The sequence below is a fragment of the Sinorhizobium meliloti genome, from assembly GCF_017876815.1.
Taxonomy (GTDB): domain Bacteria; phylum Pseudomonadota; class Alphaproteobacteria; order Rhizobiales; family Rhizobiaceae; genus Sinorhizobium; species Sinorhizobium meliloti.
On record NZ_JAGIOS010000001.1, the window covers coordinates 844489 to 900225 of the forward strand.

54 protein-coding genes and 1 tRNA gene (2 of these 55 cut by a window edge) are annotated in these 55737 nt (G+C 62.8%); 29 read left to right on the forward strand and 26 right to left on the reverse strand.

Annotated features, from left to right (window positions below; genetic code table 11):
* A protein-coding gene (locus tag JOH52_RS04055) for a type IV secretory system conjugative DNA transfer family protein (RefSeq protein WP_107010435.1) crosses the window boundary here: on the forward strand, positions 1-1444 show its 3' portion. It extends 83 nt beyond the left edge of the window; the window shows 1444 of its 1527 coding nt (coding positions 84-1527); the start codon falls outside the window, past its left edge; it ends in the stop codon at positions 1442-1444.
* Positions 1445-1925: 481 nt separating this feature from the next.
* On the opposite strand, the gene JOH52_RS04060 is transcribed toward JOH52_RS04055, so the two are convergent.
* The 5 genes from JOH52_RS04060 to JOH52_RS04080 all read right to left on the reverse strand — a co-directional run bounded on the left by JOH52_RS04060 (position 1926) and on the right by JOH52_RS04080 (position 7557).
* Entirely contained in the window at positions 1926-2258 is a 333-nt protein-coding gene (locus JOH52_RS04060) for a type II toxin-antitoxin system PemK/MazF family toxin (RefSeq protein WP_107010409.1), read from the reverse strand.
* Positions 2258-2518 (reverse strand): AbrB/MazE/SpoVT family DNA-binding domain-containing protein, encoded by a 261-nt coding sequence (locus JOH52_RS04065; protein ID WP_107010408.1) that lies wholly within the window; start codon positions 2516-2518, stop codon positions 2258-2260. The genes JOH52_RS04060 and JOH52_RS04065 overlap by 1 nt, the downstream gene beginning before the upstream one ends.
* A gap of 407 nt (positions 2519-2925) precedes the next feature.
* The gene (locus tag JOH52_RS04070; RefSeq protein WP_107010407.1) at positions 2926-6072 is read right to left on the reverse strand and encodes a LamG-like jellyroll fold domain-containing protein; all 3147 of its coding nucleotides are present in this window, start codon (positions 6070-6072) and stop codon (positions 2926-2928) included.
* 266 nt (positions 6073-6338) lie between these two features.
* Complete coding sequence (locus tag JOH52_RS04075) at positions 6339-6734, reverse strand: ankyrin repeat domain-containing protein (RefSeq protein WP_107010406.1); 396 nt, start codon at positions 6732-6734, stop codon at positions 6339-6341.
* Positions 6724-7557, reverse strand: a complete 834-nt coding sequence (locus JOH52_RS04080; RefSeq protein WP_141333292.1) for a hypothetical protein — start codon at positions 7555-7557, stop codon at positions 6724-6726. The genes JOH52_RS04075 and JOH52_RS04080 overlap by 11 nt, the downstream gene beginning before the upstream one ends.
* 128 nt (positions 7558-7685) lie before the next feature.
* Between JOH52_RS04080 and JOH52_RS04085 the strand changes: the two genes are divergently transcribed.
* Both JOH52_RS04085 and JOH52_RS04090 read left to right on the forward strand, forming a co-directional pair.
* The gene (locus tag JOH52_RS04085) at positions 7686-8363 is read left to right on the forward strand and encodes a hypothetical protein (protein ID WP_107010404.1); all 678 of its coding nucleotides are present in this window, start codon (positions 7686-7688) and stop codon (positions 8361-8363) included.
* 22 nt (positions 8364-8385) lie between these two features.
* A complete protein-coding gene (locus JOH52_RS04090; RefSeq protein WP_107010403.1) occupies positions 8386-8616 on the forward strand; it encodes a hypothetical protein in 231 nt (76 codons plus the stop codon).
* Positions 8617-8657: 41 nt separating this feature from the next.
* Here the strand turns inward: JOH52_RS04090 and JOH52_RS04095 are convergent, their stop codons facing one another.
* Positions 8658-9572: an ArdC family protein gene (locus tag JOH52_RS04095; RefSeq protein WP_107010402.1), complete on the reverse strand. Its 915-nt coding sequence runs from the start codon at positions 9570-9572 to the stop codon at positions 8658-8660.
* A 285-nt stretch (positions 9573-9857) separates the two neighbouring features.
* On the opposite strand from JOH52_RS04095, the gene JOH52_RS04100 reads away from it, so the two are divergent.
* The gene (locus tag JOH52_RS04100) at positions 9858-10334 is read left to right on the forward strand and encodes a hypothetical protein (RefSeq protein ID WP_133169884.1); all 477 of its coding nucleotides are present in this window, start codon (positions 9858-9860) and stop codon (positions 10332-10334) included.
* 259 nt (positions 10335-10593) lie between these two features.
* Here JOH52_RS04100 and JOH52_RS04105 read toward each other — a convergent pair whose 3' ends face one another.
* The 3 genes from JOH52_RS04105 to JOH52_RS04115 are packed head-to-tail and all read right to left on the reverse strand — an operon-like array spanning position 10594 to position 12364.
* Entirely contained in the window at positions 10594-11802 is a 1209-nt protein-coding gene (locus JOH52_RS04105; protein WP_107010400.1) for a tyrosine-type recombinase/integrase, read from the reverse strand.
* Between the two features lie 57 nt (positions 11803-11859).
* Positions 11860-12102 carry a hypothetical protein gene (locus JOH52_RS04110; RefSeq protein ID WP_165803133.1) on the reverse strand — a complete coding sequence of 81 codons (243 nt, stop codon included), beginning with the start codon at positions 12100-12102 and terminating at the stop codon, positions 11860-11862.
* 25 nt (positions 12103-12127) lie between these two features.
* On the reverse strand, positions 12128-12364 hold the full coding sequence (locus JOH52_RS04115) for a hypothetical protein (RefSeq protein ID WP_107010399.1): 237 nt from the start codon (positions 12362-12364) through the stop codon (positions 12128-12130).
* Positions 12365-12637: 273 nt separating this feature from the next.
* Here JOH52_RS04115 and JOH52_RS04120 point away from each other — a divergent pair, with 273 nt between their 5' ends.
* The 4 genes from JOH52_RS04120 to JOH52_RS04130 all read left to right on the forward strand — a co-directional run bounded on the left by JOH52_RS04120 (position 12638) and on the right by JOH52_RS04130 (position 15262).
* Positions 12638-12829, forward strand: a complete 192-nt coding sequence (locus JOH52_RS04120; protein ID WP_107010398.1) for a hypothetical protein — start codon at positions 12638-12640, stop codon at positions 12827-12829.
* Positions 12830-12911: 82 nt separating this feature from the next.
* Entirely contained in the window at positions 12912-13331 is a 420-nt protein-coding gene (locus JOH52_RS04125) for a hypothetical protein (RefSeq protein ID WP_107010397.1), read from the forward strand.
* A gap of 291 nt (positions 13332-13622) precedes the next feature.
* On the forward strand, positions 13623-14213 hold the full coding sequence (locus JOH52_RS36110) for a recombinase family protein (RefSeq protein WP_307724242.1): 591 nt from the start codon (positions 13623-13625) through the stop codon (positions 14211-14213).
* Complete coding sequence (locus JOH52_RS04130) at positions 14210-15262, forward strand: recombinase family protein (protein WP_307724241.1); 1053 nt, start codon at positions 14210-14212, stop codon at positions 15260-15262. Before JOH52_RS36110 ends, JOH52_RS04130 begins: the two co-directional genes overlap by 4 nt.
* Here the strand turns inward: JOH52_RS04130 and JOH52_RS04135 are convergent.
* From JOH52_RS04135 to JOH52_RS04155, 5 genes are all read right to left on the reverse strand, one after another.
* Positions 15233-15309 (reverse strand) — tRNA-Arg (locus tag JOH52_RS04135). The genes JOH52_RS04130 and JOH52_RS04135 overlap by 30 nt on opposite strands.
* Positions 15310-15428: 119 nt before the next feature.
* Positions 15429-16949 (reverse strand): sensor histidine kinase, encoded by a 1521-nt coding sequence (locus tag JOH52_RS04140; protein WP_010968584.1) that lies wholly within the window; start codon positions 16947-16949, stop codon positions 15429-15431.
* A gap of 74 nt (positions 16950-17023) precedes the next feature.
* The gene (locus JOH52_RS04145) at positions 17024-18445 is read right to left on the reverse strand and encodes a dihydrolipoyl dehydrogenase family protein (protein ID WP_014528902.1); all 1422 of its coding nucleotides are present in this window, start codon (positions 18443-18445) and stop codon (positions 17024-17026) included.
* 22 nt (positions 18446-18467) lie between these two features.
* Entirely contained in the window at positions 18468-19268 is an 801-nt protein-coding gene (locus JOH52_RS04150) for a TVP38/TMEM64 family protein (protein WP_010968582.1), read from the reverse strand.
* A gap of 243 nt (positions 19269-19511) precedes the next feature.
* Positions 19512-21509 carry a methyl-accepting chemotaxis protein gene (locus tag JOH52_RS04155; RefSeq protein ID WP_010968581.1) on the reverse strand — a complete coding sequence of 666 codons (1998 nt, stop codon included), beginning with the start codon at positions 21507-21509 and terminating at the stop codon, positions 19512-19514.
* 307 nt (positions 21510-21816) lie between these two features.
* On the opposite strand from JOH52_RS04155, the gene rpmH reads away from it, so the two are divergent.
* The 5 genes from rpmH to JOH52_RS04180 all read left to right on the forward strand — a co-directional run bounded on the left by rpmH (position 21817) and on the right by JOH52_RS04180 (position 25828).
* Positions 21817-21951 (forward strand): 50S ribosomal protein L34, encoded by a 135-nt coding sequence (rpmH, locus tag JOH52_RS04160; protein WP_003531576.1) that lies wholly within the window; start codon positions 21817-21819, stop codon positions 21949-21951.
* Between the two features lie 21 nt (positions 21952-21972).
* Positions 21973-22371: a ribonuclease P protein component gene (gene rnpA / locus JOH52_RS04165; RefSeq protein ID WP_013843866.1), complete on the forward strand. Its 399-nt coding sequence runs from the start codon at positions 21973-21975 to the stop codon at positions 22369-22371.
* On the forward strand, positions 22371-24155 hold the full coding sequence (yidC, locus tag JOH52_RS04170; protein ID WP_013843865.1) for a membrane protein insertase YidC: 1785 nt from the start codon (positions 22371-22373) through the stop codon (positions 24153-24155). The genes rnpA and yidC overlap by 1 nt, the downstream gene beginning before the upstream one ends.
* Positions 24156-24506: 351 nt before the next feature.
* On the forward strand, positions 24507-25160 hold the full coding sequence (gene yihA, locus JOH52_RS04175; RefSeq protein ID WP_003531582.1) for a ribosome biogenesis GTP-binding protein YihA/YsxC: 654 nt from the start codon (positions 24507-24509) through the stop codon (positions 25158-25160).
* A gap of 128 nt (positions 25161-25288) precedes the next feature.
* Complete coding sequence (locus tag JOH52_RS04180; protein ID WP_010968578.1) at positions 25289-25828, forward strand: DUF1269 domain-containing protein; 540 nt, start codon at positions 25289-25291, stop codon at positions 25826-25828.
* A 73-nt stretch (positions 25829-25901) separates the two neighbouring features.
* On the opposite strand, the gene msrB is transcribed toward JOH52_RS04180, so the two are convergent.
* Together msrB and JOH52_RS04190 are read right to left on the reverse strand one after the other, a co-directional pair.
* Positions 25902-26396, reverse strand: coding sequence for a peptide-methionine (R)-S-oxide reductase MsrB (gene msrB / locus JOH52_RS04185; protein WP_010968577.1), 495 nt, complete (start codon positions 26394-26396; stop codon positions 25902-25904).
* 107 nt (positions 26397-26503) lie between these two features.
* Positions 26504-27217, reverse strand: a complete 714-nt coding sequence (locus tag JOH52_RS04190; protein ID WP_010968576.1) for an anti-sigma factor — start codon at positions 27215-27217, stop codon at positions 26504-26506.
* A gap of 289 nt (positions 27218-27506) precedes the next feature.
* Here JOH52_RS04190 and argB point away from each other — a divergent pair, with 289 nt between their 5' ends.
* On the forward strand, positions 27507-28394 hold the full coding sequence (argB, locus tag JOH52_RS04195; protein ID WP_010968575.1) for an acetylglutamate kinase: 888 nt from the start codon (positions 27507-27509) through the stop codon (positions 28392-28394).
* A gap of 194 nt (positions 28395-28588) precedes the next feature.
* On the opposite strand, the gene JOH52_RS04200 is transcribed toward argB, so the two are convergent.
* From JOH52_RS04200 to JOH52_RS04210, 3 genes are read right to left on the reverse strand one after another with little or no spacing between them, the layout of a single operon-like run.
* Complete coding sequence (locus JOH52_RS04200) at positions 28589-29359, reverse strand: isocitrate lyase/PEP mutase family protein (protein WP_003527613.1); 771 nt, start codon at positions 29357-29359, stop codon at positions 28589-28591.
* Between the two features lie 37 nt (positions 29360-29396).
* A complete protein-coding gene (locus JOH52_RS04205) occupies positions 29397-30524 on the reverse strand; it encodes a bifunctional transcriptional activator/DNA repair enzyme AdaA (protein WP_013843861.1) in 1128 nt (375 codons plus the stop codon).
* Between the two features lie 58 nt (positions 30525-30582).
* Positions 30583-31497, reverse strand: a complete 915-nt coding sequence (locus JOH52_RS04210; protein WP_017265881.1) for a DMT family transporter — start codon at positions 31495-31497, stop codon at positions 30583-30585.
* Between the two features lie 34 nt (positions 31498-31531).
* Here JOH52_RS04210 and JOH52_RS04215 point away from each other — a divergent pair, with 34 nt between their 5' ends.
* On the forward strand, positions 31532-32308 hold the full coding sequence (locus JOH52_RS04215; protein ID WP_017265880.1) for a pyrimidine 5'-nucleotidase: 777 nt from the start codon (positions 31532-31534) through the stop codon (positions 32306-32308).
* Between the two features lie 70 nt (positions 32309-32378).
* On the opposite strand, the gene JOH52_RS04220 is transcribed toward JOH52_RS04215, so the two are convergent.
* Positions 32379-33278 carry an LOG family protein gene (locus JOH52_RS04220; protein ID WP_003527617.1) on the reverse strand — a complete coding sequence of 300 codons (900 nt, stop codon included), beginning with the start codon at positions 33276-33278 and terminating at the stop codon, positions 32379-32381.
* Positions 33279-33572: 294 nt separating this feature from the next.
* Between JOH52_RS04220 and dapD the strand changes: the two genes are divergently transcribed.
* The 4 genes from dapD (at position 33573) to JOH52_RS04240 (ending at position 37086) form a co-directional block, all read left to right on the forward strand.
* Positions 33573-34430 carry a 2,3,4,5-tetrahydropyridine-2,6-dicarboxylate N-succinyltransferase gene (gene dapD, locus JOH52_RS04225; protein WP_003527620.1) on the forward strand — a complete coding sequence of 286 codons (858 nt, stop codon included), beginning with the start codon at positions 33573-33575 and terminating at the stop codon, positions 34428-34430.
* Between the two features lie 2 nt (positions 34431-34432).
* Positions 34433-34819 carry a DUF805 domain-containing protein gene (locus JOH52_RS04230; RefSeq protein WP_003527621.1) on the forward strand — a complete coding sequence of 129 codons (387 nt, stop codon included), beginning with the start codon at positions 34433-34435 and terminating at the stop codon, positions 34817-34819.
* Between the two features lie 152 nt (positions 34820-34971).
* The gene (locus tag JOH52_RS04235) at positions 34972-36864 is read left to right on the forward strand and encodes a DEAD/DEAH box helicase (protein WP_014528897.1); all 1893 of its coding nucleotides are present in this window, start codon (positions 34972-34974) and stop codon (positions 36862-36864) included.
* A 51-nt stretch (positions 36865-36915) separates the two neighbouring features.
* Positions 36916-37086 (forward strand): winged helix-turn-helix transcriptional regulator, encoded by a 171-nt coding sequence (locus tag JOH52_RS04240; RefSeq protein WP_197538217.1) that lies wholly within the window; start codon positions 36916-36918, stop codon positions 37084-37086.
* 10 nt (positions 37087-37096) lie between these two features.
* On the opposite strand, the gene JOH52_RS04245 is transcribed toward JOH52_RS04240, so the two are convergent.
* Entirely contained in the window at positions 37097-38005 is a 909-nt protein-coding gene (locus tag JOH52_RS04245; protein WP_003527624.1) for a LysR family transcriptional regulator, read from the reverse strand.
* Positions 38006-38144: 139 nt separating this feature from the next.
* Between JOH52_RS04245 and JOH52_RS04250 the strand changes: the two genes are divergently transcribed.
* The 5 genes from JOH52_RS04250 (at position 38145) to JOH52_RS04270 (ending at position 45497) form a co-directional block, all read left to right on the forward strand.
* Complete coding sequence (locus JOH52_RS04250) at positions 38145-38960, forward strand: alpha/beta hydrolase (protein WP_003527633.1); 816 nt, start codon at positions 38145-38147, stop codon at positions 38958-38960.
* A gap of 51 nt (positions 38961-39011) precedes the next feature.
* On the forward strand, positions 39012-40220 hold the full coding sequence (locus tag JOH52_RS04255) for an efflux RND transporter periplasmic adaptor subunit (protein WP_010968568.1): 1209 nt from the start codon (positions 39012-39014) through the stop codon (positions 40218-40220).
* A 128-nt stretch (positions 40221-40348) separates the two neighbouring features.
* Positions 40349-43534: an efflux RND transporter permease subunit gene (locus JOH52_RS04260; RefSeq protein ID WP_010968567.1), complete on the forward strand. Its 3186-nt coding sequence runs from the start codon at positions 40349-40351 to the stop codon at positions 43532-43534.
* Positions 43535-43720: 186 nt separating this feature from the next.
* On the forward strand, positions 43721-44914 hold the full coding sequence (dapE, locus tag JOH52_RS04265; protein ID WP_010968566.1) for a succinyl-diaminopimelate desuccinylase: 1194 nt from the start codon (positions 43721-43723) through the stop codon (positions 44912-44914).
* Positions 44901-45497, forward strand: coding sequence for a hypothetical protein (locus tag JOH52_RS04270; RefSeq protein ID WP_003527641.1), 597 nt, complete (start codon positions 44901-44903; stop codon positions 45495-45497). Before dapE ends, JOH52_RS04270 begins: the two co-directional genes overlap by 14 nt.
* 167 nt (positions 45498-45664) lie before the next feature.
* Here JOH52_RS04270 and truA read toward each other — a convergent pair whose 3' ends face one another.
* From truA to def, 3 genes are all read right to left on the reverse strand, one after another.
* Positions 45665-46408, reverse strand: coding sequence for a tRNA pseudouridine(38-40) synthase TruA (gene truA, locus JOH52_RS04275; protein WP_010968563.1), 744 nt, complete (start codon positions 46406-46408; stop codon positions 45665-45667).
* On the reverse strand, positions 46408-47343 hold the full coding sequence (gene fmt, locus JOH52_RS04280; protein WP_010968562.1) for a methionyl-tRNA formyltransferase: 936 nt from the start codon (positions 47341-47343) through the stop codon (positions 46408-46410). The genes truA and fmt overlap by 1 nt, the downstream gene beginning before the upstream one ends.
* Positions 47344-47412: 69 nt before the next feature.
* On the reverse strand, positions 47413-47937 hold the full coding sequence (gene def / locus JOH52_RS04285) for a peptide deformylase (protein ID WP_003527648.1): 525 nt from the start codon (positions 47935-47937) through the stop codon (positions 47413-47415).
* A 149-nt stretch (positions 47938-48086) separates the two neighbouring features.
* Here def and JOH52_RS04290 point away from each other — a divergent pair, with 149 nt between their 5' ends.
* The 3 genes from JOH52_RS04290 (at position 48087) to JOH52_RS04300 (ending at position 53018) form a co-directional block, all read left to right on the forward strand.
* The gene (locus JOH52_RS04290; RefSeq protein WP_014528896.1) at positions 48087-49292 is read left to right on the forward strand and encodes a DNA recombination protein RmuC; all 1206 of its coding nucleotides are present in this window, start codon (positions 48087-48089) and stop codon (positions 49290-49292) included.
* A gap of 105 nt (positions 49293-49397) precedes the next feature.
* Positions 49398-50297 (forward strand): ribokinase, encoded by a 900-nt coding sequence (locus JOH52_RS04295; protein WP_010968559.1) that lies wholly within the window; start codon positions 49398-49400, stop codon positions 50295-50297.
* A gap of 354 nt (positions 50298-50651) precedes the next feature.
* Positions 50652-53018 carry a methyl-accepting chemotaxis protein gene (locus JOH52_RS04300; protein WP_014528895.1) on the forward strand — a complete coding sequence of 789 codons (2367 nt, stop codon included), beginning with the start codon at positions 50652-50654 and terminating at the stop codon, positions 53016-53018.
* Positions 53019-53111: 93 nt separating this feature from the next.
* Here JOH52_RS04300 and JOH52_RS04305 read toward each other — a convergent pair whose 3' ends face one another.
* Positions 53112-54056, reverse strand: a complete 945-nt coding sequence (locus tag JOH52_RS04305; RefSeq protein ID WP_014528894.1) for a nucleoside hydrolase — start codon at positions 54054-54056, stop codon at positions 53112-53114.
* A 164-nt stretch (positions 54057-54220) separates the two neighbouring features.
* Between JOH52_RS04305 and JOH52_RS04310 the strand changes: the two genes are divergently transcribed.
* Positions 54221-54652 (forward strand): Hsp20 family protein, encoded by a 432-nt coding sequence (locus JOH52_RS04310; protein WP_003527659.1) that lies wholly within the window; start codon positions 54221-54223, stop codon positions 54650-54652.
* A 48-nt stretch (positions 54653-54700) separates the two neighbouring features.
* Positions 54701-54958: a BQ00720 family protein gene (locus tag JOH52_RS04315; protein WP_003527660.1), complete on the forward strand. Its 258-nt coding sequence runs from the start codon at positions 54701-54703 to the stop codon at positions 54956-54958.
* Between the two features lie 135 nt (positions 54959-55093).
* On the opposite strand, the gene trmB is transcribed toward JOH52_RS04315, so the two are convergent.
* Positions 55094-55737, reverse strand: the 3' portion of a protein-coding gene (gene trmB / locus JOH52_RS04320; protein ID WP_033045603.1) for a tRNA (guanine(46)-N(7))-methyltransferase TrmB. 55 nt of this gene lie beyond the right edge of the window; 644 of the gene's 699 nt are visible here — the last part of the coding sequence; its start codon lies off the right edge, out of view; its stop codon occupies positions 55094-55096.

A 55737-nucleotide genomic window follows, 5' to 3' on the forward strand; every position in this document is an offset into this window, starting at 1 on the left:
AGCCTGCTGGATGCCGCTCGAAAGCATCCTGCGAAGCGCGGCCATGACCTACGATCCGCATAACCCCGGCGGCGCGCTGCTGGTCGGATGCTTGGGGGACAGATTGCTGGGCATCAAAGACAATCGTCACGCCCTAATGGTCGCCGGTTCGCGCACTGGCAAATCCGTCAGTCTTGTGAACAATCTGCTGTTCTATAGAGGCAGCGTGCTGGCCCTTGATCCCAAGGGCGAGCTGGCCTCTCTTACAGCGGCCAGGCGCGCCGAACTGGGCCAGAAGATTTGTATTCTCGATCCCTTCGGAATCGTACCCGAGCGGCTCGCGCCCTATCGCGCCAGCTTCAACCCTCTCACCCTCCTCGATCAGGTGAACGACACGATCATAGAGGACGCGGGGCTGATTTCAGACGCTCTGGTCGTCGCGGGCGGCAAGGACCCGCATTGGGATGAAAGCGCCCAGAACTTGATCGAGGGGCTTCTCTTGCATGTTGCCACCGACCCGCAGTTTGAGAGGCGGCGCAATCTGATCACCGTGCGCCGTCTGATCAACAACGCTCTAGTGCCGGCGGGTGGTGACGACGATGCATTCGCACTCGAACTCGCCATGCTGAAGAACGCGGCACGGCTGTCGCGCAACCAGAACACGGCAGACATTGGCGACGCCATCGAGGGGGCGGCCCGCGATTTCTACGAGCGTCCCGCGAACGAACGCGGGAGCGTTCTGTCGACCACACGTCGCCACACCAAGTTACTCGACTATCGCGCGATGCACCGCGTGCTGGCTGGTCACGACTTCAACCTGGCTGACCTCAAGACCGCACCCAAGGGGATGACGATCTATCTGTGCCTCCCGGCCAACCGCATGAAGAAATGCAATCGCTGGCTGCGCCTGTTTATCAACCTGTTGCTCGATGCCATGGAACGCGAGAAGACCGAACCGGCCTGCCCGGTGCTGGTCTGCCTCGACGAGTTCCCGGTGCTCGGCCATATGCAGCAGCTTGAAGATGCGGCCGGGCAGATCGCGTCGTTTGGCGTCAAGCTATGGGTCGTGATCCAGGACTGGGGACAAGGCGTGTCGTTGTACAAGGACCGTTGGGAGACGTTCACTGGCAATGCGGGCATTCTCCAGTTCTTCGGGAACAACGACCTGATGACGACGGAGTACGTCTCGAAGCGCCTGGGCAAAACCATCGTCACGGTGACGCGGCAGAACGAAACCGCGCCCGAGCAGCGCGCATCCGGTGTTGATGGCCGGTCGGAATCGCAGGAGCAATATGACCTGCTCACCCCTGATGAGGTCAGCCGGCAATTCGCCCGCGATGACCGGCTGAAGCGCCAGCTCGTTATCTGGACGGGACATCACCCGATGGTCTTGCAGCGTATCGAGTATTTCGACAAGGCAAGCCCAGTCCACGGCATATTCGCCGGGAAGTACGGGGCTCCCTAGCCTTCCGCCTCACGCCGGGAAGATCCCTTCGACGAAGTCGGGGTTCTTTCCGGCGGCTCGCCATGCTGGCGGTCGACCGCGCAAGCCTGGTGATCGGATCAAAACCGATCGTAGGGATTCGCAGAATCTCGCTGTCCTTCATCGCGCCGGAGACTTAACGCCGGTCTGGGTGCCGGACGAAATACATGGGTCAGCACTTTGCTTACAATTTTGCTTGAAATAGGTCATGGAGGGATCGACACCCGCATGGGTCGATAAGTCCTTCGAAGCCTTGGCCAAGCAGGGGGGCTCGGGGGTCGCGCTTGCTTGCAAAGATATGCTGGAGTCATTCGCGTATCTTGGCTCCGGCATCGCGCGCGCCGGCGTTCTCAGGCTCAGAAAAGCGCCGGAATTGCCAATCCTATGAGCGTGAACAGGCCACAAGAGAGACTTGCATAGCGATCGCCCGCGCCTCATCCCGGCGCCGAATTAACCGACGGCCTCACTCGAAAATCGCGGCCACCTTCGCCAGCACTTCGTTGATGATTGCCACCGGCACCTTCTCCAGCTTCCGGCCATGCCCCGAACCGATATCGAGGGCGCGCGGCTGATCGCAGCGCACTACCCCCGTCGTCTGCGTTCCCGCGCCAACCAGCGAGACTGCAAACCCCGCGGTGCGGGCAAAATTGCCGCCCGTGATGATCGGCAGCACGATCGGCATCCGCGTCAGACGGTTAAACGGCCCCGGTGACACGACCAGCACCGGGCGCGTGCCTTGCTGCTTATGCCTGGAGGTGGGACCAAGCGAGATGAGGTAAATATCGCCACGCTCCATCACAATAGCTCCTGGCCAGTGGTGGGCCTACCGGCCAGCCAGTCCCTATCCACCGCCGGACTCTCCGCTGAGGCATCGCATTGCGCCAACAGCTGCTCCAGCGTGTAACGCGGCCGCATCCGCGGTTCGATCACCAAACGGCCGTTGTCGACCACCAGATCCACGGCCGACCCCGCAACAAGATGCAGCTGCTCAAGCAGTGGCCGCGGCACGGCCAGCATCACCGAGCCCCCCACCTTGCGCAAATTTGTCGTGTGCATAAAACCCCCTACGTTATATTTAAATATAACACATCGGCTCCCGCTTATTCAACATCGCCGTCCTCCGCACCGACGGCGCGTCTGATATGTCTCGGGAGCGGGAGCGGCCGCCGAGGCGGGCCGCTCGCTTAGACGAAGAGCGGTGTGAAAGAGATAAAAAAAGAGAGCCAGTTAGGGGCAGGCACTTGTCATGACGCCATTGGTGCCGCTTTGCGCCACCGCGACAAACAGACCATTGCCGTAGGGGTATTATATGCAGGCGCGGTCGGCTAAAGGCTGTCGTCTTGGCGTGGAGAATACGGAGGCATAAAACGCCCACCCGGCGGCTGAATCGTGAGATATTCAGGCATGGCATTCCGCTTCGACCTGATCATTTTCGAGAAATTCACTAGCCCCAAGGGTGCGGCTTACTCGCACCCCGTGCCGCTGTTGTAGATCGCATCAATCTCGGCGGCGGTCAGGACGCGGTTGTAAACGCGCACGTCATCGATCCTTCCATCAAACCAGCGCAGAATAGGATCGCGCACGCCCATATACATGTTGTGAGTGGCATCGGAATCGAAGGCGGCAGTCGGTTCCCAGAGTTCCGTATAAGCTACGGGCTGACCATTTATATACATGGCCGGAACATTGTTAAAATCGTCCTGATTGAATGTTACAGCCACATGGGTCCAAGTGTTCAGCGTAATAGCAGTATTCGTTGCCCACATACCAGCGGCGTCAACAACAGTGCTGGTATGATCTATGTAAAACATAAGGCTTCCGCCGCTGTCGACAAACTTCCATGTCCATCCGTCATTACTCTCGGCGCCTTTGTCCAGAATTCGGCCCTGATTGAAGTTGCCGTAACTCTCCGGATAAATCCACGCCGAGATCGTGCCCCCGCCTACAAACAAATCATCCAGAGAGGCGCTGGAACCAAGATTGATATAATCGGACGAGCCGTTAAAGTTCAGCGCCGTGCCGACCTGTCCCGCGACCGTATCGGATGCCGCATCCATCCCGCCCTGCAGCGTGCCGGTATTGCCATTCCCGGAGGAGTCCGCCGCGCTCGTGCCGGTGGTTTCATTGAGCTTCCAATGAGCGACCAGGTCTGAAGAAGCGATGCAGGCGCAGGCGTCAGGGTTGCTCATGCCCTGCCACACGCCGCCGTCGCAATATTGCATCGTGCAGCTGTTGCTGTTGAACATCACGAAGCCTTCGGTGCGTGACGGGCTGGCGCAGCCGCCGGTGGGGCTGCCGGGGTTTACGGGGCCGGCGGCGTGCCAGTTGCTGCCGTCGCACCATTGCAGGACGCGGCGGTCGGCGTTGTAGCGGATGGTGCCGGCGAGGCCGCTGGGGTTATTGCAGTAGCTGCGCGCGGAATATATATGGACGGCACCGACGAAGTTGGGACCTATTTCCGTGTCACGGGGATCGCCTACAGCCAGTAAGCCGCCATCCAGCGCTATGCCTGTTGCATAGCTGTCGGTCGTGGCGGGCATAGATGACTCGACGCTGTGCAGCAAGGCGCCGCTGGCGGTGTTGTAAATGAATGCGCGTCCGTTGCTGCTTGTCAGTTGATCGCCGAAAGCGCCGATAGCGGCAAACGGGCCCGAGATAGCGGATGAGTAGCCAAATTCGCTGCCAGTCCCGCTGCCGGGCTTGGTAAGGGTGGCTATGTTTGTTCCCGTGGCGGGGTTGAACGTATAGGCGACGCCGGCATGGGGGGTGCCGGCGGTGACAAGGGCGATATTATTCGCAATGCCCACTGTCTGCCCGAATTCATCGTTGGTAGAAGGCAAAGGGTTGTTCCATGTCGAGATCAGCGCACCGGTGGAAGCGTTGTATACATAGGCGCTGCCGGCATCGACGGTGCCGCCGGGATCGTCGCTGACGGCGCCGATGACGAGATTGTTCCCTTCGAGCGCGAGGGAAGAACCGAACAGGTCGCCATTGCCCGGCGCCGGGTTGTCGATGGTTTGCGTCAGGGCGCCGGTGGTTGCGTTGAAAACGTAAACTGTGCCCGCGTTGGTGGCGCCGGTATCGTTGTAAGGCGCGCCCACGGCGACAAGGTTCCCGTAGAGGGCGATCCCGCTGCCAAAAATATCATCGACGGTGGGGGCGGGGTTGGCGAGTGTGGTGAGAAGGGCGCCGTTGGCGGCGTTGAAAATCCAGGCGCGCCCGGCCTGGTTGGCGCCGGTATCGTTGTCGGGCGCCCCGATCGCGATCCTGCCGCCCTGCATATCCATGGCCCAGCCGAAATTGGAGGTGGCGAAAGGTTGGGGTTCGGCAATGGCGTAAAGGGCGGCGCCGGTTGCTGAATCGCGGACCCAGACGTAACCGTTGTTGCTCTCGTTGAAATCCTCGCCGGCGGCGCGTATGGCGAGATAGGGCCCTTCCATAGCGAGGGTTTCGCCAAACAAGTCCCAGTCTGTCCCGGGTGACGGATTGTTCAGCTTGGTGAGTGTGGATTGGGTTGCCCAGTCATAGGACTGGCCGGTGTTGCAGCTGCCCACGGCGATGCGGTTGGTGGCGGTGAGGCCGGCGAGGATGACAATTGTTCCGTTGCCGGCGGCGGCACCGTACCAAGTGCCGGTTTCGATGCTGTGCAATGTCCAGTTAAGACCGTCGGGAGAGGTCATGACGTTATTGCTGGATACCGTTTCATCGGCCAGAGCTACAAATTGACCGTCGGTATAATCGACATTGATCCAGGGGGATGCGCTGGACTGCGTTACCCAGGCTAGGCCATCGGTTGATGTTGAGATATTGTTGGGGCCGTTACTGGCGACAGCCACGAAGCGGTCGTTACCGTAGGTGACGGATTGCCATTGCTTGGCGCCGATGGTGCCCACGGTCCAGTTGGCGCCGTCGGTGGAGGTCATGGATTGATTCGTGCCGGACGTGGTGACGGCGACGAAGCGCCCGTTGCCATAGGCGACGTCGAACCATTGGTTGGCCTGCGCCGCCGCGTGGACAGTCCATGTGATGCCGTCGGCGGAGCGCGCCACGCGGTTGGTGCCGCTGCGCGCGACAGCCACGTAATAGCCACCGCCATAGGTCAGGCCCGCCCAGTTGTTGGCCTCCGGAATCGCCGTGGCATGCTGGGTCCAGTTCACGCCGTCGGGCGAAGTCATGACGACGGAGGAGTTGCTGGTGATGACAACGAACTGGTTGTTTGCAAAAATGATATCCATCCATTGCAAACTTGCGGGGGGGCTGGCGTTCGTCCAGCTGACGCCGTCGGTGGAATAACGGATGCGGTTGGAACCATTCTGCGCGACGAGGACGAATTTACCGGCGCCGTAAGCGACGGCGGTGAATGTGTTCGCCGTGCCGATGGATACCGGGGTCCATGTGCCGGTGGTGCCGGTGCAGGTGGGAGCGGCGGCTTTGCGCAGGCCGATCCAGTTTGTGCCGTTGCAATATTCGACGGCGGCGTCGGTCAGGTCGTAGGTGAGGGTGCCGGCCTCGGCGGCGGGCGAAACGCAACTCGCCTGCGCTGCTCCCGCTGACGTAAGGGCGACGGCAAAAATCATTATCGAAATATAAAATCCAATGACCCGCATCATTCTGATTTTATACTACAATAATTAATCTATTATTTGAGCAAGGATGATGTCATTCAAACAAATTAATTCTCGCTGAACATGCATGGCCCTAAAGCAGAAGAATAAAGAGAAAATATCAATTATATCAATGGACTAAATTGCCCCTTCGAGACACTGATCTTATTCTTCCCTTAATATCTGCCTTTTCGAGCCTCTTCGCGCGAAGTGTGTATGACCTATTTCGAGCCGTTTGACTGCCAATGGTTCGGCCAGCAGTTCGCGGCTCCCTAGCCTTCCGCCTCGCGCCGGGAAGATCCCCTTGACGAAGTCGGGGTTCTTTCCGGCGCCCCCCCGTACTGACGGTCGAACAAATAGCGCCCCGTGACTGGATTATCGCCAAGCACGACCGCCAGCGTGGCGGCGGTCCGGCCGCGATGATCTCTGGCTGAAACATCGCATCTGCCGCTCGCGATCAACAGGCGCAGAACGGCGCCCGCGTTCCGTGCGGCGGCGATGTGGAGTGCCGTCATGCCCTGGCCGGACTCGGCGTAATTGACGTCGATGTCCGGGTTTTTGAGAAAGCCGCGCACTCTGTCAGTGTCGCCAAGGCCCACGGCTTCCAGGAACTGGCGGTGTAGCCCGCTTCTTCGACGGTCCTCGGGAGAACCCGTTTCAGGCACCATCGCCGTCCTGCTCCTTCGTGTAGTGCCAGATATTGTCCTTGATACGCGCCATGCGTCCTTCTTCAGGATCGTGGTCAGATGTGAGCACTTTCATTTTCTCATGAGAGTAGCCCATAGGCGCAAAGCCGAAATCCCGCGACTTGACGAGTGTCATGTCGGCGGGGGCGCGATCCGGCACGTCTGTCTGGTAACTCAGGACGATGTCGAGTGTTGTTTCTCTCGACACGTCTTCGCGTGCAAACAGGCAATGTTGCCCTCGTGAGCGGACCATCCATCCGGTGTAGCGGCGCTCGCTTCCGCCGTGGCGGCTCAGTATGCGCGCCAGGGCGTCCCGCTTTGTCGATTGCGGCGTGACGGGCAGGCTGTAGAGCTTTTCGGTCACGGCGAAAGTTCCGGCCTGCTCGTCCCCTATTGTCAGGAACGACAATTCCGTCCGGGGTCCGATCTTGCGGCTGCCGACAAAGGTCGCGGAGAGCGGCGGCCCGTTCTCTCCCGCTTCGCCGCCAAGACCGAAGTAATCCTGCAAGGCCCTAACCAGAATCGGCTCGGGAACAGTCGCCTCCATATCGGTTGCGGACAGAAATTTCTTATCAATCAGATACCGGCATAGGGCATCGAGACGCTCCGGCGTGGGAGTCTGCGTCGCTGCCGCAAAACGCCTCAACGCTTCTGCCAGAGCCTTCCGCGGGTCGGCCTCGCGCGTCTCGTCATCTTCCAGAAAGCCGTCGTGCAGCGCATCGGCAACAGCATACCAGGACCGCTTGCGTCCGTTGACGCGCGTCGCCGAGCGGTACTCCAGAAGGGCCGCCCTGACTGTCCTCAATGCCGCGTCCGAAAACTCCATAATCTTCGTGCCTTGCGAGGAAAGCGCGAGGAAACATCACGCTTTTCGATGCCAAATTCTCACGCGGAAAGGCTGTCAACAAGGCTTTTCTGGAAAGGCAGTCTACGATGAGCACCATTCATCGAGCATTCGAGGGCGAACCCCGGACAGAGCTGGTGGAAATCGATGGCCAGGCGGTCATCACCGTCACAGCCGAGCATCAGTCACCCACGAAGTTGCAGGAAGCGGATGAGAAAGCCAGGGACTGGTCATGGGGCCTTATGGCTGGCAGTCTCTTTTACATCTTCAATGAACCCCAGCTTTCAGCAGGCCTGGGCGTCCTCTTCGGCGCAGCGCTGCTTGGCCGGATACCATTGCAGATGTTCTTCCGTGAAACTTCGCGGCAGGCCACGACAGTCCGCTTCACCGAGAGCAATTTCGAGATGATGAACGGCGAGGTATGGACGGCCTATGACCGCAACCATCCGCACCGGTTCATCCTCCTGGAGCATGACCAGACACGCGCCGAAAACGACGAGCTCGAATATCAGCGCCAGCGCGCTTCCCTGAATGGTCAGGCGAGAAGGATGCGCCGCTACTTCAGCGACTCCTGCATCGTCGCCTTCGAATATCTGGGCCAGCGCCTGGATATCGCCGAAGTGCAGGGCCGCAAGCGTGCTGCCGCCTTCGTAGCCCGCCTGACGCTTTGTGATGAGTACATGAACGGCCTTGCGAGCAGTCGCCGCCGCATACCGCTGACCCCCGCCGATGAATGGCGGGAACAGACCGGCGGGTTACCGCAATAACAACCAATGAAAGGATACTGCCATGTACAAAAACGACAACTGGGGCATCGAAATGTCGATCGCCGCCTCGAACCCGGACTATATATCGTCGCATCCCGCGGGCAGGGCAGTCAGCAGCGTAATGCACACGCACGGTTGGTATGGGTCAAACCAGTCCGACGGGCCCCCCATTCCACCCAGGCCGGAGCACTCCGGCGCCGCGATGATTGTCTTCATCATCAATCTGTGCGTCCTGCTATTCCTCTTGAGCTGACCGTCATGGGCGCGATAGGCAAAGCAATGGGAAGCCGCCGCTCACGCGGCGGCCTCCTCGGATTGGCTGAAACCCGACAGATAGTCGGCAGCCCGCTGCGCGTGCGCGGCGGCGGCAAAGATCGCCCGCTTGTCGTCTTTCAGGACGGACAGCCAGTGGCCAATATAGGCGGCGTGGTCGTCCCGGTCTTCAAGGCGAAGCCCCAGGTCGGCACAGAGGAACGCAGCGCCCAGCTCGGCGACCAGTTCTTCACGGGCATAGCCGTCATCGCCGAACCGCTTGCGGCCGAGATCACGGTCAAGACGCGTGGCATGGCGGGTCCAGTGCGTGGCCTCATGGGCGAGGGTGGCGTAGTACGCCTGCGCGTCGCGGAAGGCCTCAAAACCGGGCATCTGGATGTAGTCGAGAGCCGGGCTGTAGTAGGCGCAGTCGCCGCCATGGCGGATATCGGCGCGGGTCGCTCCGAAGAAGGTCTCGGCGTGGGCGATGCGCTCGTCGGGGTTCTGGATGTTGTCGGCCTGCGCGTGGAAGTGAGCCGGCAAGCCTTCGATCTGTTCGACATTGAAGACCGTGTAGGCCTTCAGGAACGGGATGAAACGCTCGGCCTCGTCGCCGGTGGCCTCATCGGTCTCGGTGCGCCGCATCGTATCGGCATACACGACGGGAGAGCCCTTCTCGCCCTTGCGGACGTTGCCGCCCAGCTCGATGGCCTGCTTGAAGGTCATCCAGATCGGCGCGGCGTAGTGTCCCGTCATCGCCGATGCCCAGAGCGTCAGGACATTGATGCCGGCATAGGGCTGGCCGTTATGGCGCAGGGGCCGGGAGACATGGCCTGCGGCATGCGCAGCGTTCCAGGGCTGCGTCCAGGGTTTCACGCCTTGCTCAAGCGCTTCGATGATCTGGTTGGTGATGCGGCTGTAGACATCCTGCCGCGGGGTTTCGTTGGTGGCCGACATGACCTTGCTCCTTTGCGTTTGGGTTTTTCTCAAGACGCGGAGAAACAAGGCCGGGCGATTGAGCCGGCCGGTCAGGCCCTAACACGGTCCCGCCTCTACCCGGCGGGAGTGGTGCGGGCGGGGTTTGACCGGGCGGCGCGCCCGGCCGGAATTGAGCGTCAATGTTTGAGGAAACCCGCTGCAATGAGCATGGCGCCGGAAGCCGAACCGCACGGCACGGAAGAACGCAGACAGGAAGCGACCATTGCCAAGGCAGTGCACGAGTAAATGGAAAGGGAGGTTGCTATGAGAGACGAACTTTACCGCAGTCTCTTTCGATACGAGGCCATGACCGGCCAGTGCGACTGGGAAAACGAAGACGATCCAGGGCGAGAGGACCGCGACCGGGCATCTTATGACAAGGAGTATGGGCTATTGCTCCAGCCGGATGGACAGCGATACACGTCGTATGCCCGGACGCTCCGCTTTCTGGTCGAGGTCTGCGGCCATGCTTACGACGAGTCTTTAGAGTCACTGGTCGAACACATTCAGGGCATGCCTGCCGGAGGATACCGCACCGACCTGGACGCGGACAAAGAGGCCCGCCAGATGAGGGCCGGCGGCGACAACATCATCGAGTCGCTGTTCCACCTGAAGGTCGGCCGCCTGATCGCCGGGGACGATGTCAGGGCGCTCGATTACAACTGGAGCGTCACACGGAAGTTGATGGCCCTGCCAGGGCTGCCTCGATTGCCCTATCCGAACTCCGTTCCAGCTGATTGAGAGGCGTGCTGCCCGGTAGTTTGCCGGGCAGCGAAATTTGCCACAAGCTTGCCACAAGCCCATGCGGGCCAGCGCGGAGAAGTAAGGATTTCTGCGGGCTCCAGCGGACTCACGATTTGTGGCAAAAATCGCTGTTTTGGGGTGAGTTCTGGAAACTGTGTGGAGCTAAGTATCTGATCCCAAACATGGAGCGGGTGAAGGGAATCGAACCCTCATAGCCAGCTTGGAAGGCTGGCTGAAACACCTATGTTTCTGCGGGCTACAGCGTATTTGACACAGATTTGCCACATGCTTTATCGGGGAGCAGGAGAAAGGCCAACTCCTCGGCCGATTTCTTGTGTTGTTCCTCACGTCCACGGATGAGATGTCCGTAGACATTAAAGGTCACTTCGATCTTGGAATGGCCCATGGCCGTTTGAATGAACTTCAGATCGCGGCCGGTTTCGATCAGCTTCGACGCAAAGTAGTGACGTAACGCGTATGGGGTGTATTTGGGGACCACGACTTTTTTCCCGCGCCGCTTTACGGTTTTCATCAGCTTTGCCTCGCGCATGAGCGGGTCCCACGCCCCAACGCGTATATTGGTCAGCGCCATGGGCGCTCCCGATGCCGTCGGGAATACGAGGTCTTTATCCGACGCTGGGCACTCCTTGCGCCAGGTCTTGAGCATTTCCAGTACGATCGTGGGAAGGTAGAGCGTGCGTCGCCCTGCACGCGATTTAACCGGACCGATGTTGCCCGTTCGATCCGCCCGCTGCGTAATCTTGATGTGATCCTTGCTAACTTGGGCCCAGGCAAGACCGCGATACTCCGAAGGCCTCATACCAGTGAAGCCGGCTAGATAGATCATTGGTCTGTAGCGTGCCCAGCATTGAGCCATAAAGTCGTTCTTGGCGGCAAGCCGGTCGGCAGCTGCGTAGATCGCACGCATCTCGTCGTCGGTCGGTATCTCGACTTCTGCTTCCTCGCTTTCATAGCGTCCGCCGCTGCGGATAGTGATGCCGGCGGCTGGATCGCTCTGGATTTTACCCTGCCGGTGCATCTCGATCATTACTGAATGAAAGGAAGAGAGTGTTCTGCGCGCAAGGTCTCGGGTCTTGTGGTCAAGGAGCCAATTCCGGAACGCCACGATGTCTGCCGGTTTCAGTTCATGTAGAGGCTTCGGCCACTCATATTCCTTCATGACGTTCGCACGGCGCTGGTATTCTTTATGCGTCTCCAGCTCGACCTTCTCGCGCCCGTCGCGACCAATCTTCTCGCAAATATCGAGCCATTTCTGGACGGCGTCAGCGACCGTAAGCTTGCCGCCAGTCGGATGCTGCATCGCGCCCAAATTCTCCGTGAAAGCGCGCGCCTCCTTCAATGTTTTGAAGGAGGCAAAAGCGCGACCGGATTTGGTTGATTTGCTGGAATACCGGACCTGATAGGTTATGCCGTTTTTACCAACACGTTTCCTTATATCTGCCATGCAATATCTGTCTTTTTATTGTTATATGAAGTATAGAACAAAATAGGAACATTCAAGTCAAGCGTTTTTGTTAAAATCGTGCATCGCCTGTACGTGAAGGCGATTGTAAATTTCGACCAGCGTTCCCTTCTCGATTTTCAGGGTCCCTTCGATAGGGTCTACGAAGAATGGCAGCTTGCGGTGGCCGTGGGCGTCGCGATCCGCAGCGCGCTTCATCTGGCGCTCGTTCAGCTCGACACCCATTTCGGCGAGTACCTGTCTCGCCTGCTCAAGCCCGATATAACACGGCGGCAGTTTCATCTCGTTGTCTCCCCCAGCCTCACCTTCAGAGGTTGTAATCGTCGGCCATCGACCGATAGCGGCCCTTCTTGTTTACTTTGGACACGACACGGCCCAGCTGGTCGCGGATGACGACCCGATCTCCGAATTCATCTGTAGGATTGAGGTAGAGCGTCACGTTGCGCGAATGGCGCACACCGTATTCATCTTCAATTTGGCAAATGGCTTCAAAAATAGCTTGGCGCAAGTCGGCCATCGTGAGATCGCCGCGAACGCTAATCATAATCGACACTTAAAAATCCATAACAATATCATCAAAATATATACTGTTATTATAGCACGGATTTTTTCCGATCTTCAAATTCTGGTGTGATCAACGCCACGCTCTTCTCAAACTCGCGAACATCAATGCGCGGGCTTTCGATATGAAAGCTGAGGTTCGCGCCCTCTCCCCTCTTTCACTCCCGACCCCCGACATCGGTCCTTCTGCCGATGATCTGTGTGTGGGGCTCAAAGGCCCCGAATGCCGGGGCCGTGAGAATGAAAGAGAATTTCGATGGCCCTTACCTACACCCTCCTGTATCTCCAGACCCGCTCTTTGTCCGAGCTTTACGTCCTGCGCGGCGCCCTGCAAAAGGCGCTTGCCGCTTGCCCACAAGGCTCGATCGAGAGCGCCGAAATCCTGCAAAGTCTCGACCATGTCCGCTGGTTGCTCGCCCTGCGCGCGCCGGGTTTCCGGCCTCGCTAACGCGAGGAATCGGCGTGGAAACGGACTTAAACTGCCTGCTAAATAGCCCCCTCAAGGAAATTCGTTGGATGAGGAGTGAGGAATGTCCAATTTCAAAGTTGAGGTGACGATGCCGGACTCTTTCCGTCGAATGATCGAGGATGGCTACGAAGTTATCCAATGGCAAAGGCCGACACATCCGGAAGTCGTTGCAGCATTTCAGGAAATGGTGAACCTGCTGGGTATGCTTTTCGCACTGAGATATTCGCCCGATCCGCATGACGGAATGTACTTCAGGGAGATGGATGACAACGCCGCCACGTTTGGCGGCGGCAGAACGCGGACTCCCGAATCGGAGGCCATTGGAAAAGGCTTCTTGGAGTTGCTCCGCGAGCTCACGGGGACGCCCTTCTACCAGGGAATGATCGACAAAGACGTCCGCCGCGTTGACGAGCACCCGAACGCCGACCCCGGCGGCGGAATGCGCGGTCCTGATGATACAGATGATGACGACCGGCTTTAGGAGCCGGTCGCTATGAAACAACCAACCAGCCAGAGAGTGAGGACGGGAAGATGCGCGGGCGCGATGCCGGCCATCGCTGTGTGCTGTCTTGTCCGCCCTGCGCAAGCACGGGGGCGGACGGTAGCCTCTGCCCTTGCCTGCTGCTTTCTGACCTGGATGGCGACACGCCTGTGGGTGCAGCAGAACTGGAGGCCATCGAAGCCTATCTGATGCCACAAATCCTCCAGCTGCTGGAGAAAGTTGTCCCGCCCCTGGACTCGGAAGCGCCACATATTGCGGCAACAAATAGAAGTGTTAGACCTGCTGAGGGGAAATGCCGTGAAGGCTTTGTCAAAGACCCTGCTTGACGGTACACCCCGACAGGATTTGCGCGCGGCGCTATACCTTCGTGTTTCCACGGGGCGCCAAGCCGAAAACGACCTTTCCATACCCGATCAGAGGCGTCAGGCGACCGAGTTCTGCAAGGCGCGCGGCTGGGAGGTGGCTATCGAATTTGTCGATGCCGGATTGAGCGGCACCGACGAAAAGCGCGCCGAACTGCAAAGGCTTCTTGACCTTGCAACGAACGGCGATAGCCCTTTCGACGTGGTTGTCGTTCATTCCTTCAGCCGTTTCGCGCGCGACCACTTCGCGCTCGAAATGTTTGTCAGGAAGCTGCGAAAGCATGGCATTCGTCTGATCAGCATCACGCAGGACCTAGGCGATGATCCGATGAGCGTCATGGTCCGGCAGGTGTTTGCGTTGTTCGACGAGTATCAGTCGAAGGAGAACGCTAAACACGTCCTGCGTGCCATGAAAGAAAACGCGCGGCAGGGTTTCTGGAACGGCGCGGCGCGAAAACCAAGAAACGCCTGGCTATCGACCCCGTGGAAGCCGAAGTGATCCGGCTTATGTTCCGGCTGCTCTCTGAGGGCGACGGAACGGGCGGACCACTCGGGGTCAAGGCGGCAACGTCGTGGCTCAACGAGCGCGGCCACCGCACGCGCGGCGGCGCGCGCTGGGGTATCGGTCAGCTTCACAAGCTTTTGACGAGCCCGACATACAAGGGCGACTACCGCTTCAACCGCAAGGTCTGGAAGACGAAGGAAGACAAGCCGGAAACCGAACAGGTCATGGTGCCCGTAGACCCGATCATCGAGCCCGCCGTGTTCGACGCGGTCCAGACCCGCCTGAAGGCGAGAAGCCCGAAGACCACGCCGCCGCGCGTGGTCACGGGGCCTATCCTTCTGACCGGTATTGCCACCTGCGCCAGCTGCGGCGGCGGGATGACCCTGCGTACCGGCAAGTCAGGCAGGTATCGCTATTACACCTGCGCGACCTGTGCCCAGCAGGGGAAGTCCGCCTGCAAGGGCCGGTCGATCCCGATGGACCGGCTCGACACACTCGTCACCGAACGGCTCGCGGAAACGCTCTTCACCGCTGACCGTGTGCGGGCGATCCTTGGCGGCCTTCTTGAACGGCAGGCGTCGCGATCCGAGGATCACGCCCACCGCATGACCGCGCTGCAGAACAAGGTGGTCGACGCCGAAGGACGCTTGTCGCGCCTCTATCAGGCTATCGAAACCGGGGTAGCGGATTTTGCCGACCCCACGCTGAAAGACCGCGTCGCCGCGCTCAAGACCGAGCGTGATCAGGCAAAGGCCACCCTCGATCGGGCCTTTGCCGAGCTTCGTCCCGAAACGCGGATCACCGAAGAAAAGATCGCGTCTTTTGCAAGCCTGATGCGGGAGAACGTCAAGAACGGACCAGTACCCTTCCGCCGCGCCTATCTGCGCGCCGTCATCGACCAAGTCGAAGTCGATGACGCGGAAATCCGTATCCACGGGCGGCGCGACGTTTTGGAAAGGCTGGTGATGGGTGGCGGGGCGGCTCCGGCAGGAGTGCCCAGTTTTGTTCGCAAATGGCGCACCCGAAGAGATTCGAACTCCTGACCCCCAGATTCGTAGTCTGGTGCTCTATCCAGCTGAGCTACGGGTGCGTGCCTGGAAGCGGTGACCACCGCTTGCGTGGCGATCCTCTAAAGCGTCCTTTCGGCGATTGCAAGCGCCTTCGGGAAAAAATTTCATTTTTACGACGATGCCGGGAAGGGACGGAATCTCAGGAACGTCCCTTGGCGCGGAAGGCATCGAGCCGCACCGGGCGGTCCGGCAGTTCTATGCGAAACAGCGTGCCGGGAGTGGGCTTTTCGACAAGGGCGATCGTTCCGCCATGGGCGAGCACCAGTTCGCGGGCGATCGCCAGGCCCAGGCCCGTTCCGCCGGAGCGCGCCGAGCCGCGGAAGGCGGCGAAGAGATTTTCGCGTGCCTTGGCCGGCATGCCGGGGCCGGTGTCGTCGATCGAAATGGTCACCACGCTGCCGGTACGCACCGCGGAAACCGAGATCCGCCGCTCGGAGCCATCCTCCGGCTTGTAATTGGCCAGCGCCTCGACCGCGTTGCGGCAGATATTGTGGACGACGCGGAACAACTGCTCGCTGTCCGCATCGACCTCGATGTCATCGCGGACCTGTATCTCGAAATCGATACCGTCCTGGCGATCGACGGCGAGCAGTTCGGCCACGTCCTCGACCAGCGGCCGCAGCGCCAGGAAGCGCCGATGCGGCTCGGCCTCCGTCGTGCGGCCGTAGGAGAGGACTTCGCGCGTATAGCCGACGGCGCGGTCGATGGTCCGGAGCAATGTCGGTGCGAAGCGCTTGACCACGGGATCGTCGACATCGGCCAGGCGATCGGAAATGAGCTGTGCGGAGGACAGGATGTTGCGCATGTCGTGATTGATCTTGGAAACGGCAAGGCCGAGCTCGGCAAGGCTCTTCTGCTGCTTCAGGGTTCGCTGCAATTCGCGCTGCATACTCGCCAGATGCTGACCGGCGACCGCCAGTTCGTCCTTGCCTTCCGGCGGCACCAGCACGCGCTCGGGGCTCGACGGCTCGCCCGAAAATTCCTGCATGCTTTTGGTCAGCCGCCTGATCGGGAGGATCAGCATGCGATTGATGGCGAGGAAGATCAGCGCCGCGGTGATCAGCGAGATGGCGATCGACAGGAGGAAGACGTTGCGCGAATAGACGAGCATGGCCGTGCGCAGCTTGGCGTCCTTCATCACCAGCTCGATCGTCGCATCGCCTTCGCCCAGCGGGCCATAGACGCGCACCACCCGGTTGCCGCCGAAGATGAGCGTGTCGAAGGCGTCCCGGATCGCGCCGAGAGCCGTGAAGTTGGCTATGTCGTATTCGCCGTCGATCGCGGGGGGCATGTCGACGCTGGCGATCATCCGGGAGGCATCCTTGCGGCGGATGACGATGGCCTTCGTCCCGGTCGCCATCAGCGTCTCGCGCTGCACGGCGCGGGGCAGCTCGACATTTTGAAGTCCGTCGACCACGACGGCCGCCGCCGCCACGGTGTTCAGGCGGTCCTGCAGCCAGCGAATGCGCATATTGGCGACGGAAGGCACGAAGATCAGCACTTCGGCCAACATCACGAAGGCGACCGTCAGCAGCAGCAATTTGCCGGAAAGCCCGCCAAGAAAGCCGACCGCCGCTCGGGGTGCCGCACTCGCATTGGCCGGACGCGCGTCTTCTACCATAAAGATTCCCTGGATCACGATGACCAGACCTAAGGTCATCGTGATCGATTCCTTTGTTTTGCCGCAACTCCGGACGGAAAACCGCTGCGCACTTTTCCTGGAATTGCTCTGGATCAGCCGAAGTTCCGCAGGAACCGGATCGCGGTCCGCAGAAGGCGATTTCGCGCCATGGGGGAATAATAGGAGATCGCCGCCTGTTTTCCAATCTCCGAGAGCGTCGGATAGGGTGCGACATAAGTCTGGAAATGCCTGAGCGTCAGGCGGTTGGCGACGGCGAAGGCCCAGAGACCGATCATCTCTCCCGCTCCAGGGCCGGCAATGCCGGCGCCGAGAACCCGCCCGCGCCTGCCGACGACGATCTTGATCAGCCCTCGATCCAATCCGTCGGTGCGGGCGCGATCACTCGCGGAAAAGTCCAGGCGAACGGTTCTTGCCCCCCGGGCGCTCTCCCGCGCGCGCTCCTCCGTCAGCCCCACTTGCGCCAGTTCGGGCGCGGTGAAGATCACCTGCGGAACGATGGTCGTCCTTTCGCGCCCCGGCAGGCGGAAAAGGATCTGCTGCAGCACCAGCCGGGCGTGATAGCTCGCCTGATGCGTGAAGAGGCCGCCCGCCGCGTCTCCGACCGCATAGACGCGACGGTTGCTCGTTCTCAGGTCCGCCCCGACCTCTACGTGTTTCGGGCAATGGCGGATGCCGGCCGCATCGAGGTCGAGCGATCCGTGATTGGGAGCACGACCGGCAGCCACCAGCAGGTCGCTCCCTTCGATCTCGAAAGGGCCGCTCTCGTTCTCGCAGATGAGCCGGATTCCCGTCTCCGTTTGCTCCGCCGAGCGGATCACCGTGCGCTCGTGCAGGAGCATGCCTTCCGCACGCAGCCCGTCGAGCACGATCGCCGCCAGCTCCGGGTCCTGACCGGAGAGAGCCGCGGCACTGTCCACGACCGTCACATCGGCGCCCAACCGCCGGTGAGCCCCGGCCATCTCGAGGCCGACCGCGCCTGCGCCGATGACGAGGAGATGGCGCGGCAAGCGTTTCAGGCCGAAGAGCGTTTCGTTGGTGAGGAACGGCGTCTCCGCAAGTCCGCGGATCGGGGGGATGGCCGGGGAGGAGCCGGTGGCGATCACGAAGCGGCGGGCGCGGATCATGCGGTCGCCGGCAGCGACCGTGCGGTCGTCTACGAAGCGGGCCGTTTCCTTGATCACCTCGACGCCGAGGCTCGTGAAGCGCTCCGCGGAATCGTGCGGTGCAATGGCTTCGATCACGGATTGGATGCGTGCCGTCAGATGCTCATGGTCGACGATCGGTTCCGCCGAGGCAATGCCGAATTCCGCAGCCTTGCGGATCGCGTCCGCATGTTTGGCCGCTGCGATCAGAGCCTTTGACGGCACGCAGCCGTAATTCAGGCAATCGCCGCCCATCCGGCCGTGCTCGACCAGCACGACGGGCACGCCGAAAGCGGCCGCCCCGGCGGCCACGGAGAGCCCGGCGGCACCGCCGCCGATCACGCAGATGTCGGGTGTCAGTATTTTCGCCACGCGGCTAGGCCCTCCGCCTCCGTCATGCACCTTTGCGGCGCGACTGTATTACCCTGAATGCCAGAGGCAATGCAGCAATCGATGCAAGGGCGACGAGCGCCAGCGAGATATCCCTGGTGGCGAAATCGGCAACGGTGAATTCACGGCCGCTTGCGGCAGCAAGAGCGATCACGTCGCCGAGGCCGCGGCCGAGCCAGGTATAGGCGAGAGTGCCCGGAATAATGCCGATCAGCGTCGCGAGCGCATAGGTGCGCAGCTTCACCTCGAAGAAGGCGGGCGCGATGTTGATCAGGAAGAAAGGAAAGATCGGCGCGAGCCGCAGGATCAGGAGATAGAGGAAGGCGTTGTCCCGAAATCCATCGGCAAGGCGCTCCAGGACGCCGCCGGCACGGCGCCTCAGGATGTCGCTGAAGGCACCGCGCGCGGCGATGAACAGCAGGCAAGCCCCGAGTGTGGCGGCAAGAACCGTGATAGCCGCGCCGGCAAGGCAGCCGAAAAGGAAACCGGCGGAGATCGTCAGCACCGATGCCGCCGGTATGGAGAAGACCACCACCGCGACATAGATCGCGAAGAAGACGAGAGCCGAACTGACCGGATGGGCGGCGACATGGGCGGCGAGCGTCTCGCGCTGGTCGGCGAGCGCAGACAGCGAGACATAGTCCTGCAGGCCGTAGGCATAGCCCAGGACGCCGCCCGCAAGCAGAAGCGAAATCGGCAGGAAGCGCCAGGGAGAGCGATGCGGAACAGGCCGAAGGTCTCGCCGGCTCGACGAGGATTCGAGAGCCGGACCTTCTTCTGCCCCGTTGCTGATACCATGGCTCATGCGATCTGCCTTCGGTGAGATTCTGCCCCTGAATTAGAAGGAATTCACCCCCCGAACCAATAACGAATCGTCGCGTCGACAAACGACGGCGTGACCGGGCCGCGGCGGCAAGTCACGCCGGCGTGAAAGTGCCGGCGGCGTCTCCCGAGGGAAGCTCATCTCGGAAGTGCCGCTCGCGGCGACCGGCAGATCACCGCGAGCGAAGCTGGAAATCGGACGACTGCAGCGCTGCAGCAGGCCCCCTCAGAACTCCTCCCAATCGTCGCGGGCGACCGCAGCGGAGCCGTTGCCGAATGCGCGCGCGACCGTGCCCATCATGCGGCGGGCGGGCGAGGCCACCGGCCGGCTCGCATCCTTTGCCGGCACGACCGTACGCACCGCCTCGCGCTCGACCTTGAAATAGGCGATGAGGTTGGCGAGATTGTCGGCCTCGGCAGACAGCTTGTGCGTGGCGGCATTCGCCTCCTCCACCATGGCGGCGTTGCGCTGGGTGACCTGATCCATCTGGTTGACGGCGGTGCTGACCTCCCCGAGGCCCGTGGACTGCTCGCGTGCGGCCGTCGCGATCGAATGGATGTGATCGTTGATCTTGAGGACCCGCGTCTCGATCTGTCCGAGCGCCGCTCCCGTCGCCTGGACGAGCTTGACGCCGGTGGCCACCTCGCCGCCCGATTTTGAAATCAGCGACTTGATATCCTTGGCGGCGCTGGCTGCACGCTGGGCGAGCTCGCGGACCTCCTGCGCAACGACGGCAAAACCCTTGCCGGCATCACCGGCGCGCGCCGCCTCGACGCCGGCATTGAGGGCCAGCAGGTTCGTCTGGAAGGCGATCTCGTCGATGACGTTGGTGATCTGGCCGATCTCGCTCGATGCCTGTTCGATCCGGCCCATGGCATCGATGGCGTTGCGGACGACCGATGCCGACTCCGCTGCGCTGTCCTTCGCCTCCGTGACCATGACGGTCGCTTCCTGGGCCCGCTCCGTCGAATTGCGAACCGCGGCGGTTATCTCGTCGAGCGCCGCCGAGGTTTCCTCCAGAGCTGCGGCCTGCTGCTCTGTCCGCTTGGACAGATCGTCGGCGGCACTGCGCAACTCCGTAGAGTTCCCGTTGATCGAGTCCGTCGTCATGCGGACCTCGCGCAAGGTCTTCTGCAAGGTCTGCAAGGTATCGTTGACGTTCGTCTGCAACTCGGCGAAGGCGCCCTGGAACTGGCCCTTCATGCTTTGCGTGAGGTCGCCCGTCGCCAGGCTTGCGATGACCCTCCGGGTCTCGGCGATGCCCGTGTCGACACTGTTGACCAGTTCGTTGACGCTCGCCGCAAAGCGGTTCAGATCGTCGTTGTCGTAGTCCTTGCTGATGCGCCTGGTGAAATCCCCTGCCGCAGCCGCCGCGACGACCGTGGCGATGCTCGACTGCAGGTCCGCGCTCTTTTCGCGCAGGATCTCTTCCTGGGCGTTGAGCTCGCGCACGGCGAGGCTGTTCTGCTTGAAGACTTCGACCGCCGCCGCCATGTCGCCGATCTCGTCCTTGCGCCCGGCGAAGGGCACATCAACCGAGAGATCGCCGCCGGCAAGCAGCTTCATCTTGCCCGTCAGATCGAGAATCGGGCGGCTGAGGTGATTGGTCGCAATATAGAAGGCGGCACCGATCCCGGCCAGCATGCCCAGGGCAGCGGTTGCAAGGACGATCAGCACGATCGAGCGCTTGTAGTCGGCCAGATCCGCGGTGATCGTCTGAAGCGAGGCAAGGTTCTCGTCGACGACCACGTCGATTTCAGCCTGGAACGCCTTGCGGTTGGCCCGGTTCGCTTCGTTGTTGCCCTGCTCGTTGGCAGCTTTCGGCGCAACCTGCGTGCCGAGGCGAGCCGTCTCGCTTCGGAACGTCTTGAATTCCTCCGCGCGTTCGACGAGGGTATCGAAGGCGGGCAGGACGTCGGCCGGCACCAGCGGCCGCCACTCGGTGAGCAGCGCGTCGATCTTGTCGAGGTTCTTGAGAATTCCCTCGGCAAAAGGCTTTGCCTTCTCGACCGTTGGCGCCGCATAGATGCCGCGCGCCTCCATCACCACCGCCGTTACCAGGCGATTGAGCCGCTCGCCCTTGAAAGCCCGGTCGGAGGCGTTCTGGTATTCACCGAGCCGTTGGTTGTACTCGCTCACGATCAGCAACGACATACCGGTGATCGCTATCGCCAGCAGACTCATGATGCCGACGATGAGGTTTATCTTTCCGCGAATTTTCATGTCCTGTCCCTGTCCCCAGCCGCATACTCGCCTAAAACGGGAAAGTAACTCACGGCTTACACGCTACTGAGCAAATGCTAAAATGCGCGTGGTTAACAAAGCACCCATCGGGCCCACTCGATTTAAGGTGTCATACGGCGATTCATGAGCACGCCGCCGGTGCCCGGGAATTGACTTTATCGGGTTTTTGTCCCTATAAGCCGCGCACGTCCGGTGGAGCCGCCCGTTGGCGGAGCCATGCCCGGCGCGTAAACGCTCTTGCATCATGCAAACCCAAGAAGGACCGCACACCGCGGTATTTAAATAAATGAAGCGTACCTACCAACCGTCCAAGCTTGTTCGCAAGCGCCGTCACGGCTTCCGTGCACGTATGTCCACCAAGGGTGGGCGCAAGGTCCTCACAGCCCGCCGGGCTCGTGGCCGCAAGCGTCTTTCGGCGTAAGCCGGATCTGCCCGAAACCTTATGTCCGGGCAAATGACGACAGATAAAGACAAGATGGCTGTCGGGCGGCTGAAAAGCCGTCCGCAGTTTTTGGCGGTCCGGGCTGGTGAAAGCCGCAGGGGCCCGCTATTTCTCCTCGAAGTTCTCGACCGGAACGATCCGGAGGGAGAAGCCCGCGTCGGCTTCACCGTTACCAAGAAACACGGCAATGCCGTCGAGCGAAACCGAATGCGCCGACGCCTCAAGGAAGCCGTGCGGCTTTCGGCCGGGTTTGCAATGAAACCCGGACACGACTATGTGATTGTCGCCCGGCGCGATCTCCTGAATGCCCCTTTCGACGCATTGACTCGGGCGCTTCGAGATCGCATCGAAAACAAGCCGAAACAGAAGCGGCCACCGGCCGGTTCCAGGAAATCATGATGGAAAACAACCGCAATTATTTCGTGGCGATCGCCCTTTCCGTGCTGATCCTCATCGCCTGGCAGTTCTTCTATGTCAGCCCGAAGATGGAGAAGGACCGCATTGCCGCGGAACAGGCGCAGCAGGCGCAACAGACCCAGCAACAGCCAGGCGCCCAGCCGGCTGCACCTGGACAGGCGCTGCCCGGCGGTGCGATCCCGAGCGCAGGCGAAAGCCGCGATCAGGCAATCGGCAAATCCGCCCGCGTCGCGATCGACACGCCGGCGCTTTCCGGCTCCATCAACCTGACCGGCGCACGCTTCGACGACCTGAAGCTCAAGGGCTACCGCGAAACCGTCGACCCGAAGAGCCCGGTCATCACGCTCTTCAGCCCGGCGGAGACCGCTGACGGCTATTTCACGGAAATCGGCTATATCGGATCGGATGCGACCGGGTCGGTTCCGGGTCCGCAGACCACATGGACGCTTTCGGGCGGCGACAAGCTCACCCCCTCGACGCCGGTGACGCTGAGCTACACGAACGACAAGGGCATCACCTTTGCCCGGACCATCTCGGTTGACGACCGCTACATGTTCCAGGTGGTCGACAGCATCAAGAACGAGACCGCGGCGCCGGTTTCCCTGTCTTCCTACGGCCGCGTCACGCGCTTCAACAAGCCGACGACTCCGAGCATCTACGTGCTCCACGAGGGCTTCGTCGGCGTCGCGGGAGAGCATGGCCTGCAGGAAGTCGGCTATTCCAAGGTCGAAGACGACGAGCCCGTCGAACCGGGTAAGTCGACCGGCGGGTGGCTGGGCATCACCGATAAATACTGGGCCGCGACGATCGTGCCGCCGCAGGCGACGCCCTTCGACATCCGCTTCTCGCATTTCGCCGACGGGCGCCCCCGTTACCAGAGCGACTACAAGAGCGATGCGGTTACGGTTGCCCCGGGCCAGTCCGTGGAGCTGAAGAACCTCGTCTTCGCCGGTGCCAAGGAAGTCCCGGTCGTCGACAATTACGAAGTGGCCTATTCGATCCCCAACTTCGACAAGCTGATCGACTGGGGCTGGTTCTACTTCATCACCAAGCCGATGTTCAAAATGATGGATTTCTTCTTCCGTCTCTTCGGCAATTTCGGCATCGCGATCCTGATCACCACGATCGTCGTCAAGCTCATCTTCTTCCCGCTCGCCAACAAGCAATACGCATCGATGGCGAACATGAAGAAGGTTCAGCCGAAGATGGAGGAACTGAAGAAGAAATTCGGCGACGACAGAATGGGGCTGCAGCAGGCGATGATGCAGCTCTACAAGGAAGAGAAGATCAACCCGCTGGCGGGCTGCTGGCCGATCCTCATCCAGATCCCGGTGTTCTTCGCGCTCTACAAGGTGATCTACGTCACCATCGAGATGCGGCATGCGCCCTTCTTCGGCTGGATTCAGGATCTCTCGGCCCCGGATCCGACGACGATCATCAACCTCTTCGGTCTCCTGCCGTTCGAGGGGCCTGCCTTCCTTCATCTTGGCATCTGGCCGATCATCATGGGCGTCACCATGTTCCTGCAGATGCGCATGAACCCGACGCCGCCGGACCCGACCCAGGCGATGCTTTTCACCTGGATGCCGGTGGTCTTCACCTTCATGCTGGCGTCGTTCCCGGCCGGTCTCGTGATCTACTGGGCCTGGAACAACACGCTGTCGATCCTGCAGCAGGGCATCATCATGAAGCGTCAGGGCGTCAAGGTCGAACTCTTCGACAATCTGAAGTCGCTCTTTTCGAAGAAACCGAAACCGGCGGAATAGAGCATTTCCGGGACAAGCGTGTAACGGTTTTCGTCCGGAAGCGCGCAGTGAATGCTCTGGAGCGTTTCATTGAATCGGTGAAACGCTCCGATCGGCAGGTCCTCTCGCATGGAAGCCTCGGAGCGACGCGTTCCGGGGCTTTTCTTTTGGGTCCTACTGCATGTTTCCTTTAATCCTATCCGATTAAAGGACAAAAACATGCAGCAGATCAAAGCGCTACAGCGACCTTTGCGCGTCTGATAAGACGCGCGGCGCTGTAGGGATCCGCCGCCGGTACCGGCAGACGCTCTAAAGCTTGACAAGCCACCCCAAAAGCCTGATGCCGACGAGGCAAAGAGGAAACGCCAGAACATGTCCGCGACGAACAAGCAGAATGCCGCAAGCGTCTTCGGCCGGCCGTGGATATTCATCCGCGGCGTGCCGTCGATGAAGTTCCTGCCACCTGAGGGACCGACGGAGATCGCCTTTGCCGGCCGCTCCAACGTGGGCAAGTCGTCGCTGATCAACGCACTCGTGGGCCATAAAGGCCTGGCGCGCACCTCGAACACGCCCGGCCGCACCCAGGAACTCAACTATTTCGTGCCGGACGGCTATTCCGGCGAGGCCGGCGACCTGCCGCCGATGGCGCTCGTCGACATGCCGGGCTACGGCTACGCACAGGCTCCCAAGGAACAGGTCGACGCCTGGACGAAGCTGGTCTTCGACTATCTGCGCGGCCGCTCGACGCTGAAGCGCGTCTATGTGCTGATCGACGCGCGCCACGGCATCAAGAAGAACGACGAAGACGTGCTGGCACTCCTCGACAAGGCTGCGGTTTCCTACCAGATCGTGCTGACCAAGACGGACAAGATCAAGGCGGCCGGCGTACCGCGCCTCGTCGCGGAAACGCTCGAAAAGATCAAGAAGCGGCCGGCGGCCTTTCCGGAAGTGCTATCGACATCGTCGGAAAAGGGCGAAGGCATCGAGGACCTCCGCGCGGCGATCGAGCTCGCCGTGACGCGCTGAGGCGCGAAACGGCGCCGCTGAAGGGCGAGCCCCCTCGTCTTCGGCCTCCGTCACTACCCTGACATGAAAAGCGCTCTATCTCTGCTTCGCGGCGGCAGATTGTCTGCCCGAAGGATCAGGAGAGAGACATGTCCGATTTGATTGTCGTGGGATTCGATTCGACGGATGAGGCCGACAAGGTCCTCTTGAAGCTCAACAGCCTGAGGAAGGAATATCTGATCGATCTGGAAGATGCGGTCGTCGTCGTGCGCGACGCCGACGGCAAGGTGCATCTGAAGCAGAGCATGAATCTGACCACCGTCGGCGCCACGTCCGGCCTTCTTTCCGGCTCCCTCTGGGGCGGGCTCGTCGGGCTGCTCTTCCTTAATCCGCTCGCGGGTTTCGCCCTCGGCGGCGCTATCGGCGCCGGTGCGGGTGCGCTTTCCGGATCGCTCGTCGATTACGGCATCGACGACGACTTCATCAAGTCGCTCGGCAACACCATCCCGAACAATTCCTCGGCGCTCTTCGTCCTGGTGCGCAAGGTGCAGCCGGAAAAGGTGCTGGCCGAATTCTCCGGCCTGCGCGGCCGCGTGCTGAAGACGTCGCTCTCCCCGGAGCAGGAACAGAAGCTTCAGGCAGCCATTTCCGAGGCGCAGACGCCGTCGCCGCAGGCGGGGACATTCTGATCGGTTGCTGAAGGCGATCGGCCCTCATCGCACAACGATCTTCTCGCCGGAGCCGGCGAGAAGACAGCCACGCTCAGGCCGTCTCCGGTACGAATGACAGGGCGAGCCCGTTGATGCAGTGCCGCTTGCCGGTCGGCGGCGGGCCGTCGTCGAAGATGTGGCCGAGATGACCGCCACAGCGGCGGCAGTGGCATTCGGTCCTCGTCACGAACAGGGTGTCGTCCTCGCGCGTGCCGATCGCGCCGGGAAGCGCCTGCCAGAAGCTCGGCCAGCCGGTACCGCTGTCGTATTTCGCGTCAGAGGAATAGACGGGCAACTCGCATCCCGCGCAGTGAAAGACGCCATTTCGCTTTTCGTTGTCGAGCGCGCTGCTGAACGGCGGCTCCGTGCCCTCCTCGCGCAAAACGCGATAGCGATCCTCGCCGAGCAGCGCCCGCCACTCCGCGTCGGTCCTGGTGATTTCAAAAGCTTCGCCGGCGACGGCGCGTACGGGCCATACCAGACCGCGCAGGGCGACCACCGCGGCCAGGGCCGCGCCCGCCATCAGCAAGTCGCGCCGGCTGATCATCGGAACCTCCATCGGGGCCTGATGTCGTAACTTATGCGGCCGCGGCACTCCTGCCAAAACAAGGTCGATCAAACCGGCGTGACTGAGTGGCCGCCGTGGAACCAGACTTAGAAGGCGCGCGCCGTGCCTTGCGCGATGACCGCACCGGTGGGCGAGCCGGTCGCCGAGCCACCCTTGGGCTCGACACTGACGGAGAGCCTGGAGCCCGTGGCAATCTGGCTTCGCATTCCCGGCTCAAGCACGATTTCCCCCTCGCCGGACGGCGGCAGCACGCCGAGCGAGACCGGCGGATCGTCACCATTGATCAGCCAGAGTTCGAGCGATTTCTCCTCCATCTGTCCGGCGGCGGCCGGCGACAGTCTCAGGCGCCCTGTGGCCGGTTCGAAGTGCGTGACGAGGTTGATGGCGCTGCCATGCGCTTCGAGGCTCACAACGAGTGGCGTACCGCCTCGGCGATCGCTGAAAAGTCCTGCCAGCGCGCCTGCCATCACGACGACCGCCGAAAGCGATACGAGGGCTGCGCTGCGCCAGAGGGGAAGCGAGCCCCAGACACCGCGGGGGTCGTCTGCGCCCCGGCCCGCTTCGAAGACCGCGCGCTCGGAGGAGCGAAACCTGCGGCGCGGCGCGGCCGACTCATATTCGTCGCCGAAGGCCGCGAGATTGTTCTGCCAGCGGATGACCATGGCGGCGAAGTTGCGGTCCGTTGCCATGCGCGCCTCGGCCTTGCGGCGGTCATCGGCAGACAGCGCGCCGAGCACGTACTCTCCCGCGATCACCTCGTCGCGGCGGGAATCTCCGCTTTCGGGCTTCTGCGTCGTCATGGCTCCCTGCACTCTCTCAGCTTCAGAGGGCCGGCACGATTCCCTTCGATCTCTTCCAGGCAAGCTTCGATGCGCCTGCCCTCGGGACTGCGGCGGTCCTTTCCGGATCAATGCAGGATCAGTCAAATCGCCAGCGCCGTCAATCGGCTTGTCGGCCATGCCGCGCACGCCGCAAGCACTTCGGCACAGCCGAGCGACCGCCGTCACAATGGCTTTATGTTGCGTCCGGATCATTCCATCCGCCAGAGAGTTGCGCTAAACAGCAGCCGGTATTTTTCGAGGATCCGCCATGTCCGCATCAGAAAGTGAAATTCAGGCCCGCCTGCTCGCCCAGGCCCTGCCCTACATGCAGCGCTACGAGCATAAGACGATCGTCGTCAAATACGGCGGTCACGCCATGGGCAATGCCGAACTCGGGCGCGCCTTTGCCAGCGACATCGCGCTTCTGAAGCAGTCCGGCGTCAACCCGATCGTCGTTCACGGCGGCGGCCCTCAGATCGGCGCAATGCTCAACCGGATGGGCATCGAGTCCAAATTCGAGGGCGGGCTCCGCGTCACCGACGAAAAGACCGTCGAGATCGTCGAAATGGTGCTTGCCGGGTCGATCAACAAGGAGATCGTCGCGCTCATAAATCAGACGGGCGAATGGGCGATCGGCCTTTGCGGCAAGGACGGCAACATGGTCTTTGCGGAAAAGGCGAAGAAGACCATCCGCGACCCGGATTCCAACATCGAGCGCGTGCTCGACCTCGGCTTCGTCGGCGATGTGGTCGAAGTCGACCGCACCCTTCTCGATCTGCTCGCCCGCTCCGAGATGATACCGGTGATCGCGCCTGTGGCGCCGGGACGGGACGGCCACACCTACAACATCAACGCGGACACCTTCGCCGGCGCCATCGCCGGCGCGCTCAATGCGACGCGCCTGCTCTTCCTCACCGACGTTCCGGGCGTCCTCAACAAGAAGGGCGAACTCATCAAGCAGCTCTCCGTCGCCGAGGCGCGGGCGCTGATCGCCGACGGCACCATTTCGGGCGGCATGATCCCGAAGGTGGAGACCTGCATCGAGGCGATCAAGGCGGGCGTCCAGGGCGTCGTCATCCTCAACGGCAAAACGGCACATTCGGTGCTGCTCGAAATCTTCACCGAGCACGGCGCAGGCACGCTGATCGTGCCGTGAGGCGCTCCTTGTTTGCCGTGATTTGCCCCTCTCCTCGGGTTTAACCCGAGGACTAACCCTCTCCCCGTTCTGACGGGGAGAGGGGACGTGCCCTGCAAGACGCCTCTCGATAGTGCGGCTAGGCGGCGCCACGAGTCCCTTCTCCCCGTCATGACGGGGAGAAGGTCGCGGCAGCGGGATGAGGGGCGAATCTCTTAACTCGCCCTATAAACCTTCTCCGCCTCGCCGCGCAGCCGGGCGATCATCTCCCGGTATGGGAACGGCCCGTAGCTCACCCGCCCGACGCCGGCGGCCGCAAGCGTGGCGATGTCCGGCGCCCCCGGCTTCATCATTACGTTGACCGGCAAGGGAGATGCCGCGCAGAGCCTGGCGATCAGGTCTCGATCGGCGAGGCCCGGTGCGAAGAAGCCGCTCGCGCCCGCATCCGCATAGGCCTCGGCGCGGGCGATCGCATCCTCCATCAGGGCCGCGTGGCGCGCCGCGTCGCTCTCCTGCAGGAAGAGGTCGGTGCGGGCGTTGATGAACAGTGCAATGCCCTGTCGCTCCGCCATCTCTCGGATCGCGCGGATGCGGGCCGCCTGCTTGTCGATCGGATGGACGCCGCCTCTGCCAACCATCTGGTCCTCGAAATTGATGCCGATCCCGCCGGCATCGATCACTTGCGCGACATTGGCCGCGGCCTGGGCCGGGTCCTCCGAATAGGCGCCTTCGAAGTCCACCGAGAGCGGCAGGTCCGTAGCCGCGACGATCTCGCGCACGGTCTCGAGCAGCAGAGGCAGCGGCAGTTTCTGCCCGTCCCCATATCCATGTGCCGCCGCGACCGACCAACTCCCGGTGGCGAGCGCCTTGGCGCCGGCCTCGGCCACGCACTGGGCGCTGCCTGCATCCCAGATGTTGTACAGAACCACCGGATCGCCTTTCCGGTGCAGTGCCCCGAAGGCAAGCGCTCTTTCTTCCTGGCTCATCGTATCTTCTCCCAGTCCGTCAGGTTGATCGATCCCGTTACATCGTTGGAGCGGCGGCCTGCACAGGCTTCTCCCCGTCCCACTCTCTGAAAAGCCCGACAGGGCGCATTCTGCCCTCGTGGCGAAGCAGCCATTGCTTGCGCCGGAGCCCGCCCCCATAGCCCGTCAACGATCCGTCAGCGCCGATGCAGCGGTGGCATGGCACGACGATTGCGAGGCAGTTGGAGCCGTTGGCCCTGGCCACGGCACGCACCGCCTGCGGGGTTGCGACCTTCCGCGCGATGTCGCTGTAGGAGCGTGTCTCGCCCACGGGTATCGCAACGAGTTCTGCCCATACCTGGCGCTCGAAGGCACTGCCGTCGAGGGCGAGCGGTGTCCGAAAATCGGCCGAGCGCCCGGCGAAATAGTCGTTGAGCTCGCGCTCCACCTGATCGATGGGCGGCGTTCTGCCGGGCACCACCGCAGAGTGCGTCTTTCGCTTGAGATTTTCCACTTCGGCCGGGAGGGCCTTGCGGTCGTGGAACTCGATGAGATGAAGATGCGTCTGGTCGGCCACCGCCACCATGGGGCCTAGCGGCGTCTCTATCCAGTCGGCAAAGAGCAGCACGCGCCCTTGCGATTTAGCAGGAGCCTGTCCGATCAGCCGCCCGAAGGCGGCGCGAAAACCGCTCGGAGATTCATAGCCCGCGTCGATCTGCGCCTCGATGACACTGGCGCCGCCGGAGAGCTGCCGCGCGGCTTCGCCCATTCGCCGCTGGCGGGCGAGATCGAGAAACGTGACGCCGAGGGATCGCTTGAAGGCGCGCCGCACGGTCGACGGATCGAAGCCGCGCCGCACGAGATCGCCCTCCGTCCAGCGATGTTCCGGCCGGCGGTCGAGCAGCTCGATAAGCTCCTTGACGAGCGGATCTTTCCCGGATGCACCTTCCAGCGGGCGGCAACGTTGGCACGGCCGGAAGCCGGAATTGACGCAGGCGGAAATACTGTCGAAGAACAAAGTGTTCTCCCGCTTCGGCTTGCGGGCGGGACATGAGAGCCGGCAGAAGATGCCGGTGCTCTTGACGCAGACGAAGGCCTGGCCCTCATAATCGGAACTGCGGGCCAGCAGCGCATCGTAAAGGATATCGTCATCAGGCAGATCGAAAAGCATATTGCTTTGTAGCATCAGCCACACGCGCCGTCCGCCGAATTTCGGGCATCTATTCGTGCTGTTCGCCGATCCCTCACATGACGAGCAGCATGACCACGCCGAGCACGATAAGCAGGCAGCCGACCAGTTCGAGCCGGTTGATCCACTCCCGGAAGATGAAGAAGGAGGAGGCGAAGGTGAACAGCATCTCCACCTGAGCGACCACCTTGACGATCGCCGCCTGCTGCAGCGTCATCGCCGCGAACCAGCCGAAGGAGGCCGAGGCGCCGACAAAGCCCACGACGAAAGCGGGCTTCCAGGCAGCACCTATGCGTTTCAGCTCGGCGCGTTCACGCGCGACGATCCAGAGAAGCATAACGATCGTCTGAAGCAGGATGACGAAGCCGAGCGTGAAGCTCGCCTGGATCACATAGTCCGGCTGAGGCAGACTCGGCTCCAGCGCCAGCGAGGCCGAGCGGTAGGACACCGCCGAGAGACCGAAGAAGGTACCGGAGAGCAGCCCGATTCCCGCCGTGCGACCGAAGATCGATGTCAGCAGCGACCGCGCGCTGAGCGTCGTTCGGGCGACGGAGATCAGCATGACGCCGACCACCGAAATGGCGATCGCAACCAGCGCTCCCTGGCTTGCCTTTTCGCCGAGGAAGATCAGTCCGAAGAGCGCCGCCTGGGCGGGCTCGGTGCGGGAATAGGCGGTGCCCACCGCGAAGTTGCGGAAGGAGAAGAGATGGACGAGCAGGAAGGTCGCAGCGATCTGCGCCAATCCGCCGACCACCGCCCAGAGATAGAAAGTGCCGTTCGGCACCGGCAGCTGATGCCCGCCGACGCGCCAGAGCAGGACGAGGTAGAGGAGCGCGAAAGGCAGCCCGAAGCCGAAGCGGACGAAAGTCGCGCCGGTGGTGCCCATGACGCCCTTCAGGTGCTTCTGCATGGCGGAGCGGACATTCTGAAGGAAGGCCGCGGCGACGGTGATGAGAACCCAGCTTTCCATATTTGCCCGCTAACACGCAGGCCGAAAACAATCCATGGCCAATCGGGTCGCAGGTGAACAAACCGTTTTGCTTCGCAAGGCCGGCCGTGTCATAAACCCGCCCATGAAGAAGCTCGACCGCATGCCGACCCACGCCGAATTCGCCCATGTCACCGACTGGGTCTTCGACCTCGACAACACGCTCTATCCGCATCACGTCAATCTGTTCTCACAGATCGACCGCAACATGACGGCCTATGTTGCCGAACTCCTGTCGCTGGAGCCTGCGGAGGCGAAGAAGCTGCAGAAGGAATACTACCGCGACCACGGCACCACGCTTCAGGGCCTGATGCTTCATCACGGCATCGATCCCAATGATTTCCTCGAAAGAGCCCACGCCATCGACTATAGCGTGGTGCCGGCCGATCCGGCGCTCGGCGAGGCGATCAAGGCGCTGCCCGGACGCAAGTTCATCTTCACCAACGGCAGCGTCGCCCATGCGGAGATGACCGCGCGGGCGCTCGGCATTCTCGAGCATTTCAACGACATCTTCGACATCGTCGCCGCCGGCTTCATACCGAAGCCCGCCGGCGACACCTACGACAAGTTCATGGGCCTTCACCGCATCGACACGGCGAATGCGGTGATGTTCGAGGATCTGCCGCGCAACCTGGTCGTCCCTAAGGCGCTCGGCATGAAGACGGTGCTGCTCGTGCCGCGCAATCTCGAATACGAGTTCGCCGAGGCCTGGGAAACGTCGAGCGACGCGGACGATCAGATCGACTACGTCACGGAAGACCTGGCGGGTTTCCTGCGCAGTGTGATTGTTTAGCCCAAAAGTCAAAGGCCCCTCCCCACAGGCCCTACAGGGGGAGGGGTTCGGGAGGGGCTTTTTTTGTGAACTACCGCCGTCCGGACGCCATCGGGACCGACCGGGGGTCGACCTTCTCGTAAAACCCGGCGATGATTTCCCATGCCTCTTCGGCCGTCTCCACGAAATGCAACAGGTCGACGTCGTCCGGCGCGATGGTTCCGAACTCGGCCAGTGCCTCGAAATTGATGATGCTGCGCCAGAATTTCTCGCCGAAGAGGATGAGCGGCACCAGAGCAAGCCGGCCGGTCTGCATCAGCGTCATGGTTTCGAACAGTTCGTCGAGCGTGCCGAAGCCGCCCGGGAAGACAGTGACCGCCTTGGCACGCAGCAGGAAGTGCATCTTGCGGATGGCGAAATAGTGGAAATTGAAGGACAGGTCCGGCGTCACGAACTGGTTCGGCGCCTGCTCGTGCGGAAGCACGATGTTCAGGCCGATCGAAGGTGCGCCGACGTCGGCTGCGCCGCGATTGCCCGCCTCCATGACGCCGGGGCCGCCGCCCGTGACGACCACATATTCCTTGTAACCGAGCTTTGCCGACTGCTCCGAGCACAATCGCGCGAACTTGCGCGCCTCGTCATAATAGATCGAGGCAGCCTCGAGATTCTTGCGCTGGATGTCGTTCTTGGCGGCCCAGGCCTCGCCGCCCGGCTCCGGAATGCGCGCTCCGCCGAACATCACCACGGTGGAGTTGATGCCGCGCTCCTCGAGCATCATCTCGGTCTTCAGGAGCTCGAGCTGCAGGCGGACGGGCCTCAGTTCCTCACGGCACAGGAAATCGTCGTCGATATAGGCGAGACGATAGGTGGGCGAAGCCGATTGCGGCGTCAAAGGCACGCTCGATGCGCGTTGCCTGCTCTGGGAGCTGTCTGCCAGCGGATCCCAAACCCCATCCTTGCGGCGCAGAGTCCGCTTCTTCATGCGTGCCATGTTTCGTTTCCCGTCGCGTTTCGAACACCGGAGACCTCGTCCGGACGCGTCCCTTCGGATCTTTCTCGGCCATAGAGGCGTCCCTACTGCCGGATTAGTTGAGACTTGCCAAGTCCCGTTGAGGAGCGCGAACCGAAAAGGCCTTCAACTTTTTGAGGATCATGCTCCATGGGCGCCAGGTTTCGGTGAAGCCGCGCGACATCTTGAATCGCTGCATAATCCGTGAAGCCGGTTCCGATTCGGGGAATTATGCAGTAGAGCTTGCAGCACAACGCCGAACTCGAAGGATTTCCGATGACGAACCACGACCTCGCCTCCCTGTCGCAGACGATCGAGACCGCTTTCGAAGGGCGCGACGCCGTCAACACCGGCACCCGCGGCGCGGTTCGCGACGCCGTGGAAACGGCGCTGAACCTGCTCGACAGCGGCAAGGTACGCGTCGCTGAACGCAGTGAGGACGGCACCTGGACGGTCAACCAGTGGCTCAAGAAGGCGGTGCTCCTCTCCTTCCGCCTCAATCCGATGGAACTCGTCAGAGGCGGACCGGGCGAAGCCGTCTGGTGGGACAAGGTTGCCTCCAAATTCGACGGCTGGAGCGTCAACGAGTTCGAGAAGGCCGGGTTCCGCGCCGTTCCGAACTGCGTGGTCCGCCGCTCCGCCTATATCGCACCGAATGCGGTGCTGATGCCCTCCTTCGTCAATCTCGGCGCCTATGTCGGCGAGGGGACGATGGTCGACACCTGGGCGACCGTCGGCTCCTGCGCGCAGATCGGCAAGAACGTGCATCTTTCCGGCGGCGTCGGCATTGGCGGCGTGTTGGAGCCGATGCAGGCCGGCCCGACCATCATCGAGGACAATTGCTTCATCGGCGCCCGCTCGGAGGTGGTCGAAGGCTGCATCGTCCGCGAGGGTTCGGTGCTCGGCATGGGTGTCTTCATCGGCAAGTCGACGAAGATCGTCGACCGCGCGACGGGCGAGGTGATGTATGGCGAAGTGCCGCCCTACTCCGTCGTCGTCGCCGGCTCCATGGCTTCCGGCTCCACCATGGCCAATGGCCAGCCGGCGCCGAACCTCTATTGCGCCGTGATCGTCAAGCGGGTCGACGAGAAGACCCGCTCCAAGACCGGCATCAACGAACTGCTCCGGGACTGACGATGGCCAAGGAGGGGCGGCAGCCGAGCATGATGTGGCTGTTCTTCAGCCCCTCCGGCCGTATCGGCCGCCTGCCCTTTCTCCTCGCCTGGCTCTTCTGGTTCGCCGTCGGCTCCATTTTTCTGGTGCAGATGATGAAGAACGAGGTGGATGACGCGGCGCTCGCGCTCTGGACGCTGGCTCTGATCGTCTCCGGCGTGCTTTCGACGCTCTCCATCGCCATGCTGGCGATCAAGCGCCTGCATGATATCGGCTATCCCGGCCCGCTGGCGCTCTGCCTCTTCATCCCGGTTCTGAGCCCGATCGTTTTCATCGGTCTCTGCCTCTGGCCGGGCGCAAACAGGGCAAACGAATATGGCAGCCGCCGCGATGCGCCGGCCGGAGATTGATTCCGCCCTGTACATTTCAACGCTCACCAAGTATGTAGCGCGGCAACTGAATAGGGCCGCGACCACGTTGGCCGCGGCAATCGACGCCTGATGACGACCTGCACCGAGGTCCGCTCTTCCGCCGACGACAACCGAAATCCGAAAGAAGAGACATGACAGAATTCGCAGGGATCGCGCCGGCGATCGCCGAGGCGTTGGCAAAACGCGGTTACGAGACGCTGACGCCGGTTCAGCAGGCCATGCTGGATCCGTCGCTCGGCACCGCCGACGCGCTGGTCTCCGCCCAGACCGGCTCGGGCAAGACCGTGGCCTTCGGCTTGGCACTGGCGCCGACGCTCATCGGTTCGGCAAGGAAATTCGCGCAGGCCGGCGCACCGCTTGCACTCGTCATCGCGCCGACGCGCGAATTGGCGCTGCAGGTCATGCGTGAGCTCGACTGGCTCTACGAGATGGCGGGGGCCACCATCGCCTCCTGCGTCGGCGGCATGGACATGCGCAGCGAACGGCGCACGCTGGAACGCGGCGCCCATATCGTCGTCGGGACGCCGGGACGGCTTTGCGACCATATCCGCCGTGGATCGCTCGATATATCGGGACTGAAGGCCGTCGTGCTCGATGAGGCCGACGAGATGCTGGACCTCGGCTTCCGCGAGGATCTGGAGTTCATTCTCGAGGCGTCGCCGGCGGATCGCCGCACGCTGATGTTCTCCGCCACCGTACCGCGCTCGATCGCGACGCTCGCCAAGAGTTACCAGCGCGACGCAGTCCGCATCGGCGTCACCTCCGAGCAGAAGCAGCACGGCGACATCGAGTACCGCTCGCTGCTCGTGGCGCCGAGCGACCGTGAGAATGCCATCATCAACGTGCTGCGCTTTTACGAAGCGAGGAACGCGATCGTCTTCTGCTCGACGCGCGCCGCGGTCAATCATCTGACCGCCCGCTTCAACAATCGCGGCTTCTCCGTCGTGGCGCTCTCAGGCGAGCTCAGCCAGAACGAACGCACCCACGCACTGCAGGCCATGCGCGACGGCCGCGCCCGCGTGTGCATCGCGACCGACGTTGCGGCGCGCGGGATCGACCTTCCGGGCCTCGAGCTCGTGATCCATGCCGACCTGCCGACCAACTCCGACACGCTGCTGCATCGCAGCGGCCGGACGGGCCGCGCCGGCCAGAAAGGCGTGAGCGCACTGATCGTGCCCGTGAACGCCCGCCGCAAGGCCGAGCGGCTGCTTGAAAACGCACGGATTACCGCCGCCTGGGCAAAGCCCCCGTTGGCCGACGAGGTGGCACGTCGCGACGACGAGCGCATCGCCGCCGATCCGGCCCTTGCCGAAGCTCCGCGCGAGGATGAACAGGCGATCGTCGAGACGCTGATCAGCCGCTACGGGGCGGAAAAGATCGCCGCGGCCTTCGTCCGGCAATTCCGCTCGAACCGTTCCGCTCCGGAGGAACTCGTGGATGTCGCCGTCTACGACGATCGCAGGAAACCCCGTCGCGACGGCCCGGCTTTCACGGGTGACAGCGAGCCGGCTCCGCGCGCGGACTTCGCCGACGGCCAGTGGTTTTCCCTCTCCGTCGGGCGCAAGCAGAATGCCGAGCCCCGCTGGCTGATCCCGATGCTTTGCCGTTACGGCAAGCTGAGCAAGCGCGATATCGGCGAGATCCGCATGCAGCCCGAGGAAACCTATGTCGAGATGACGGCCGACGGCGCAGAACGCCTTCTTGCCGCGATCGGCCCGAACCGGATGCTGGAAAAGGGCATTCGCGTCAAAACCCTTCCGGGTGCCCCGGACAGCTCCAGGCCGCGGCAGGACAAGCCGGACTTCGAGAAGAAGCGGCCGCCGGCGACCGCAGCGGAGCGCGAGCACAAGGACTTCGAGCCGAAGCGCAAGTTCGACAAGCAGCCTCCCGTCGCGCAGGATGCGCATTCGGACAGCCGGGGCGACAAGCCCTGGAGCAAGAAGAAGGGCAAGCCCGAAGCGCAGAAAACCGGCGACTTCAAGCCCGGTGCCAAGCGCAACAACGCCAAGAAGCGCCAGCCTTGAGATGGCATTTCCCGCCTGCGATCGGCATCGCGGCGGGAAAACTTGAGGTGAATCCCCGCAGATCAAGTCTCCAGGACCGTGCCGCCGCATGTCGAATATCGCTTGAGCGAGGTGGGCCGCTCGCTGAGTGAAGCGCTGGTCGTGCTCGACCGCTGGGCGGAGACCCATTTCGGCACGCTCGACGCCGCGCGCGAACGCTATGACGCGCAGACGAACAGGTGAGAACGGGTCGTCACTCGCCGTTCTGCGACTGCGCCATGACCTTCACGACCCAATCGGCGAAAACGCGCAAACGGCTGCTCAAGTGACGGTTCGGCGGATAGACGAGATAGATCGGCATCGGCTCGACCTGCCAGTCGGGCAGAACCGGAACCATCGTCCCGTTGCGAAGGTCCTCGCGCACCATGAAGAGCGGCGCCTGGATGACGCCCAGTCCCGCTCGGGCGGCGGCAAGATAGGTGGTCGATTCGTTCGCAGCCACCGTATAGCGTCCACTCACCTCGATCTCCTCGTTGCCGCGCCGGAAATGGAACGGCATCTGCTGACCGGTCTTCGGCAGGAAATAGCCGACCACATAGCAATTCTTCTCCAGATCGGAAGGGTGCTGCGGCACCGGGTGTCGCTCGAGAAAATCCCGCGAAGCGCAGGCGACGAACTTCATCTCGGTGATGCGCCGGGCGATCAGCGACTGATCCGTCAGGGTACCGGCGCGGATGGCGCAATCGACGTTCTCCGCGAGATAGTCGATCGTTCGGTCGGAAACCCCGAGATCGATCTGGATATCGGGGTACTTCTTGTGGAACTCGGGCAGCGCCGGAATGATTACCAGATTGGCGAAGGCACTTGCCGTCTCGACTCTCAGTCGGCCCTTCGGCAGGCTCTGGGCCGTCGAAAGGCTGCCGTCCAGTTCGTCGAGGTCGGAAAGCAGCCGTGCGGCGCGCTCGTAATAAAGCGCACCGTCCGGCGTCACCAGGACGCGCCGCGTGGTACGATTGAGCAGCTTCGTGCGCAAATGCGCCTCCAGCCCCTGGATGAGATTGGTGACGGTCGCCTTCGGCATGTTGAGGGAGGCGGAGGCACGGGTAAAATTGCCGGTCTCCACAACCCGAAGAAAGGCGCGCATGGCCGTGAGTTGGTCCATTTTCAATAACCGAATTGTTCGAAATACCGAATAGTGTAATCACAACCCGCGGACTATTCCAGACGAAAGACAATGATATGCTGCAACCATCGCGAGTTGTCCCTCATCTAGGGATTCACCCGTGGCGGAGACAAGAGAGATGAACGCGCAATTTACGGAAGAGACGATGCAGACGAGCAAAGGCTCGTGCCGCGCGCGTGTCTACCGCGGCGCATCGCTGCTCGCGCCGCCGCCGATCGTGCTGCATCTCCATGGTGGCGGCTTCGTCGGCGATTCGGTCGCAGCGGGCGAAAAAGTGGCCAATGCCTTGGCGGCCGCGGGCGCGGTCGTCATCTCGCCGGAATATCCTTCCGCGTGCATGAACCCGTTTCCGGCGGCACTCGACTGCGCCTATGCGATGCTTTCATCCATGCGCAGCCGCTGTCCGCAGTTCGCGCACAAGAAGTCGATGCTGTTCGTCGCCGGCGAAGAGGCGGGCGGCAATCTTGCGGCCGGCCTGGCGCTGATGGCGCGCGATCAGTTCCTGACCGACCTCAAAGGCCAGATCCTGCTGTCGCCCCTGCTCGACCCGTGCCTGGCAACGGCTTCGTTTCGCAAGTTCTGTCCGCAGAGTTCGGTGCAATCCATCGCCGAAGGCTGGCAACAATATCTCGGCGAGCGCAGCGGGCTCACGCATCCCTATGCGGCGCCGGGCCATTGCAGCCGTCTCGGCGGTCTCGTTCCGGCCCTCGTCGTCACCAGCGAGGAGTGCCCGATGCGCGACGAGGCGGAAGCCTATGCCGAGCGTCTCCGCAAGGCCGGCGTTCCGGTGGAAACCCATGTGCTGCCCGGGCGCGCCTCATGGCTGCCTGTCGGCGGCGCGGCGCAGGAGACCTGGCCATCGCATGAAGAAATCATATCCGGCATCTTCTCCCGCTTCTTCAAGCAGGCGGGAGCGAAGCCGGCCAAAGAGTAACAAATAAAACAGTAAGCACAGAGCCGGGCTCCCAACCGGCGAGGAGAAAACATGACATCGACAGTAACCCGCCGGGTCCTGTGGGGCGCCGGCTTGAGCATTCTTTTGTCCGTCGGCGGCGGCGCGGCCGTCTTCTTCGGACTGCCTCAGCGCTTCCAGGCGGATGCCGCGACCGAAGCGCCCGCCGCAGCGGTGCCGCCGGCCGTGCCGGTCTCCGTCGCCAAGGCCGAATCGCGCCGGATCACCACGTGGGAGAGCTTCTCCGGCCGTCTCGAAGCGATCGAGCGCGTCGAGATCCGTCCTCGCGTCGGCGGCGCGATCCTGAGCGCCCACTTCCGCGAAGGGGCGCTGGTCGAAAAGGGCGACCTGCTCGTCACCATCGATCCCGAGCCCTTCGCCGCGGCAGTCGAGCGCGCCGAAGCGCAGGTTGCCGCAGCCGAAGCGCGCGTCGCGCTCGCCAGAACCGAGCTCGAACGCGGCCGCAAGCTGGTGACCACCAGCGCTATCCCGCAGAGCGGAGTCGATCAAAGGCTCAGCGTCTACGACGAGGCGCGGGCGAACCTCCGCTCGGCGAAGGCCGCGCTGCACACCGCCAAACTCGACCTGGAATACACCGAAGTGCGCGCGCCGATCAGCGGTCGCGTCGGCAGGCTCAACGTGACGGCGGGCAATCTCGTTACCGCCGGCACCGCCTCGCCGGTCCTGACGACGCTCGTGTCCGTGGACCCGATCTATGCGAGTTTCAACGTCAGCGAGGAGGTCGTTGCCGCCGCGCTCGCAAAGCTCTCGGCCTCGGCCGGCAGCATCGATGCGATCGAACGCATCCCCGTCGAAATCGGCACCTCCGCCGACGAGGGGACTCCGATCACCGGCCATATCCAGCTCATCAACAACGAGGTGGACGCGGCAACCGGCACCATTCGCGTGCGGGCGGAACTCACCAATGCCGATGGGCGCCTGATCCCGGGTCAGTTCGTGCGCATTCGGATCGGCGATCCGCAGCCTGAGGAAAAGCTGGTGATCAGCGACCGTGCGGTCAGTTCGGATCAGGACAAGAAATTCGTCCTGGTCGTCGGGGCGGACAACAAGGTGGAGTACCGCCAGGTCACTCTCGGGCCCGTCGCCGATGGTCTCCGGATCGTGGAAAACGGGCTGAAGCCCGGCGAGAGCATCATCGTCAACGGTCTGCAGCGCGTACGCCCCGGCGTCGTCGTCGCCCCGCAGGCCGAGCAGGCGACCGCTTCGATCGCCAAGCCATAGCCAAGCTGCGCCCTGACGGACCATAGCAGGGCGCCGAAAAGACATTCAACGGCATGCATCGGTGCTCGCGGCGATAAGTCTTCGCCGCAGACGCGCTCCGCTTGCCTGAAGTTCCCAAGGGGGATGCCATGAATTTCTCACGCTTCTTCGTCGACCGCCCGGTCTTCGCGGGCGTTCTTTCCGTGATCATCTTCGTCGCGGGCCTGATCGGCATGACCGGCCTGCCGATTTCCGAATATCCGGAAGTCGTGCCGCCGCAGATCGTCGTCAGGGCGCAATATCCGGGCGCCAACCCGGCCGTCATCGCCGAAACCGTCGCCACACCGCTCGAAGAGCAGATCAACGGCGTCGAGGGCATGCTCTACATGCAGAGCCAGGCGACCGCCGATGGCCTGATGACGCTGACCGTCACCTTCGAGCTCGGAACCGATCCGGATCAGGCCCAGCAGCTGGTGCAGAACCGCGTCTCGCAGGGCGAGCCGCGGCTGCCGGAAGAGGTGCGCCGGCTCGGCGTCACCACCGTCAAGAGCTCGCCCGACCTGACGCTCGTCGTGCACCTGATTTCACCCAACGGGCAATACGACATCAACTATCTGCGCAACTACGGCGTCCTGAACGTCAAGGACCGGCTGGCGCGCGTAGATGGTGTCGGCCAGGTGCAGATCTTCGGCGGCGGCGACTATTCCATGCGCGTCTGGATCGACCCCGAAAAGGCCGCAGAGCGCGGGCTTGCCGCGAGCGACATCGCCAATGCCGTCCGCGGGCAGAACGTCCAGGCAGCCGCCGGCGTCATCGGCGCTTCGCCGTCGGTTCCCGGCCTGGACCTGCAACTCTCCGTCAACGCTCAGGGCCGCCTCAAGACACCCGAGGATTTTGCCGACATCGTCGTCAAATCGGGCGAGAGCGGGGAGATCACGCGCCTGGGCGACGTCGCCCGCGTCGAAATGGGAGCCGCTGACTACTCGCTGCGCTCGCTTCTCGACAACAAGGCCGCCGTCGGCATGGGCGTGTTCCAGGCGCCCGGCTCGAACGCCATCCAGATCTCCGAAAACGTCCACAAGGTCATGGCCGAGCTGAAGCAGACCATGCCTGATGGCGTCGATTACGAGATCGTCTACGACACGACGCAGTTCGTCCGGGCGTCGATCGAATCGGTCATCCACACGCTGCTCGAAGCCATCGCGCTCGTGGTCGTCGTCGTCATCGTCTTCCTGCAGACCTGGCGCGCCTCGATCATCCCGCTCGTCGCCGTGCCCGTCTCGATCGTCGGTACCTTCGCCGTGATGTATGTCTTCGGCTTCTCGATCAACGCGCTCAGCCTCTTCGGTCTGGTGCTGGCGATCGGCATCGTCGTCGACGACGCCATCGTCGTCGTGGAGAACGTCGAACGCAATATCTCCCAGGGCCTCTCACCGGTGCAGGCGACCTATCGCGCCATGCAGGAGGTCTCTGGGCCGATCATCGCGATCGCGCTGGTCCTCGTCGCGGTCTTCGTGCCGCTCGCCTTCATCACCGGGCTCACCGGCCAGTTCTACCGCCAGTTCGCGCTGACCATCGCGATTTCGACGGTGATTTCGGCCCTCAACTCGCTGACGCTCTCGCCGGCGCTCGCCGCCCTTCTCCTGAAGGACCACCACGCCCCGAAGGACCGGCTGACGCGGGTCATGGATGGGTTGTTCGGCTGGTTCTTCCGCGGCTTCAACCGCTTCTTCGGAGCGAGTTCGGAGGCCTATGGCCGCGGCGTCGGCGGCATCCTCACCCGCAAGTCGCTGGTCATGGGCGTCTATGTCGTCCTCCTCGGCGTCACCTTCGTGCTCTTCCGCGCGGTGCCCGGCGGCTTCGTGCCGGCGCAGGACAAGCAATACCTCATCGGCTTTGCGCAGCTGCCGGACGCGGCGACGCTCGATCGCTCGGAAGATGTCATCCGGCGCATGAGCGAGATCGCCCTCAAGCACCCGGGCGTCGAACACGCCATCGCCTTCCCGGGCCTGTCGATCAACGGCTTCACCAATTCGTCCAACTCCGGCATCGTCTTCGTGTCGCTGAAGCCGTTCGAGGAGCGTACGACGCCCGAACTTTCGGGCGGCGCCATCGCCATGCAGTTGAACCAGGAGTTCGGGGCGATACAGGATGCCTTCATCGCCATGTTCCCGCCACCGCCCGTCCAGGGTCTCGGCACGACCGGCGGCTTCAAGCTGCAGATCGAGGACAGGAACGGCCTCGGCTACCGGACGCTGGACGATGCGACCAAGGCCGTCCTCGCCAAGGCGATGGCGGCACCGGAACTCGCCGGGCTCTATTCGAGCTTCCAGATCAACGTGCCGCAGCTCTATGCCGACCTCGACCGCACCAAGGCCCGTCAGCTCGGCGTCGCGGTCACGGACGTGTTCGAGACGCTGCAGATCTATCTTGGCTCGCTCTACGTCAACGACTTCAACGCTTTCGGCCGCACCTACAGCGTGCGCATCCAGGCCGATGCGAGCTATCGCAGCCACGCCGACGACATCGGCAAGCTGAAGGTGCGTTCGCAGACGGGCGAGATGATCCCGCTGTCGGCCCTGCTCAACGTCGAGCAGACGGTCGGCGCCGAGCGGGCCATCCGCTACAACGGCTTCCTCGCCGCCGATATCAATGGCGGACCGGCACCCGGCTTCTCTTCCGGTCAGGCGCAGGCGGCCATCGAGCGGATTGCGGCCGAGACTCTGCCGCCCGGCATTTCATACGAGTGGACGGACCTGACCTACCAGCAAATCCTCGCCGGCAATTCTGGCATCCTCGTCTTCCCGCTGGCGCTGCTGCTCGTCTATCTCGTGCTTGCGGCCCAGTATGAGAGCCTGCTGCTGCCGATCGCGATCATCCTGATCGTGCCGATGGGCATCATGGCGGCGCTGACGGGCGTCTGGCTGACCGGCGGCGACAACAACGTCTTCACCCAGATCGGCCTAATCGTTCTGGTGGGTCTGTCGGCAAAGAACGCTATCCTGATCGTCGAATTCGCCCGCGAACTGGAACTGTCCGGCAGCAATGCCGTCAGTGCGGCGATCGAGGCGAGCCGGCTCCGGCTCAGGCCGATCCTGATGACCTCGATGGCCTTCATCATGGGTGTCGTGCCGCTCGTCACCTCCACCGGCGCCGGCGCGGAAATGCGCTCCGCCATGGGCGTGGCGGTCTTTGCCGGCATGATCGGCGTCACGGCCTTCGGCATCTTCATGACGCCCGTCTTCTATGTGCTCATCCGCAAGCTTTCCGGCGAAAAGCCGCTGAAGCACACCGGAGCGCATATAGAAGCCCCGCATCTCGCCCCCGGCGAGTAGCCTTCCCTGCCCCCGAACGGGGTCGATGGCGGGCCGGACATCTGTCCGGCCCGTTCTCTTTCCAGCCGCCCTGCGAAATCCGCCCGGTTCATCGGACGTGACAGCGGGTGGCTGATCGGATAAACCGGCAATCTCTGTTACCGGACTACCGTTTCTTGGCCCACCGGCTTCGCAGGCATACCTTCCATGTTCCCGACCGATCCCGTCTCCAATCTCGCTGCCCTCATTCGCTGCCCCTCCGTCACACCCGCCGAGGGAGGCGCGCTCGCGGCTCTTGAAGCCATGCTTGCTCCGGTCGGCTTCAAGGTCGACCGGGTCGTGGCGAAGGAACCCGGAACGCCCGACATCGAGAACCTTTACGCCCGGACCGGGGGCGAAGGACCGCATCTGATGTTCGCAGGCCACACCGATGTGGTGCCGGTCGGCGACGAGGCGGCCTGGAGCCGACCGCCCTTCTCCGCCGCGATCGCCGAAGGCGAAATGTACGGACGCGGCGCCGTCGACATGAAGGGCGGCATCGCCTGTTTCGTGGCGGCAGTCGCCCGTCACATCGAGAAGCATGGCGCGCCCAAGGGCTCGATCTCCTTCCTCATCACCGGCGACGAGGAAGGCCCGGCGATCAACGGCACGGTGAAGCTCCTCGAATGGGCGGCGGCAAGGGGCGAGCGCTGGGACGCCTGTCTCGTCGGCGAGCCGACCAATCCGGACTGCATCGGCGACATGATCAAGATCGGCCGGCGCGGGTCGCTCTCCGGCCGGATCACCGTTCATGGCGTCCAGGGCCACGCCGCCTATCCGCATCTTGCGGACAATCCGGTGCGCAGCATCCTGCAGATCGCACAGGCCCTGATGGACCCGCCCTTCGACGATGGCACCGAAAATTTCCAGCCTTCGAACCTCGAGGTCACGACCATCGATGTCGGCAATACCGCAGTAAACGTCATTCCCGCCAAGGCGAGCGCCGCCTTCAACATCCGTTTCAACGACCGCTGGACGGCCGAAAGCCTGATGGCGGAGATCGTGGCGCGTCTCGACCGCGCAGCAGCCGGTAGCGCGCTGAGGCCCGGCCGGGCTCCGGCCAGATACGAGATCGTCTGGAACGAGCGTCCGAGCCACGTCTTCCTGACGCGCAACAACGCGCTCATCGATTCGCTTTCGGGTGCCGTGGAGGCCGTCACCGGGCGGCAGCCGCAGCTGTCGACCACCGGCGGTACATCGGACGCGCGTTTCATCAAGGACTATTGCCCGGTCGTCGAATTCGGCCTCGTCGGCAAGACCATGCACATGGTCGACGAACGCGTCGCCCTTGCCGATCTCGAAACCCTGACCGGGATATACGAAACCTTCATCGCCCGCTGGTTCGGTCATGCCGCTGCTTGAGGAAGTCCTTGTCTATATCAAGGGGCTGTGGCTGCTGATCCAGGGCAACCTTGAAGGCTATCGCTGGCTGGATATCAGCGAGAGCGGGTTGTGGCGCTCCTTCACGGCGATCCTCTGGACGCTGCCGGCGCTGGCCGTGGGCTGGGCCTCGTGGCGGCTCTATTATCTCTCGGTGATGCCGACCGGTACGACAGTCGGCATCGGCTTCTTCGGGAAGCTTCTCGCCGTCGATCTCGTAAGCTGGCTGCTGCCGATCGTGCTGATCGCCGTCCTCTCGCGCCCGCTCGGCTTTTCCGTCCTGGTGGTGCCGGTGATCGTCACGACCAATTGGCTCCAGGTCCCGCTGACCTATGCCATGGCAGTGCCGGCCGCGTTGCTGCTGGTCATACCCGGCAGCGCCGGGATGGCAGCCCTGCTGTGGCTTCTGCTGCTCGTCGCCAGCTCCGCGCTGCTCTTCCGCCTTTTGCGGACCGTTACCGCCAAGCAGAACCTGCTCGCCGCCGCCCTTGCCGCGATCTTTCTGCTGTCACCGCTGATGATCATGCAGTTCCTGCAGCGCCTGCTCGGCCTGATGCCGGGCTGAACGGCGGCGGATCTGCGGCAGCCCCTCATCCGCCTGCCGGCACCTTCTCCCCGCAAGCGGGGAGAAGGGACAAGCGGCACGAATCGAGCGAGCGCCGCGAGTCTCCTTCGCCCCGCGTGCGGGGAGAAGGTGGCCGGCAGGCCGGATGAGGGGCTGCTGTTTCCAGCTCAGTAATCCACCCGCATGAAATAAAGCCCGTCCGGCGGGGCGACAGGGCCGCACGCCTTGCGGTCCCGCGCCTCCAGTGCCGCCTGCAGGTCGTCCGGCGTCCATTTGCCCTCGCCAACGAGCTTCAGGGAGCCTGCGAAGGAACGGATCTGGTTGTGAAGAAAGCTTTGCGCCGTGGCGCGGATTTCGATGAGCTCGCCCGCACGGGTCACGTCCAGCCGGTCGAGCGTGCGCAAGGGGCTCGTCGCCTGACAGTGGGCCGAGCGGAAGGTGGTGAAATCGTGATGGCCGACGAGGCGCTGCGCCGCCTCGTGCATGGCGTCGTGATCGAGCGGCTTCGGCACCCACCAGGCGCGCCGCGCCTCCAGCGCCAGCGGCGAACGGCGGGAAATGATCCGATAGAGATAATGCCTGCGGATTGCCGAGAAACGGGCGTCGAAATCGCCGGGGGCTTCCGCGACATCGAGGATCGAGACCCGCTCGCCGGCAAGCGCCAGATGCGCGTTGAGGGCGTTTTGCAGCGTGTACGACTTCCACTCGCGCGTGAGATCGAGATGCGCCACCTGCCCCCGGGCGTGAACGCCGGAATCGGTGCGCCCGGCGCCGCGGATCGAGACCGTCTCGCGGGTCAGCGACAGGACCGCCTTCTCGATTGCGCCCTGGACCGAGGGACCGTTGTCCTGCCTCTGCCAGCCGACATAATCGGAACCGTCATATTCGACGGTCAGGCGATAGCGGGGCATCAGGCGATCCTCGCGCCGGCAGCGATGGGCGTGCCGCGCAGGAAATCGGCCGCGGCGAGCGCTTTGCCGCCCGCGCGCTGCAATCTCGTCAGCCGCACAGCACCCTCTCCGCAAGCGATGCCGAGAGTGTGATCAAGCACTTCTCCGGGATCACCTTCCCCTTCCGACATCTCGGAGGCCAGCACCTTGACGCGTTCGCGACGGCCGGCAATGTCGAGTTCGAACCAGGCGCCGGGAAAGGGCGAGAGGCCGCGGATATGGTTGTGCACCTCGGCCGCCGGCCGGGAGAAATCGATCCGGGTCTCTTCCTTCGATATCTTGGCGGCATAGGCGACGCCCTCTTGCGCCTGCGGCGCCAGCGGAAGCTCACCGGACTCGAGCCTTGCCATGGCCTCCGTCATCAGCACCGCTCCGACCTGCATCAGCCGGTCGTGCAATTCGCCGGCCCTCATCATCCCATCGATCGGAACCGACTGCGCGAGAGCGACGGGACCGGTATCGAGCCCCTTGTCCATTTTCATCACCATCATGCCGGTCTCGCGGTCGCCGGCCATGATCGCCCGCTGGATCGGCGCCGCCCCCCGCCAGCGCGGCAGGAGCGAGGCATGGCCGTTATAGCAGCCGTAGCGGGTGCCGGAGAGTATTTCCTCCGGCAGCAGCAGCCCGTAGGCGACGACGACCGCCACGTCCGCACCGAAATCCCGAAAGGTCTGGCGGTCCGCGGCATCCTTGAAATTGGCGGGCGTCAACACCGGTATGCCCAGCCGCTCGGCAGCCTGATGCACGGGGGACTTCTGCAGGTCGAGGCCGCGCCGGCCGCCCGGCCGCGGCGGCTGCGTGTAAACGGCGGCGATCTCGTGACCCGCCCCGGCGAGCGCCAGGAGCGTCGGCACGGAAAATTCCGGTGTGCCCATGAAGATCATGCGAAGCGGCAAGTGGCGGCCTCCGTCTCTTTCGATTGCCCGTAAGCGGGCGGCGGCTCCAGCTTGAATGCGGCCGCGACGCTAGATCGCCTTTGCGCCGCGCGTCTTGGCCGCCTTGGTGAACCTGCGAATCACCATATCGCGCTTGAGCTTTGAGATGTAATCGATGAACAGGACGCCGTTCAGATGGTCGATCTCGTGCTGCAGGCAGGTGGCGAGCAGGCCCTCGGCCTCGACCGCCTGTTCCTTGCCCTCGCGATCGACATACTCGACCGTGATCGCGGCGGGTCGCTCGACCTCGGCGTAGTAGTCGGGGATCGAAAGGCAGCCTTCCTCATAGACCGAACGCTCCTCGGACGAGCGGACGACCTTCGGATTGATGAAGACGAGCGGCTGCTTCTCCTCGCCCTCCTTCGTCACGTCGAGAACCAGGAGGCGCTTCGGCACGCCGATCTGTATCGCGGCGAGACCGATGCCCGGCGCGTCGTACATGGTTTCCAGCATGTCGTCGGCGAGCCGGCGAATATCGGCGTCAATGGTCTCCACCGGTGTCGACACCTGGCGCAGAACCGGATCGGGAAGAATGATGAGCGGCTTGATCGTCATGTCGATCCCCATAGCCGATCTTTCCGTCGACGCGCAAGAAAATTACCATCGAGAAACCCGTTGTGCTCCAAACGGGGGCGACCGGGGAGCGGAAATGCATGTTCTCGTTTTGATCTGGTTTTCGCACGCGAATCTGTTAGTCTGCGGCCATGGAGCCCGTCCCCTTTTCCTTCGATCAGCCGCTGTTCCTCATCGGCACCCTGCCCGTCACGGCCGGCCACCTCGTCACAACCGCCGCCCTTCTCGTGGTGCTGTTCTCGGCCATCATGGTGCGGCGCGCCCGTTCGGCTCGCGCGACCGGCCGCGAAGAGCAAATGTCGGCGCTCATTGCAGCGCAGACGGAGATGCAGGGACGCATCGCCGCCATGACCGAGGTCTTTGGCGCCCGGCAGGCGGAACTGAACCAGTCGCTCAGCCAGCGCATCGACGGAATGACGCACCGCATTGGCGCCTCGATCAGCGAGCAGACGAAGGCGACGCACGAAAATCTGCGGCGGCTCCAGGAGCGGCTCGCGGTGATCGACAACGCGCAGAACAACATCCAGTCGCTCGCCAAGGACATGGCCGGGCTGCAGAGCATCCTCGCCAACAAGCAGACGCGCGGCGCCTTCGGACAGTCGCGCATGGAGGCGATCGTCGCGGACGGCCTGCCGATGGGCGCCTTCGCCTTCCAGGCGACGCTTTCCAACGGCGCCCGGCCGGACTGTACCATTCGCATGCCGAACGGCCAGCCGCCGCTGGTCATCGATGCGAAATTTCCGCTCGAGGCCTGGAATTCCATGAGGGACGCGGCGAGCGCCGAACGGCGGCAACAGGCCGCGCAGGCATTCCGCCGCGACATGGAGGTGCATATCCGCGATATCGCCGGCAAATATCTGCTCCCGGGCGAGACGCAGGATACGGCCTTCCTCTTCGTTCCCTCCGAATCGATCTTCGCCGAAATCCACGAGCATTTCGAAGCGGTCGTCCAGAAGGCGCACCGCCAGCGGATCGTCATCGTCTCTCCGTCGCTTCTGCTTCTCTCGATCCAGGTCATCCAGGCGATCCTGAAAGATGCCCGCATGCGCGAGCAGGCCCACCTGATACAGAGCGAAGTCGTACGGCTGATGGAAGACCTCTCGCGTCTCGACGAGCGCGTACGCAAGCTCCAGGGCCATTTCGCCATGACCCAGAAGGATGTCGAGGACATCCTGATCTCCTCGGACAAGCTGACCCGTCGGGGCGCCAAGATCGAGGCGCTCGAGCTGCAGGCCGAGGCCGATCCGAGACAGGGCGAAAAGCCGGGCGACGGCAGCGGGCGCCCGATGGACGGGCGCATGGGGCAATTGAAGCTGAGAGTGGTTGACGAGGACTGACGGCGTCGGGCACTCTCCGGCAAATGCGTGTCGCCCGAAACCGTGCAGCGGTTTTGGGATGACGACAGGCGAAATCTAAAGAGCAAGCCGACGGGACGCCTCCACATGATCACTGTTTTTGGGTCCATCAACATGGACCTGATTGCCACCACCGCACGCCTTCCGAAGCCCGGCGAAACGGTTGCCGGAACGGACTTTTCCACTGCGGCGGGCGGCAAGGGCGCAAACCAGGCGCTCGCGGCGCGCCGCGCCGGCGCCTCGGTGCGCATGGCAGGTGCCGTTGGCTCCGACGCCTTTGCCGAGGGCGCGCTGGCGCTGCTCAAGGAGGCCGGCACCGATCTCGATCTGACGAAGACCGTCGGCGAGCCGACCGGAACGGCGCACATCATCGTCGGCGGCGACGGCGAAAACGTCATCGTCGTGGTCGCCAGCGCCAATGCACGCGTAAGCGGGGACGACGCCGCGAACGTGGTTGCGCAGATGTCGGCCGGCGACACGCTGATGCTGCAGCTCGAAATTCCCTCCGCCTCGGTGGAAAAGGCACTCTCCGAAGCAAAACGGCGGGGCATCCGATCGATCATCAACATCGCGCCGCTGACGCCGGATGCGGCGCGCCTCGGCCGCATGGCCGATATCGTCATTGCCAACGAGACCGAGTTCGAGCTGCTCGCCGGCAAAGCGGGCATCGCCGGCGCCGAGCGGGAAGAGGCTATGAACGGGCTTCACGCCGAGACCCGCCAGACCGTGATCGTAACCCTTGGTGCTGAGGGCGTGGTGGCGATTCACGAAGGCGAACTCCACCGCGCGAAAGGGCTCACGATCGAGCCCGTCGATACGGTCGGTGCCGGAGATACGTTCTGCGGCTATCTCGCCGCCGGCCTCGACGCCGGTCTCGCATTCTCCGAGGCGCTCCGCCGCGCCGCGATTGCGGGATCGCTCGCCTGCCTCAAGCCCGGCGCGCAGCCCTCGATACCGCTTGCCGCCGAGGTCGCCGCCCGGCTCTAGGGCACTTCCAGGAAAAGTGTGTAGCGGTTTTCCGTCCGGAAGTGCCTAGTTTTGGAGTCTTGGAGTATTTCAGTGTTTCCATGAAATATTGAAACGCTCTAGACGACGGAGAGATAAGCGTCCGCCAGCAACGCCGACGCGCAAATCCTGCCGCCTGAACCGGAATCAGCTTCGGCGTTGGCCGTATTTTAATCTTTGATCGTCTAATCAGGTCAGCGAGAAGGCCAACTCCGGTTCGGCCGCTCCTCCATGCCGGTCGGCATCTGGCGCTCCATGAGGGAGCTTCACCCACAGTTCCGAATATGTCGCGCCGCGGGCTCAATACCTGCGGACCTCTCAGTGCGTGAGGATTTCATGTTCAAGTTCCAAGCCAGATCGCTGGCGACAAAGTTGATCGCGGTGACGGGAGGCACGATCGCCCTCGTGCTGCTCGCGTCGAATTACGTGCTCATCTCCCAGACGCAGGACCGTGTGGAAACGCTGGTCTTCGACGGCGCGAAGACGGAAGCGCGGGCGATCGCGTCCGACATCGCGGGAAGCGTCGGCGAACTTGCCGCCGCCGCGCGGACCATGTCGGGCGTTCTGGGGCGCGGCCATGCCGGGCAGTCCACCGACCGCGCAGGCGCCATCAATCTCCTGAAGGCCAATCTGGAGCAGCATGGCTTTGCCTTCGGCAGCTGGTTCGCCGAAGAGCCCAAGGCCTATGACGGAAAGGACGTCATCGACAACACGGAACGTGGCGGCAATGCCGACGGTGCGTTCACGCCCTATTGGTCCAAGGACCGCAACGGAAATATCCAGCTCTCGACCTTCAAGGCCGATTATGCGGCCGAGTGGTACGGCCTCGCCGCGAAGAGCGGCAAGGGCGCCATCACCCAGCCATATCTCGCCGAGGGCACCGACGTCCCGACCACGATGACGTCGATCGCCTACCCCGTCATGTCGAACGGCAGGATGATCGGAGTCTCGGGTGTCGATATCTCGCTCGCCGCACTCGCCGACCGTCTCTCGGCGGTCAAGCCTTTCGGCTCCGGCCGGGTCTACCTTCTTTCGCAGAGCGGCAAGTGGCTCGCCGCACCTATCCCCGAGCTGCTGATGAAGGAATATGACGGCGAGGGCGCCGAATTGGTGAAGGATGCCCTTTCCACCGGCACGCCCCGCATGATCGAGAACCTGACTTACGACGGCAACGAACCTTTCGACCGGGTCGTCTATCCTTTCAGCCTGCCCGACGTGAACGCGCAGTGGCTGGTGCTGGTCGATGTTCCGCGCTCAGCCATCAATGCGCCGGTCCGCGATCAGACCTATATGATGATCGTCGGCGGCCTGGTGGTCCTCGGCGCGGTGCTCGCCGGCCTCTATTTCGCCGTTCGCCGCTTCGTCCAGAAGCCGCTTGCCGGCCTCGTGGGCGACGTCGAGACGCTCAGCAACGGAGAATATACCCGGCCGATTTCCGGTCAGGAACGCTCCGACGAGACAGGCGCCGTCGCCAGGTCGCTCGAGGGCTTCCGTCACCAGCTCGCCGACAACAGGCGGCTCGAAAGCGAGGCCCGCCACGAGAGAGAACAGGCCGAACTGGAACGCGGACGTTCGGAAAACGAACGCACCGAGGCCAGCGCGCTGCAGCGCGACATCGTCGCACGCCTTGGCAAGGCCCTGTCGCATCTCTCCGCCGGTGACCTCGCCTTCCGCCTTACCGGCGACTTCCCCGGCGAATACGCGCAGCTGAAGCGCGATTTCAACGCGACGATGGAGAGCCTCGAAGAGACGATCCGCACCGTCAACCACTCCGTCGTCAATATCGGCAGTGGCACCAGCGAGATCTCGGGCGCCGCCAACGACCTGTCGCATCGGACTGAACAGCAGGCAGCAAGCCTCGAGGAGACCGCGGCCGCCCTTGACGAACTGACCTCGCAGGTGAACGCCAGCGCCGAGAACGCCAAGGTCGCCGCGAAGTCCGTCGAGGTCGCAAGCAGCGACGCGGAACAGTCCGGCGAGGTGGTGCAGAAGGCGATCGCCGCCATGCAGGGTATCGAGCAGTCGTCGCATGAAGTCAGCCGGATCATCGGCGTCATCGATGAAATCGCCTTTCAGACCAACCTTCTGGCGCTCAATGCCGGGGTCGAAGCCGCCCGCGCCGGCGACGCCGGCAAGGGCTTCGCGGTCGTCGCACAGGAAGTCCGCGAACTCGCGCAGCGCTCCGCCAATGCCGCAAAGGAAATCAAGACGCTGATCAATACATCGGCGGGCCAGGTTCGCGAGGGCGTCGACCTCGTCGGCAAGGCCGGCGGCGCGCTCGAGAAGATCGCCGAGCAGGTGGTGCAGATCAACGGGCTCATCCGCCAGATCTCCAGCTCCGCCTCGGAACAGGCGGTCGGCCTCAAGGAGATCAATTCCGCCGTCAATCAGATGGACCAGGTGACACAGCAGAACGCCGCCATGGTGGAAGAGACGACTGCCGCCAGCATGGCGCTGAACGACGAGGCCCGCGCCCTCAGCGCGCTGGTCGCCCGTTTCCAGATCGCCCCGCAGGCTGCCCAGGCCCAAGCCTCGGCCGAAATGCTGCGCGGTACAGCCGAGCGGATGCGTGCGGCTGCTCCCGCGGAAAATCGTCCGGCACAGGCGCCGCGCAGTGCCGCCTACTCCAATTCGACTCAAAGAGTGCTTGCCAAGACATCCGGCGCCAATGCGCTCGCGCAGGACAATTGGGAAGAATTTTGACCTGAAACGTTCTGCTCCAGACATTGCCCCTCACCAAACCTCTCCTCACAAGGGGGAGGGTGGGAGGGGTGTCAGTGAGATGCGGGGGGTCTCTCAGATCCGCGCAAGGCGCTCGGCCAAAAGCTCGAAGAAGCCCTCGTCGTCGATGTGCCGCATGACCTTGGCGTTGTGCGCACGGCCGGTGACCTGCCACCAGTCGACCACGGTCATACCCGTGGTGAGCGGAGACGCCGTTTCGATCTCGACGTTGCAGTCCCGCCCTGTGAAGAGCTCAGGCCGCAAGATATAGGCGATGACGGTCGGATCGTGTAGCGGCCCGCCGTCGGTACCGTATTTCTCGATGTCGAAACGCTCGAAGAATTCCAGCATCTCAGCAAGGGCCACTGCCGCCGGACTGCCGATCGCACGGATTTTCTCCACGCGAGTCTTCCGTGTCAGAACGCGATGGGTGACGTCGAGGGGCATCATTACGATCGGGATGCCGGAGCGGAAGACGATCTCGGCTGCCTCCGGATCGACATAGATGTTGAATTCCGCCGCAGGCGTTATGTTGCCGCCCTCGAAGAAGCCGCCGCCCATCATCACGACCTCGCGTACCGAAGGTGCGATTTCCGGAGCCTTCGTCAGGGCCAGCGCGATATTCGTCAGCGGTCCGAGCGTACAAAGCGTCACGGCACCCGGCGCCTCCGCGCGCAGCGTTTCGACGATGAAGTCGACGGCGTGCTGCTCTTGAAGCGGCATCGTCGGCTCGTCGAGCGCAGGGCCATCGAGCCCCGTCTTCCCGTGCACGTGCTCGGCCGTGACGAGCGGGCGTGCGACCGGCCGCTCGGCACCTGCGAAGATCTTGACGTCGGTCCTGTTGCAGAGCTCGCAGACGATGCGGGCGTTGCGGGCTGTCAGTGTCAGCGGGACATTGCCGGCAACCGCGGTGATGCCGAGGACCTCGATTTCCTCCGGGCTGCCGAGGGCCAGCATGATTGCCGCCGCGTCGTCCTGGCCCGGATCCGTGTCGATGATGATTTTTCTTGCGCTTGACACTTTTCATCTCCCTGCAGGACCGTCGCTCTCAGGTCAGAGACTATGATTTGCGCGGCCTGCCGAGGCAAGCCGCTTGCACTCATTGCACACAGCCACCATATTGCAGGCAGGATGCTGCTTGGCAGGTCCGACACATGGTCGCTTGAGCTGCAAGGGCTTGGATAATGAGCAGAATAACGCCTTTTACGAGCCCGCTTCTGGTGGGTTTCGACAGCATGGAAAAGACCCTTGAGCGCATCGCGAAGGGCAATGACGGCTATCCTCCCTACAATATAGAGCGAATTCGCGGCGATTCTGCCGCCGGCGCGCCGGAACGCCTGCGGATAACGCTCGCGGTCGCGGGCTTCTCGGAGGAAGACCTCGACGTGACGACCGAGGAAAACCAGCTCGTCATCCGTGGCCGTCAGATCGAAACCGGCGAAAGGGAATATCTGCATCGGGGCATCGCCGCCCGGCAGTTCCAGCGGACCTTCGTGCTGGCCGATGGAATGCAGGTTCTCGGCGCTGAATTGCGCAACGGCCTCCTTGCGGTGGATCTGGTACGCCCCGAGCCTGCCCGTATGGTAAAGAAAATTAATATTTCGGTCCCAGAATAGGATAACCGGCGAGATTTTTTCCTGCGTCGGCGACCACGGAGCATGACCATGGGACTGAAAGCCATCAACACATCGCTGTCGAAGAACGACCTTGCGCATCTTGGCGCAGGCGAGGTCGGCTATATCCGCAAGATGCGTTCTGAGGAGGTCTCCCGTTGCTTTCCGGAAGCGCCCGAGATGGGACCTGGGATCGATCTATGGGCCCTGTTCGGCGCCGATGGAACGCCTATCCTGCTGACCGACAACCGCTCCAGCACCTTCTTCAAGGCGGCCGAAGACGACCTTCGCACGGTCAGTTTGCATTGAGCGGTTGACGCAAGCCATCGGAATTGAATTGGCCCCTCATCCGGCCTGCCGGCCACCTTCTCCCCGTAAACAGGGCGAAGGAGACTCGCGGCGGCCCGTTCAAGTCCCCTCTCCACCTGCGAGAGGGGGGATTTTCTAGACCCGTCGAAACGTCAGATAAGCCGAACTGCGCCCCTCCCGGCGGGCCTTGGCTTCGTAGCGCGTGCTCGGCCATCCCGCAAAAGGCGTCAGCCAGTCGGCCGCTCTTTCCGCCGTCCATTCGAAAGCCGCGTGTTCGCGGCAGTGGATGAGCGTCCAGTTGATGTAGCTGTCGATATCAGAGGCAAAGCAGAAGAGGCCGCCCGGCTTCAGGATGCGGGCGAAGCGGTCGAGGTTGATCTGGGAGACGAAACGCCGCTTCCAGTGCTTTCGCTTCGGCCATGGATCGGGATAAAGCAGGTCGATCTGGTCGACGGATGCCGCCGGCAGCCAATCCAGCACCTGCGTCGCGTCGTCGTCGTAGAGGCGGATGTTCCTGATCGCCTTCGCCTCGATCTGCCCGAGCAGCTTCGCCATCGAATTGACGAAGGGTTCCACCCCGATGAAGCCGGTCGCCGGGTCTTCCGCGGCACGGTGGATCAGGTGCTCTCCGCCGCCGAAGCCGATCTCCAGGCGGATTCTTTCGACCGGCTCGGGGAAAAGCGCCGTCAGATCGGCCGGAGCCGGCTCTTCGAGATCGAGCTTCAAAAGAGGCAGCAGGTGTTCGAGATGCGCCGCCTGGCGCTCCCGCAAGGGCTTGC

What these genes read in the sequence shown, in the direction of transcription:
- yihA (WP_003531582.1), top strand. Translation starts at nt 24,507, where the DNA reads ATGTCCGCGACGAACAAGCAGAATGCCGCAAGCGTCTTCGGCCGGCCG.
- JOH52_RS04105 (WP_107010400.1), bottom strand. Translation starts at nt 11,802, where the DNA reads ATGGCAGATATAAGGAAACGTGTTGGTAAAAACGGCATAACCTATCAG.
- JOH52_RS04295 (WP_010968559.1), top strand. Translation starts at nt 49,398, where the DNA reads ATGATCACTGTTTTTGGGTCCATCAACATGGACCTGATTGCCACCACC.
- JOH52_RS04245 (WP_003527624.1), bottom strand. Translation starts at nt 38,005, where the DNA reads ATGGACCAACTCACGGCCATGCGCGCCTTTCTTCGGGTTGTGGAGACC.
- dapE (WP_010968566.1), top strand. Translation starts at nt 43,721, where the DNA reads ATGTTCCCGACCGATCCCGTCTCCAATCTCGCTGCCCTCATTCGCTGC.
- JOH52_RS04215 (WP_017265880.1), top strand. Translation starts at nt 31,532, where the DNA reads ATGGCCAATCGGGTCGCAGGTGAACAAACCGTTTTGCTTCGCAAGGCC.
- JOH52_RS04095 (WP_107010402.1), bottom strand. Translation starts at nt 9,572, where the DNA reads ATGTCGGCCACCAACGAAACCCCGCGGCAGGATGTCTACAGCCGCATC.
- JOH52_RS04270 (WP_003527641.1), top strand. Translation starts at nt 44,901, where the DNA reads ATGCCGCTGCTTGAGGAAGTCCTTGTCTATATCAAGGGGCTGTGGCTG.
- rpmH (WP_003531576.1), top strand. Translation starts at nt 21,817, where the DNA reads ATGAAGCGTACCTACCAACCGTCCAAGCTTGTTCGCAAGCGCCGTCAC.
- JOH52_RS04150 (WP_010968582.1), bottom strand. Translation starts at nt 19,268, where the DNA reads ATGAGCCATGGTATCAGCAACGGGGCAGAAGAAGGTCCGGCTCTCGAA.
- JOH52_RS04220 (WP_003527617.1), bottom strand. Translation starts at nt 33,278, where the DNA reads ATGGCACGCATGAAGAAGCGGACTCTGCGCCGCAAGGATGGGGTTTGG.
- JOH52_RS04250 (WP_003527633.1), top strand. Translation starts at nt 38,145, where the DNA reads ATGAACGCGCAATTTACGGAAGAGACGATGCAGACGAGCAAAGGCTCG.
- JOH52_RS04125 (WP_107010397.1), top strand. Translation starts at nt 12,912, where the DNA reads ATGTCCAATTTCAAAGTTGAGGTGACGATGCCGGACTCTTTCCGTCGA.
- rnpA (WP_013843866.1), top strand. Translation starts at nt 21,973, where the DNA reads ATGTCCGGGCAAATGACGACAGATAAAGACAAGATGGCTGTCGGGCGG.
- def (WP_003527648.1), bottom strand. Translation starts at nt 47,937, where the DNA reads ATGACGATCAAGCCGCTCATCATTCTTCCCGATCCGGTTCTGCGCCAG.
- JOH52_RS04255 (WP_010968568.1), top strand. Translation starts at nt 39,012, where the DNA reads ATGACATCGACAGTAACCCGCCGGGTCCTGTGGGGCGCCGGCTTGAGC.
- argB (WP_010968575.1), top strand. Translation starts at nt 27,507, where the DNA reads ATGTCCGCATCAGAAAGTGAAATTCAGGCCCGCCTGCTCGCCCAGGCC.
- JOH52_RS04205 (WP_013843861.1), bottom strand. Translation starts at nt 30,524, where the DNA reads ATGCTACAAAGCAATATGCTTTTCGATCTGCCTGATGACGATATCCTT.
- JOH52_RS04075 (WP_107010406.1), bottom strand. Translation starts at nt 6,734, where the DNA reads ATGGTGCCTGAAACGGGTTCTCCCGAGGACCGTCGAAGAAGCGGGCTA.
- JOH52_RS04090 (WP_107010403.1), top strand. Translation starts at nt 8,386, where the DNA reads ATGTACAAAAACGACAACTGGGGCATCGAAATGTCGATCGCCGCCTCG.
- JOH52_RS04155 (WP_010968581.1), bottom strand. Translation starts at nt 21,509, where the DNA reads ATGAAAATTCGCGGAAAGATAAACCTCATCGTCGGCATCATGAGTCTG.
- JOH52_RS04070 (WP_107010407.1), bottom strand. Translation starts at nt 6,072, where the DNA reads ATGATGCGGGTCATTGGATTTTATATTTCGATAATGATTTTTGCCGTC.
- JOH52_RS04315 (WP_003527660.1), top strand. Translation starts at nt 54,701, where the DNA reads ATGGGACTGAAAGCCATCAACACATCGCTGTCGAAGAACGACCTTGCG.
- JOH52_RS04115 (WP_107010399.1), bottom strand. Translation starts at nt 12,364, where the DNA reads ATGATTAGCGTTCGCGGCGATCTCACGATGGCCGACTTGCGCCAAGCT.
- JOH52_RS04235 (WP_014528897.1), top strand. Translation starts at nt 34,972, where the DNA reads ATGACAGAATTCGCAGGGATCGCGCCGGCGATCGCCGAGGCGTTGGCA.
- JOH52_RS04065 (WP_107010408.1), bottom strand. Translation starts at nt 2,518, where the DNA reads ATGCACACGACAAATTTGCGCAAGGTGGGGGGCTCGGTGATGCTGGCC.
- JOH52_RS04120 (WP_107010398.1), top strand. Translation starts at nt 12,638, where the DNA reads ATGGCCCTTACCTACACCCTCCTGTATCTCCAGACCCGCTCTTTGTCC.
- JOH52_RS04100 (WP_133169884.1), top strand. Translation starts at nt 9,858, where the DNA reads ATGAGAGACGAACTTTACCGCAGTCTCTTTCGATACGAGGCCATGACC.
- JOH52_RS04085 (WP_107010404.1), top strand. Translation starts at nt 7,686, where the DNA reads ATGAGCACCATTCATCGAGCATTCGAGGGCGAACCCCGGACAGAGCTG.
- yidC (WP_013843865.1), top strand. Translation starts at nt 22,371, where the DNA reads ATGGAAAACAACCGCAATTATTTCGTGGCGATCGCCCTTTCCGTGCTG.
- JOH52_RS04230 (WP_003527621.1), top strand. Translation starts at nt 34,433, where the DNA reads ATGGCCAAGGAGGGGCGGCAGCCGAGCATGATGTGGCTGTTCTTCAGC.
- JOH52_RS04260 (WP_010968567.1), top strand. Translation starts at nt 40,349, where the DNA reads ATGAATTTCTCACGCTTCTTCGTCGACCGCCCGGTCTTCGCGGGCGTT.
- JOH52_RS04190 (WP_010968576.1), bottom strand. Translation starts at nt 27,217, where the DNA reads ATGACGACGCAGAAGCCCGAAAGCGGAGATTCCCGCCGCGACGAGGTG.
- JOH52_RS04210 (WP_017265881.1), bottom strand. Translation starts at nt 31,497, where the DNA reads ATGGAAAGCTGGGTTCTCATCACCGTCGCCGCGGCCTTCCTTCAGAAT.
- JOH52_RS04140 (WP_010968584.1), bottom strand. Translation starts at nt 16,949, where the DNA reads ATGACCTTAGGTCTGGTCATCGTGATCCAGGGAATCTTTATGGTAGAA.
- JOH52_RS04300 (WP_014528895.1), top strand. Translation starts at nt 50,652, where the DNA reads ATGTTCAAGTTCCAAGCCAGATCGCTGGCGACAAAGTTGATCGCGGTG.
- msrB (WP_010968577.1), bottom strand. Translation starts at nt 26,396, where the DNA reads ATGATCAGCCGGCGCGACTTGCTGATGGCGGGCGCGGCCCTGGCCGCG.
- JOH52_RS04180 (WP_010968578.1), top strand. Translation starts at nt 25,289, where the DNA reads ATGTCCGATTTGATTGTCGTGGGATTCGATTCGACGGATGAGGCCGAC.
- JOH52_RS04310 (WP_003527659.1), top strand. Translation starts at nt 54,221, where the DNA reads ATGAGCAGAATAACGCCTTTTACGAGCCCGCTTCTGGTGGGTTTCGAC.
- JOH52_RS04110 (WP_165803133.1), bottom strand. Translation starts at nt 12,102, where the DNA reads ATGAAACTGCCGCCGTGTTATATCGGGCTTGAGCAGGCGAGACAGGTA.
- JOH52_RS04290 (WP_014528896.1), top strand. Translation starts at nt 48,087, where the DNA reads ATGGAGCCCGTCCCCTTTTCCTTCGATCAGCCGCTGTTCCTCATCGGC.
- truA (WP_010968563.1), bottom strand. Translation starts at nt 46,408, where the DNA reads ATGCCCCGCTATCGCCTGACCGTCGAATATGACGGTTCCGATTATGTC.
- JOH52_RS04200 (WP_003527613.1), bottom strand. Translation starts at nt 29,359, where the DNA reads ATGAGCCAGGAAGAAAGAGCGCTTGCCTTCGGGGCACTGCACCGGAAA.
- JOH52_RS04060 (WP_107010409.1), bottom strand. Translation starts at nt 2,258, where the DNA reads ATGGAGCGTGGCGATATTTACCTCATCTCGCTTGGTCCCACCTCCAGG.
- dapD (WP_003527620.1), top strand. Translation starts at nt 33,573, where the DNA reads ATGACGAACCACGACCTCGCCTCCCTGTCGCAGACGATCGAGACCGCT.